The organism is Bradyrhizobium sacchari, assembly GCF_002068095.1.
GTDB lineage: Bacteria > Pseudomonadota > Alphaproteobacteria > Rhizobiales > Xanthobacteraceae > Bradyrhizobium > Bradyrhizobium sacchari.
The window spans coordinates 102,214-157,130 of sequence record NZ_LWIG01000008.1 but is presented as its reverse complement, the minus strand read 5'-3'; the positions used below and the strand labels follow the sequence as shown (position 1 = coordinate 157,130).

The 54,917-nt window shown below is 63.4% G+C and carries 57 protein-coding genes and 2 pseudogenes (1 of these 59 running past the window's edge); 21 read left to right on the top strand and 38 right to left on the bottom strand.

Going from position 1 to position 54,917, the window contains the following annotated elements:
• The 11 genes from A5906_RS11925 to A5906_RS11875 form a co-directional block, all read right to left on the bottom strand.
• On the bottom strand, positions 1-424 hold the beginning of the coding sequence (locus A5906_RS11925; RefSeq protein WP_080135395.1) for a glycosyltransferase family 4 protein. It extends 689 nt beyond the left edge of the window; 424 of the gene's 1,113 nt are visible here — the first part of the coding sequence; its start codon is at positions 422-424; its stop codon lies beyond the left edge, outside the window.
• The gene (locus A5906_RS11920; protein ID WP_080135394.1) at positions 421-1,707 is read right to left on the bottom strand and encodes a TIGR04295 family B12-binding domain-containing radical SAM protein; all 1,287 of its coding nucleotides are present in this window, start codon (positions 1,705-1,707) and stop codon (positions 421-423) included. The genes A5906_RS11925 and A5906_RS11920 overlap by 4 nt, the downstream gene beginning before the upstream one ends.
• Complete coding sequence (locus A5906_RS11915) at positions 1,704-2,768, bottom strand: NAD-dependent epimerase/dehydratase family protein (RefSeq protein WP_080135393.1); 1,065 nt, start codon at positions 2,766-2,768, stop codon at positions 1,704-1,706. Before A5906_RS11915 ends, A5906_RS11920 begins: the two co-directional genes overlap by 4 nt.
• On the bottom strand, positions 2,768-3,880 hold the full coding sequence (locus A5906_RS11910) for an NAD-dependent epimerase/dehydratase family protein (RefSeq protein ID WP_080135392.1): 1,113 nt from the start codon (positions 3,878-3,880) through the stop codon (positions 2,768-2,770). Before A5906_RS11910 ends, A5906_RS11915 begins: the two co-directional genes overlap by 1 nt.
• Before the next feature lie 208 nt (positions 3,881-4,088).
• Positions 4,089-5,294, bottom strand: a complete 1,206-nt coding sequence (locus A5906_RS11905) for a phosphopentomutase (protein WP_080135391.1) — start codon at positions 5,292-5,294, stop codon at positions 4,089-4,091.
• A complete protein-coding gene (locus A5906_RS11900) occupies positions 5,282-6,235 on the bottom strand; it encodes a glycoside hydrolase 5 family protein (protein ID WP_080135390.1) in 954 nt (317 codons plus the stop codon). Before A5906_RS11900 ends, A5906_RS11905 begins: the two co-directional genes overlap by 13 nt.
• Positions 6,235-6,999, bottom strand: a complete 765-nt coding sequence (locus A5906_RS11895; RefSeq protein ID WP_080135389.1) for a TIGR04290 family methyltransferase — start codon at positions 6,997-6,999, stop codon at positions 6,235-6,237. The genes A5906_RS11900 and A5906_RS11895 overlap by 1 nt, the downstream gene beginning before the upstream one ends.
• Positions 6,996-7,799, bottom strand: a complete 804-nt coding sequence (locus tag A5906_RS11890) for a sugar phosphate nucleotidyltransferase (protein ID WP_080135388.1) — start codon at positions 7,797-7,799, stop codon at positions 6,996-6,998. The genes A5906_RS11895 and A5906_RS11890 overlap by 4 nt, the downstream gene beginning before the upstream one ends.
• Position 7,800: 1 nt before the next feature.
• A complete protein-coding gene (locus A5906_RS11885) occupies positions 7,801-8,904 on the bottom strand; it encodes a CgeB family protein (RefSeq protein ID WP_080135387.1) in 1,104 nt (367 codons plus the stop codon).
• Complete coding sequence (locus tag A5906_RS11880; protein ID WP_080135527.1) at positions 8,901-9,497, bottom strand: histidine phosphatase family protein; 597 nt, start codon at positions 9,495-9,497, stop codon at positions 8,901-8,903. Before A5906_RS11880 ends, A5906_RS11885 begins: the two co-directional genes overlap by 4 nt.
• Positions 9,497-10,597 carry an inositol-3-phosphate synthase gene (locus tag A5906_RS11875; protein WP_080135386.1) on the bottom strand — a complete coding sequence of 367 codons (1,101 nt, stop codon included), beginning with the start codon at positions 10,595-10,597 and terminating at the stop codon, positions 9,497-9,499. The genes A5906_RS11880 and A5906_RS11875 overlap by 1 nt, the downstream gene beginning before the upstream one ends.
• 330 nt (positions 10,598-10,927) lie before the next feature.
• Between A5906_RS11875 and A5906_RS11870 the strand changes: the two genes are divergently transcribed.
• Both A5906_RS11870 and A5906_RS11865 read left to right on the top strand, forming a co-directional pair.
• Positions 10,928-11,215: a hypothetical protein gene (locus tag A5906_RS11870; RefSeq protein WP_080135526.1), complete on the top strand. Its 288-nt coding sequence runs from the start codon at positions 10,928-10,930 to the stop codon at positions 11,213-11,215.
• A 38-nt stretch (positions 11,216-11,253) separates the two neighbouring features.
• Positions 11,254-12,144 carry a glycosyltransferase family protein gene (locus A5906_RS11865; protein WP_080135525.1) on the top strand — a complete coding sequence of 297 codons (891 nt, stop codon included), beginning with the start codon at positions 11,254-11,256 and terminating at the stop codon, positions 12,142-12,144.
• A 6-nt stretch (positions 12,145-12,150) separates the two neighbouring features.
• On the opposite strand, the gene A5906_RS11860 is transcribed toward A5906_RS11865, so the two are convergent.
• From A5906_RS11860 to A5906_RS11850, 3 genes are all read right to left on the bottom strand, one after another.
• The gene (locus tag A5906_RS11860) at positions 12,151-12,927 is read right to left on the bottom strand and encodes a Crp/Fnr family transcriptional regulator (protein WP_080135385.1); all 777 of its coding nucleotides are present in this window, start codon (positions 12,925-12,927) and stop codon (positions 12,151-12,153) included.
• 167 nt (positions 12,928-13,094) lie between these two features.
• Entirely contained in the window at positions 13,095-13,274 is a 180-nt protein-coding gene (locus A5906_RS11855; RefSeq protein ID WP_080135384.1) for a CsbD family protein, read from the bottom strand.
• Positions 13,275-13,396: 122 nt separating this feature from the next.
• Complete coding sequence (locus tag A5906_RS11850; RefSeq protein WP_080135383.1) at positions 13,397-14,998, bottom strand: alpha-amylase family glycosyl hydrolase; 1,602 nt, start codon at positions 14,996-14,998, stop codon at positions 13,397-13,399.
• Positions 14,999-15,307: 309 nt separating this feature from the next.
• Here A5906_RS11850 and A5906_RS11845 point away from each other — a divergent pair, with 309 nt between their 5' ends.
• From A5906_RS11845 to A5906_RS11830, 4 genes are all read left to right on the top strand, one after another.
• Positions 15,308-15,514 carry a hypothetical protein gene (locus tag A5906_RS11845; protein WP_080135382.1) on the top strand — a complete coding sequence of 69 codons (207 nt, stop codon included), beginning with the start codon at positions 15,308-15,310 and terminating at the stop codon, positions 15,512-15,514.
• 2 nt (positions 15,515-15,516) lie between these two features.
• Positions 15,517-15,732 (top strand): hypothetical protein, encoded by a 216-nt coding sequence (locus A5906_RS11840; protein WP_080135524.1) that lies wholly within the window; start codon positions 15,517-15,519, stop codon positions 15,730-15,732.
• The gene (locus A5906_RS11835) at positions 15,710-16,699 is read left to right on the top strand and encodes a cation diffusion facilitator family transporter (RefSeq protein WP_430642374.1); all 990 of its coding nucleotides are present in this window, start codon (positions 15,710-15,712) and stop codon (positions 16,697-16,699) included. The genes A5906_RS11840 and A5906_RS11835 overlap by 23 nt, the downstream gene beginning before the upstream one ends.
• Before the next feature lie 457 nt (positions 16,700-17,156).
• Positions 17,157-18,926, top strand: a complete 1,770-nt coding sequence (locus A5906_RS11830; RefSeq protein WP_136615155.1) for an SDR family oxidoreductase — start codon at positions 17,157-17,159, stop codon at positions 18,924-18,926.
• Here the strand turns inward: A5906_RS11830 and A5906_RS46585 are convergent.
• From A5906_RS46585 to A5906_RS11775, 13 genes are all read right to left on the bottom strand, one after another.
• A complete protein-coding gene (locus A5906_RS46585) occupies positions 18,870-19,118 on the bottom strand; it encodes a PQQ-binding-like beta-propeller repeat protein (protein ID WP_136615154.1) in 249 nt (82 codons plus the stop codon). The genes A5906_RS11830 and A5906_RS46585 overlap by 57 nt on opposite strands.
• Positions 19,119-19,123: 5 nt before the next feature.
• Positions 19,124-19,501 carry a c-type cytochrome gene (locus tag A5906_RS11825; protein WP_080135381.1) on the bottom strand — a complete coding sequence of 126 codons (378 nt, stop codon included), beginning with the start codon at positions 19,499-19,501 and terminating at the stop codon, positions 19,124-19,126.
• 18 nt (positions 19,502-19,519) lie between these two features.
• Positions 19,520-20,155 (bottom strand): c-type cytochrome, encoded by a 636-nt coding sequence (locus tag A5906_RS11820; RefSeq protein WP_080135522.1) that lies wholly within the window; start codon positions 20,153-20,155, stop codon positions 19,520-19,522.
• Positions 20,155-20,994: a substrate-binding domain-containing protein gene (locus A5906_RS11815; RefSeq protein WP_080135380.1), complete on the bottom strand. Its 840-nt coding sequence runs from the start codon at positions 20,992-20,994 to the stop codon at positions 20,155-20,157. Before A5906_RS11815 ends, A5906_RS11820 begins: the two co-directional genes overlap by 1 nt.
• Entirely contained in the window at positions 20,978-22,825 is a 1,848-nt protein-coding gene (locus tag A5906_RS11810) for a methanol/ethanol family PQQ-dependent dehydrogenase (protein ID WP_080135379.1), read from the bottom strand. Before A5906_RS11810 ends, A5906_RS11815 begins: the two co-directional genes overlap by 17 nt.
• A gap of 104 nt (positions 22,826-22,929) precedes the next feature.
• The gene (locus A5906_RS11805) at positions 22,930-23,718 is read right to left on the bottom strand and encodes a heme-binding protein (RefSeq protein WP_167523565.1); all 789 of its coding nucleotides are present in this window, start codon (positions 23,716-23,718) and stop codon (positions 22,930-22,932) included.
• Positions 23,719-23,774: 56 nt separating this feature from the next.
• Positions 23,775-24,704: a cytochrome c oxidase assembly protein gene (locus A5906_RS11800; RefSeq protein ID WP_080135378.1), complete on the bottom strand. Its 930-nt coding sequence runs from the start codon at positions 24,702-24,704 to the stop codon at positions 23,775-23,777.
• Positions 24,692-25,045, bottom strand: coding sequence for a hypothetical protein (locus A5906_RS11795; RefSeq protein ID WP_080135377.1), 354 nt, complete (start codon positions 25,043-25,045; stop codon positions 24,692-24,694). Before A5906_RS11795 ends, A5906_RS11800 begins: the two co-directional genes overlap by 13 nt.
• Complete coding sequence (locus tag A5906_RS11790; RefSeq protein ID WP_080135376.1) at positions 25,042-25,641, bottom strand: cytochrome c oxidase subunit 3; 600 nt, start codon at positions 25,639-25,641, stop codon at positions 25,042-25,044. The genes A5906_RS11795 and A5906_RS11790 overlap by 4 nt, the downstream gene beginning before the upstream one ends.
• Complete coding sequence (ctaD, locus tag A5906_RS11785; protein WP_186465161.1) at positions 25,638-27,542, bottom strand: cytochrome c oxidase subunit I; 1,905 nt, start codon at positions 27,540-27,542, stop codon at positions 25,638-25,640. The genes A5906_RS11790 and ctaD overlap by 4 nt, the downstream gene beginning before the upstream one ends.
• Before the next feature lie 5 nt (positions 27,543-27,547).
• Entirely contained in the window at positions 27,548-28,558 is a 1,011-nt protein-coding gene (coxB, locus tag A5906_RS11780) for a cytochrome c oxidase subunit II (protein ID WP_080135374.1), read from the bottom strand.
• Between the two features lie 89 nt (positions 28,559-28,647).
• The gene (locus A5906_RS45960; protein ID WP_283807685.1) at positions 28,648-28,770 is read right to left on the bottom strand and encodes a hypothetical protein; all 123 of its coding nucleotides are present in this window, start codon (positions 28,768-28,770) and stop codon (positions 28,648-28,650) included.
• A gap of 21 nt (positions 28,771-28,791) precedes the next feature.
• Positions 28,792-29,001 carry a hypothetical protein gene (locus A5906_RS11775; RefSeq protein WP_080135373.1) on the bottom strand — a complete coding sequence of 70 codons (210 nt, stop codon included), beginning with the start codon at positions 28,999-29,001 and terminating at the stop codon, positions 28,792-28,794.
• An 89-nt stretch (positions 29,002-29,090) separates the two neighbouring features.
• Here A5906_RS11775 and A5906_RS11770 point away from each other — a divergent pair, with 89 nt between their 5' ends.
• Together A5906_RS11770 and A5906_RS11765 are read left to right on the top strand one after the other, a co-directional pair.
• Positions 29,091-29,552, top strand: a complete 462-nt coding sequence (locus A5906_RS11770) for a metallophosphoesterase family protein (RefSeq protein WP_136615153.1) — start codon at positions 29,091-29,093, stop codon at positions 29,550-29,552.
• A gap of 224 nt (positions 29,553-29,776) precedes the next feature.
• Positions 29,777-30,505 (top strand): Crp/Fnr family transcriptional regulator, encoded by a 729-nt coding sequence (locus tag A5906_RS11765; protein WP_245326694.1) that lies wholly within the window; start codon positions 29,777-29,779, stop codon positions 30,503-30,505.
• On the opposite strand, the gene A5906_RS11760 is transcribed toward A5906_RS11765, so the two are convergent.
• Positions 30,502-30,795 (bottom strand): DUF6894 family protein, encoded by a 294-nt coding sequence (locus tag A5906_RS11760; RefSeq protein WP_080135372.1) that lies wholly within the window; start codon positions 30,793-30,795, stop codon positions 30,502-30,504. The two genes, A5906_RS11765 and A5906_RS11760, sit on opposite strands and share 4 nt — an antisense overlap.
• An 80-nt stretch (positions 30,796-30,875) precedes the next feature.
• On the opposite strand from A5906_RS11760, the gene A5906_RS11755 reads away from it, so the two are divergent.
• Positions 30,876-31,733 (top strand): glucose 1-dehydrogenase, encoded by an 858-nt coding sequence (locus A5906_RS11755; protein WP_080135519.1) that lies wholly within the window; start codon positions 30,876-30,878, stop codon positions 31,731-31,733.
• A 24-nt stretch (positions 31,734-31,757) separates the two neighbouring features.
• On the opposite strand, the gene A5906_RS11750 is transcribed toward A5906_RS11755, so the two are convergent.
• Positions 31,758-32,027, bottom strand: coding sequence for a DUF6894 family protein (locus A5906_RS11750; protein WP_080135371.1), 270 nt, complete (start codon positions 32,025-32,027; stop codon positions 31,758-31,760).
• 505 nt (positions 32,028-32,532) lie between these two features.
• Between A5906_RS11750 and A5906_RS11745 the strand changes: the two genes are divergently transcribed.
• Positions 32,533-32,730, top strand: a complete 198-nt coding sequence (locus A5906_RS11745) for a hypothetical protein (protein WP_080135370.1) — start codon at positions 32,533-32,535, stop codon at positions 32,728-32,730.
• 249 nt (positions 32,731-32,979) lie between these two features.
• On the opposite strand, the gene A5906_RS11740 is transcribed toward A5906_RS11745, so the two are convergent.
• From A5906_RS11740 to A5906_RS11730, 3 genes are all read right to left on the bottom strand, one after another.
• A complete protein-coding gene (locus A5906_RS11740; RefSeq protein WP_080135369.1) occupies positions 32,980-34,251 on the bottom strand; it encodes a DUF892 family protein in 1,272 nt (423 codons plus the stop codon).
• 374 nt (positions 34,252-34,625) lie between these two features.
• Positions 34,626-35,171 carry a hypothetical protein gene (locus tag A5906_RS11735; protein WP_080135368.1) on the bottom strand — a complete coding sequence of 182 codons (546 nt, stop codon included), beginning with the start codon at positions 35,169-35,171 and terminating at the stop codon, positions 34,626-34,628.
• An 11-nt stretch (positions 35,172-35,182) separates the two neighbouring features.
• Entirely contained in the window at positions 35,183-36,358 is a 1,176-nt protein-coding gene (locus A5906_RS11730) for a zinc-dependent alcohol dehydrogenase (RefSeq protein WP_080135367.1), read from the bottom strand.
• A gap of 160 nt (positions 36,359-36,518) precedes the next feature.
• Here A5906_RS11730 and A5906_RS11725 point away from each other — a divergent pair, with 160 nt between their 5' ends.
• Entirely contained in the window at positions 36,519-37,316 is a 798-nt protein-coding gene (locus A5906_RS11725) for an SDR family NAD(P)-dependent oxidoreductase (protein WP_245326693.1), read from the top strand.
• A 35-nt stretch (positions 37,317-37,351) separates the two neighbouring features.
• Here A5906_RS11725 and A5906_RS45955 read toward each other — a convergent pair.
• Positions 37,352-37,532 (bottom strand): annotated as a pseudogene (locus A5906_RS45955) (leucyl aminopeptidase); the annotation flags it as partial.
• Positions 37,533-37,602: 70 nt separating this feature from the next.
• Positions 37,603-38,766, bottom strand: a complete 1,164-nt coding sequence (locus A5906_RS11715; protein ID WP_136615152.1) for a TRM11 family methyltransferase — start codon at positions 38,764-38,766, stop codon at positions 37,603-37,605.
• Between the two features lie 643 nt (positions 38,767-39,409).
• On the opposite strand from A5906_RS11715, the pseudogene A5906_RS46150 reads away from it, so the two are divergent.
• The 3 genes and pseudogenes from A5906_RS46150 to A5906_RS11700 form a co-directional block, all read left to right on the top strand.
• Positions 39,410-40,242, top strand: a pseudogene (locus A5906_RS46150) (TonB-dependent receptor plug domain-containing protein); the annotation flags it as partial.
• A gap of 1 nt (position 40,243) precedes the next feature.
• Positions 40,244-41,696, top strand: a 1,453-nt coding sequence (locus tag A5906_RS44245) for a TonB-dependent receptor (protein ID WP_245326692.1), incomplete at its 5' end; no start/stop codon positions are given.
• A gap of 210 nt (positions 41,697-41,906) precedes the next feature.
• Positions 41,907-42,161, top strand: a complete 255-nt coding sequence (locus A5906_RS11700) for an AMP-binding enzyme (protein WP_245326691.1) — start codon at positions 41,907-41,909, stop codon at positions 42,159-42,161.
• A 3-nt stretch (positions 42,162-42,164) separates the two neighbouring features.
• Here A5906_RS11700 and A5906_RS11695 read toward each other — a convergent pair whose 3' ends face one another.
• Positions 42,165-42,857, bottom strand: a complete 693-nt coding sequence (locus A5906_RS11695) for a MarR family winged helix-turn-helix transcriptional regulator (protein WP_245326690.1) — start codon at positions 42,855-42,857, stop codon at positions 42,165-42,167.
• Between the two features lie 144 nt (positions 42,858-43,001).
• On the opposite strand from A5906_RS11695, the gene A5906_RS11690 reads away from it, so the two are divergent.
• Complete coding sequence (locus A5906_RS11690) at positions 43,002-44,180, top strand: acyl-CoA dehydrogenase family protein (protein WP_080135365.1); 1,179 nt, start codon at positions 43,002-43,004, stop codon at positions 44,178-44,180.
• Positions 44,181-45,046: 866 nt separating this feature from the next.
• Here the strand turns inward: A5906_RS11690 and A5906_RS11680 are convergent.
• Together A5906_RS11680 and A5906_RS11675 are read right to left on the bottom strand one after the other, a co-directional pair.
• Positions 45,047-45,397 (bottom strand): hypothetical protein, encoded by a 351-nt coding sequence (locus A5906_RS11680; protein WP_080135364.1) that lies wholly within the window; start codon positions 45,395-45,397, stop codon positions 45,047-45,049.
• Positions 45,398-45,650: 253 nt separating this feature from the next.
• On the bottom strand, positions 45,651-45,896 hold the full coding sequence (locus tag A5906_RS11675; protein ID WP_080135363.1) for a hypothetical protein: 246 nt from the start codon (positions 45,894-45,896) through the stop codon (positions 45,651-45,653).
• A gap of 231 nt (positions 45,897-46,127) precedes the next feature.
• Here A5906_RS11675 and A5906_RS42510 point away from each other — a divergent pair, with 231 nt between their 5' ends.
• The 6 genes from A5906_RS42510 to A5906_RS11650 all read left to right on the top strand — a co-directional run bounded on the left by A5906_RS42510 (position 46,128) and on the right by A5906_RS11650 (position 54,253).
• Positions 46,128-46,301, top strand: a complete 174-nt coding sequence (locus A5906_RS42510; RefSeq protein WP_161495385.1) for a hypothetical protein — start codon at positions 46,128-46,130, stop codon at positions 46,299-46,301.
• A 74-nt stretch (positions 46,302-46,375) separates the two neighbouring features.
• Positions 46,376-47,053: a response regulator transcription factor gene (locus tag A5906_RS11670; protein WP_080135362.1), complete on the top strand. Its 678-nt coding sequence runs from the start codon at positions 46,376-46,378 to the stop codon at positions 47,051-47,053.
• A 16-nt stretch (positions 47,054-47,069) separates the two neighbouring features.
• Positions 47,070-48,494, top strand: a complete 1,425-nt coding sequence (locus A5906_RS11665; RefSeq protein WP_080135516.1) for a sensor histidine kinase — start codon at positions 47,070-47,072, stop codon at positions 48,492-48,494.
• A gap of 148 nt (positions 48,495-48,642) precedes the next feature.
• Positions 48,643-49,644 carry an RNA polymerase sigma factor RpoH gene (rpoH, locus tag A5906_RS11660; RefSeq protein WP_080135361.1) on the top strand — a complete coding sequence of 334 codons (1,002 nt, stop codon included), beginning with the start codon at positions 48,643-48,645 and terminating at the stop codon, positions 49,642-49,644.
• Between the two features lie 143 nt (positions 49,645-49,787).
• Positions 49,788-52,970, top strand: coding sequence for an efflux RND transporter permease subunit (locus A5906_RS11655; RefSeq protein ID WP_080135515.1), 3,183 nt, complete (start codon positions 49,788-49,790; stop codon positions 52,968-52,970).
• Positions 52,967-54,253: an efflux RND transporter periplasmic adaptor subunit gene (locus A5906_RS11650; protein ID WP_080135360.1), complete on the top strand. Its 1,287-nt coding sequence runs from the start codon at positions 52,967-52,969 to the stop codon at positions 54,251-54,253. Before A5906_RS11655 ends, A5906_RS11650 begins: the two co-directional genes overlap by 4 nt.
• A 58-nt stretch (positions 54,254-54,311) precedes the next feature.
• Here the strand turns inward: A5906_RS11650 and A5906_RS44240 are convergent, their stop codons facing one another.
• Positions 54,312-54,626, bottom strand: a complete 315-nt coding sequence (locus A5906_RS44240; RefSeq protein ID WP_245326689.1) for a hypothetical protein — start codon at positions 54,624-54,626, stop codon at positions 54,312-54,314.
• Positions 54,627-54,917: the final 291 nt, after the last annotated feature.

Here is a 54,917-nt window from a genome sequence, read left to right as displayed (position 1 = left end):
AGCGCCGCCATCGCGGCTCGACGAGCCAGGCCGTATCGCGGCATGCCAGCGCCCACGAGTTGACGCAGGAATGTGCCACGAGAACGGTCGGCGCGCGCCATGCGAGGGTCGCCTCTCGGAAACTGTTGAGATGGACGATGTCCGGGCGGATTTGCGCTTCCAGCCTGGCGAGGACGCGGCCGGCGTTGGCCAAATCACAGCCTTCTGGGTCCTGCCATTCCAGGGCAAGGTTCGTATCGATCAGCTGAACCGCCGAGCCGCGAAGCATCTCACGTTGATCTGCGCTTGTGGGCGGGCCCATGGTCACGAGGGTGACGTCGGCACCGGAGGCGACGAGGCTCGACGCCAGCCCGCACGAATAGGTCCACACGCCTCCCAAGGCGTCGGTCGTCATCAGGATTCGGATGTGCGACGGACGGCTCATGAGGCCACCGGATGTTCGAGGGCCTCTAGCGGGATGGGACGATCGTTCTGCACGTCGCTGAACTGGTCGAACATTCCGAGATAGTGCCGGTGCGCGCGCTCCCAGGCGAAATCGTCCGCCTCGCCCCAGAGCTTCCGATAATCCGGCGAGCCGGGATACGGATAAAGCGGGACCGGATCATTGGCCCAGATGCCGGCATCCTGCATCTTGTGGCGCCAGCGCTGCACCACGGGATCGTCGTCCTCAGGCACCTCGATCAGATTGGCCTGCACGAACGGGACGTGCCGGCGCGCTTCGACCAGGCGGTCGGCGAGCTGGTCAGTGGTCATCTTGCAGTTCTTGGCGAGCGCGGCGCGTCCCTCAACGGTGAGACTCTCGATTCCCGCCTCGATTGACACGCAGCCGGCACGGCCGAGCAAAGCGAGCATATCGGGCTTCCAGAGATCGATGCGGGTCTGCACGCCGAACTTGAGACCCCGCGTGCTCAGCCCTTCCAAGAGCTCGGGGCTCGGAAGGAAAATTTCATCGATGAAGTAGACATATTCGACGCCTTGCCCGCGCAGGCGATCGATCTCATCAAGAACGACGGGAGGCGGCCGCTTGCGATAGGTATTGCGAAAATTCTCCTTGGCGCAGAACGTGCAATTGTATGGGCATCCCCGCGACGCCTCGACCTCCGCTCCGGGCCCCACCGGCTCGGCCTCGAAACGGTGATGGTGGTGCTGATGACGCCGGATCATCTCGTCCGGCCAGTCGAGCGCCGGCTGATCCTTGAAGTCGACGGCCCGCGGGCCGCCATTGACCCGTACCGAGTCGCCGTCTGCAAAGCACAGGCCGGAAAAGTCGCGCTCGCCGTTTGCCAGGCGCAGCAAGGAAGCCTCGCACTCGCCCATCACGATGACGTCGACGGCGAGCTTTTTGAGAGCCGCCCGCGGCGTCGTCGAGCCGTGCGGGCCGACCGCGATCAGCGTCGGTGCAAGATCCCGCACCGCGCGTGCAAGCTCCTGCGGAACGCGCAATTCCGGCGGTGCGCAGCGCCAGAACAGGTAGGTCGGGGCGGTCGTGATGACGATCAGGTCGGGGCTGAACGCGCGCAGCTCTGCTTCGATATCCTGGAATGACAGATCGTACATGTGTGCATCGAGCAGCAGCGTCCGGTGCCCAGCCACCTTCAGGTAATGCTCGGAGATGCCGAGCTCGAGCGGAAGGTGGGGGGACCGGCAGCCGAAATAGATGCTGCCGCCAAAATCCCAATTCGGGTTGATCAGGGCGACGCGAGTCATGCGAGAACCTCGCGGCTGCCGTGAGCTGCTCCGAAGCGAGTGTCCAGCCAGGCGTAGAGAGAGCGAAGGCCCTCGGTGACGGGGACTTGCGGCGACCATCCGAGCGCGGTCGACAGCGCACGCGTGTCCGTGACGTACCAGGGTTGATCGCCCGGACGCCAATCGGCAAAGCGGTAAGCGACGTCGCGGCCGGTCAACTCAGCGATGTGGTCGATGAGCTCGCGAAGACTGACCGCGTTGGCGGGACCGCCACCGAGATTGAACACGCGGCCGCGTGCGAGCGCGATCCGGTCAAGCACTGCGAGCCAGGCGGTGGCTGCATCCGACACATGCAAGGCGTCGCGAACCTGATAACCGTCTCCGTAGATCGTCAGTGGCCTGCCGCGGATCGCGCTCAGCAGGAAGTGCGCGATCCAGCCCTGATCTTCAGTGCCGAATTGACGCGGCCCGTAGATGCAGCTCATGCGCATCACTACGGTCTGGAGCCCATAAACCCGCGCATAGTCATGAACATATTGATCTGCGGTGCCCTTAGAGCACCCATAAGGGCTGTAGAAATCGAGCGGCGCGTTCTCGGAAATGCCGTCCGCTAGCAGATCATTGGTAGGCGTGTAACGACGGCCAGTGAGCGCGATCTCGCTGTCCTCGATCAGGCGGCCGTAGACCTTGTTGGTGGAGGCGAACACGACCGGAGCAGTGCTATTGTGCAGCCGAACTGCTTCGAGCACATTCAGGGTACCGCGTGCGTTGATCTCGAAATCGGCGGCCGGGTCGCTCACGCTGTCGGTGACGGCGACCTGGGCCGCCAGATGCAGCACGGCGCGGGCCTCACGCACGGCATCGATCACTGGAATCGGCTCTCGAATGTCGGCCACCGTAATGGTGACGAGATCGCCATATCTTGACTTCAGCCATTGCGCGTTCTCGCGCACGCCGGCACGGGCCAGATTGTCCAGCACCAGGACGCGCTCGCCGCGGTTCGCCAGCCGGTCGGCAAGACTGCAGCCGATGAAGCCGCAGCCACCGGTGATCAGGACGGCCCTGTTGTCTCGCTCGTTCATCACGCAACCAATCCTCGCTGCAGCAGTTCCTGGGTCGCCCGCTCGGCCTGGTCGTCGGCGATCTGGTCTGCGAGATAGCCTGCGAGTTCCTCGAGACCGTCCTTGAAGGCCACGTGCGGCTCGAAGCCGAGCAGATCGCGCGATTTGCCGATGTCGGCGAAGCAGTGCCTGATATCGCCGGCGCGATATTTCCGCGTGACCTCGGGCACGATATCGCTGCGGCCCATGACCTCAGCAAGGTCCCTCGCGACGGACAGGATGGTCCGGCTTTGGCCGGAGCCGACATTGAACACGTCCTGCGCATTTTCCGCTTCCAATGCGAGGCGACAGGCGCGGGCGACGTCATGTACGTGGACGAAGTCGCGCCGTTGCTCGCCGTCCTCGAACACGAGCGGCGACCGTCCATTGAGCAGCCGTGCGGCAAAGATAGCGAGCACGCCCGTGTAGGGGTTCGACAGGGCTTGGCGCGGACCGAACACGTTGAAGAAGCGCAGCGCTACTGTTGGGATTCCGTAAGCCTTGCCGGTGATCAGGCACATGCGCTCCTGCGCAAACTTGTTCAGTGCATACACGGAGCTAAGCGAGGGCAGTTTGCTCTCCGGCGTGGCCACCGGGGCGAGGGGATGGCCGGCCGTGTCGCGCAGCTCCCATTCCCCTGTGCGGAGCTGCTGGATAGACCGTTCCTCGCAGGTGACCACGCTTTGATCTGGCCTGCGATAGAGGCCCTCGCCATAGATGCTCATGGAGGAGGCGACGACCAGCCGCGCGACCGGGCGACTGGACAGCGCCTGGAGGAGGACGGCGGTGCCGAGTTCGTTGGTCCGCACGTAAGGCTCGATGTCGTACATGCTCTGGCCGACGCCGACGGCCGACGCTAGATGCAGGACCATGTCGGCGCCGCGCAGCGCATGCTCGACGGCGAGGCTGTCGGTGACGTCACCGACGATGAGCTCGACTTCGTCGGGAAGATAGGAGGGGCGCTGGCGATCGCCGCCGTGGACCTGCGGCGAGAGATTGTCGAGCAGACGGACTTCGTAGCCTGCCGCGAGCAGCGCATCCGTTGCATGAGAGCCGATAAAGCCCGCGCCCCCCGTGATCAATACTCGCGTCATTCACCGCTCCGTACAACCGTAAGACCGACCCGTTCGGGGTCAATCTGTGATGTGAGGTGAAGCGCACTTACTGGTTGGTCGGACGACCCGCGCGCCGGTCACGTTTGGAGTCAGAAGCGATGCAAGGAATGTTCGTTCCCCGAAATTGTACAAACGAATATTTCTCTAACCTGGATCAATAACCCAGGTGAATCGGCGCTGCCGTCAGCTAGAAATGCGCGCCGTGCAGGGCGGCGGGCAGGCCGAGATGCCTTGCCGCGGTCGCGCCGATATCGGCAAAGCCGGTACGCCGGCCGATTGGCGAGGATGATTGCGTCGACCAGGCCAGGATCGGTACCTGCTCGCGGGTGTGATCGGTGCCGCTCCAGGTCGGATCGCAGCCGTGATCCGCGGTGATGATCAGAAGATCACTGCTTCGCAGGCGAGTCAGCAATTCCGGGAGGCGATCATCGAAGGCTTCGAGTGCCGCGGCATAGCCGACCACGTCGCGGCGATGGCCGTAGAGTGTGTCGAAATCAATGAAATTGGCGAACAGCAGTCCTCCGTCCGCCAGGCTCGCCAGCCCTTTCAGTGTGGCATCGAACAACGCCATGTTGCCGTCGCCGCGCAGGTTTCGCCCGGTCGCGCGATGCGCGAAGATGTCGTCGATCTTGCCGATTGTCACGATGTCACGACCGTCGCTTGCGGCGAGGTCAAGCATGGTGGTCCCGGGCGGCGGTACCGAAAAGTCGCGACGGTGCGCAGTCCGCTTGAAGTCTCTCGCGCCTGCGCCGATAAACGGCCGGGCAATGACGCGGCCGATGTTGAGGGGATCGAGCAGCCGCCTTGCGATCAAGCAGATCTCGTAGAGACGATCGAGGCCGAAAGTCTTCTCATGCGCGGCGATCTGGAACACGCTATCGGCGGACGTGTAGCAGATCGGCATTCCCGTCTGCATGTGACGCTCGCCGAACTCGGCAATAATCTCGGTCCCTGAGGCGTGGCAATCTCCGAGGATGCCGCGCAATCCGGCTTGCTCGCAGAGGGCCTTTATCAAATCCGCGGGAAAGCACGGTGTCCTTCGCGGGAAATAGCCCCAGTCGAACGGGACGGGTACCCCGGCGATCTCCCAATGGCCCGAAGGCGTGTCCTTGCCTTTCGAAATCTCGCTGGCGCATCCGAATTGCCCGTCCTGCGCCTGACCGTCCAGCCCCGGCGGTACGCGCCCCGTGGCGAGGCGGCACGCCTCCCCTAGGCCCAGCGCCACGAGGTTGGGAAGCCGGAGCGGACCCTTGCGTGCGCTGCCGTCGGCGCGACCGGCCATGCAGGCTTCCGCGATGTGACCGACAGTGTCCGCGCCTTCGTCACCGTAGCGGTCGGCGTCGGGCGCGCCGCCGATGCCGACGGAATCCATCACCAGGATCAGGGCACGCATGTTGGCTCCCCGATGGGAGGATCAGCAGACACTGGGGAGGATGCAAGACCGGTTCTCGCGCAGTAGCGATCGACCATCGCCGCGCAGAAATCGGCAAATTCGTTCACGTCGAGCGGGGGGCTGGTGTGATGCGGCTCGATGCCCCGATGCTCGGGCGTGAAGCAGAACGTGATCGTAACCTGGAACTCCGCCAACGCCTCCATCTGGCGGTCGAACCAGCCGAGCGCATTGGGACGGAAGCTGTCGGCCCACGACAGACCGGTCCGCAGATGAGTCACGCCGAGACGACGCATCCAGTGCACCGCGTCGTGCAGGCGGTGATCCTCGAAGTGGAACCACTGGCAGAGGCCCATGGCGGGCGCATAGGCGCCGAACAGATCAGCGGCCGCCTTGGGCGTGCCGTCCTCGCGCAGCAGGCCCATGTGGAAATGCCTATAGTAGGAGGAGCCTTCGGCCTCTTTGTGGCGAGTCGTTGCTTCCCAGGCAGAAGGAAGGTCATAAAGGCTGTACCAATGGATGCGCGGGGCACGGCCGATCAGCAGCTCGGCGGTGCGCGACAGGCCCCAGGCTTGCACCTCTTCGGCGCCGAAGGAGGAGACGCCGACCTCGGTCACCCAGACGGGTAGCGTGGTGACCGACTTGATTTCCTCGAGCTTGGCCGGCCATTCGCCGATCTGCCACAGGTTCCAGTCGAGTGGAAAGCCGTGCACGGCGACCGCATCGAAATGGTCGAGCACCCCGCGGCTCTGCATGTTGCGCATGAAAGACGGATCAATCGGCGAGATGCCGCCCAGCACGACTGGTAACGTGCTCCGTGCACTACGGATCGCCTGGCCGGATGCGGTCGCAAGGTCCGCGAACATGCCCCAATCCGGATCGATCTGAAGGTCCCAATGCGACTTGTTGTTCGGCTCATTCCAGATCTTGGCCGCCTCGATCATCAGCTTGTGCTCCGGGATGGATAGACGGGACCATCGATTTGAGGCCGTTCAGTGCACTTGCAGAGGTAGACTTCCTCTTCCGGATGCGCAGTGATGGCAAAGCCGGCGCTCCGCAGCATGGCCTCGACGCAGGCCCGGTTCGGCACCCACCAGTTGGTGGGATCGTCGGCATATTTGTGCTCGATGAAGTGCAGCCTGGGGTAGCCGGCGGAATCGAACTGGTCGGTGGTCCAGAAATCGTAGTTCTTGTCGATCGCGTCGACATGGCTGGCGCCGCGCTGCATCGACTGGAACAGCAGGAGATCCCTCGCGACGTGCTCGTGGATGAGGTCCAGCGCCAGCAGCGGATGACGCAAGTGATAGAGCACGCCCATGAAGATCACGAGATCGAATTTTTCGCGGAGCTGTCCCACATCGTAGGCCGACATCTTGCGGAATTCGATCCTGAGACCTTTCACGTCGGCGGCGAAGCGCGCCTGCGCGAGATATTCCTCGTCGGTATCGAGTCCAAGCACGCGCTCGGCGCCGCGCCGCTTCATCTCCATGGCGTAGAAACCGGCATTGCAGCCGATATCGAGCACGGTCTTGCCTTCGAGGCGGTCCGGGATGATTCCCGAGAAGCGCCGCCATTTCACATTGGGATAGTCGCCAAGGAAGTGGGTGGGTGCGGTCTGCACGCCGTTGAGGTCGAGGTTGTGAAACCAGGGGCCGAGCGCGTCGATACGCCTGCGGATTTCCTCACGCGTGAGCAGCGCTCCAGTCATGCAGTCGCTCCATTGTCCATTGCATGGGCCGGTCGAGCCCCATCGGACGAGGCGCCGGCCCGCAACCGCGACCGGCCGTCGGTGCTCTCGGCCAGAAGACCCATCGCGGTGCGATAGCCGTCGACGGTTCCGACATCGACATAGGATTCGCCTGCCTTGATCCCGATGCCGAGACCGCCTGCGTGGAGATAGGCGTTGACCAGCGTCCCAAAGTACTCGTCGCGTCGGGCTCGTTGGTTCCAGAGCGCGTGCAATTCGCGAAAGCCGGTGGCCGACATTCGGAATGCACCCCAGATCCACCGCGATGTCGGATTCGGCTGCTTCACCTGGATTTCCCGCACGCTGTCGCCATCGAGCACGACGGCGTCGAAAAATTCCGGGCGCTCGACGGGAAAGAGCAGGAAGGAGAGATCGGCATATGGCAAGGCCTGCAAAGCGGCTTTTGGAAACCAGACGGTATCGGGCAGGCCGACGACGACGTCTTCATCATGGCCAACGACGGTGCCGGCCCTGAAGACGGCGTCGCACAGGCCGGAGGCGTCGGGCTGGACGACATAGGCGAGCTGGGCGCTGCCGTAGTGATCGCCGAAATATTCGAGAATGTCGGACTTGCCGGGCGAGATCACGAAGCAGATCTTGTCCGCGCCGCCGAGGATCAGGCGCTCCAGCAGATACTCGGAGACCGCGCAGGGCCGCTCGGTGCCATCGTCGCACCGGCTCCCGACGGGCAGCAACTCCTTGGAGAAAGCCAGCGGCTGGATACGACTGCCGCGGCCCGCGGCCGGAACGATGCCCCACATGTCAGGCCTCCTCGGATTGCTGGTGACGCGCGCCGTTGGATACCGCCTGCTCGAGCCGCGCCACCAGTTCGCGCGCCCGTTTGTCGGATGTGTGCTGATCCATCGTCCGCTCATAGGCGCACCTGGCGATGGGCTGGAGGTCTGAGCTCGACAGCGCCAGCGCAGCCAAACTGTCCTGCGCATCGCGAGCGATCAGGATCTCCCTGCCGGGCGTGAAGAACTCTTCGATGCCTGGCCAATCATCGCTCAGGAGCGGGACGCCGCAGGCCGCCGCCTCGAACAGACGACCGGAGGGGCACCAGCCCATCTCCGCCATGGCTTTGCGCGTGACGTTGAGGGTCAGACGTGAGGACGCAAAGAAAGGCGCATGCTCCGACGGCGGCAGATGCCGCACGAAGTAGATGTTGGGCGACCACGGAAAGTCGTCAGGATATTGCGCTCCACCGATCAGGAAACGGAGGTCTTGCCGCGCTCGTGCCGGTTCGACGAAGAGCGCCTCGAGCCCGCGCTGGCGGTCTTCGGAGTAGGTGCCTAGATAGGATAGATCAGCGCGATAGTGTGGCTCGGGCGGCACTGGACGATGAATATCGCTATCGACGTGGCCGTACAGGGGACGGATATCGCGGGCGCCGAGCCGGTCGCGGAATTCCTGGACGACGCGCGGTCCGCCGGTGAAGCTGAGGACGAGCGCGAAGTCGCGTAGACCTCGCGGACCGATGTAAGGAACGGAATCTCCCGCCATGAGCCGCGCCAGTGTGATCGGGGTATCCAGATCATAGAAGACGGGTAAGGCTCGCCCTTCGGACATGATCAGATCGGTCGCTGCAATTGCATCGGGACAGTAGGACGTCACGATCGCAACATCGGCATCCGCGATGTCATTGCGGGCGAGGGAGCGGGTGTCCTCCCATTTCGAAAAAAGCCGCAGCTGCCCACCGGGCAACTCATTGAAGTCCCGGGCACCGGCATAATAGGGTACGTCGCGCTCGTAGAAGACGACGATGTGGCCGAGACGCGTCAGATGCTTGCAGAGGCCCCGCCACAGGGTCGCGTGGCCGTTGCCCCAGGAGGAGGAGATGGTCAGGCCGAAAATGACGATCTTCACGCGGGCACCCGCTGGTTGATCCCGGTGATCCTGAATCCGCGTCGATCCGCAGTGAGCGTGCTGACGCTCGAGGGGTCGATCTTGATCGAAAGAAAGTCGTCGAGCCGCATACGCGCGTAGTGCAACAGCGCGGCGCGAATGGGCTCGGCGTGGCTGATTGCGATCACCGAGTCCGCAAGAGGATCAGAGCGCAGTTGCTCCAGATGATGGACAATGCGATTCTGAAGCGAGCGCATGCTCTCGCCGCCGGGTGGACGAGTGCTGCCGCGGCGGCTGTTCCAGCGCCACCATTGCGGATCCTTGTTGAGTTCCTTGAAAGACCGGCCAGTCCATTCGCCATAGTCGAGCTCGTCGAGGGCAGGAACGATCTCGATCGGCAATCCGAACCGCGCGGCCAGAATGCTGGCCGATTGCATGCAGCGCCTCTGCGGGCTCGACTGGATCAGCGACGGACGGGGACCGACGTTGACTGCACAACGGGCAATCTCCTCGCAGCCGACGTCGTCGAGCGTGACGCCGCTCATTCGGCCACACAGCGTGCGGCCGAGCAGGGCATGGTGACCGTGACGCACGAGATGGATGATCCGGGCCATCAGCTGCATACCTTGTCGTCGATGAAGGCACGCGTCCGCCGTCCGGCCTCCTCGTCGGTGAACTGCTGCGGCGGCGATTTCATGAAATAGCTGGAGGGACCGATCAGGGCGCCGCCCTGACCGCGATCCATCGCAAGTTTTGCGCAGCGAACGGCGTCGATCACCACGCCCGCCGAGTTCGGGGAGTCCCAGACCTCGAGCTTGACCTCCGCGCTCAAGGGCACGCCGCCGAACGTCGTACCTTCGAGCCGGATGAAGGCGAGCTTGCGGTCGGTCAGCCATGGGACGTGGTCGCTTGGGCCGACGTGAATGTTATCGGGGTCCATCGGGACGTCGAACTGGCTGGTGACGGCCTGAGTCTTGGAGATCTTCTTGGAGGTCAATCGCTCGCGTTCGAGCATATTCTTGAAATCGGTGTTGCCGCCGACATTGAGCTGATAAGTGCGGTCCAGCCGCACGCCACGGTCGCGAAACAGATTGGCGAGCACGCGGTGCAGGATGGTGGCGCCGACCTGGCTCTTGATGTCGTCACCGACGATCGGAAGGCCCGCGTGCTCGAATCGCCGCCGCCAGTCCGGGTTGGAGGCAATGAAGACGGGAATGCAATTGACATAGCCGCAGCCGGCCTCGAGCGCGCGCGCCGCATACCATTCGCTTGCGCGCTGCGAGCCGACGGGCAGGTAGGACACCAGCACCTCGGTTCGAGACATGGCCAGAACTTCCGAAACGTCGGCCTCCGGGACGTCGGCGACCGGAACATCATCCTCGAGATAGTGTCCGATACCGTCCATGACCGGGCCGCGCTGTACCATCACGCCGGTCCGATCCACATTTGCGAAGCGATGCGTGTTGTTTGGCTTGGCAAAGATGGCATCGGCGACGTCGCGCCCGACCTTGGCGGCATTGACGTCGAACGCCGACGCGATCTGGATATCGCTGATGTGGTACCCGCCGAGATCGACGTTCATCAGCCCGGGCACGGGCTCGTTCGACTTGGCATTTCGGTAGTAGGTGAGACCTTGGACGAAGGAGCTTGCGCAGTTGCCGACGCCGACGATGCCGACGCGCACGCGGCGCCTGTCCTGAAGACGGGAGTGCATGGATGAAACCTCCGGGAAGACGCAGGGCCTCGGCGTAAGTAGGTCGGCGAACGTGCCGGAAGGTATGTTCGTTCCTCTGCCGGAGACGTCGTGGCGGCGGCGCGGATCGATTCCGGCAAAAAAATGCGGCGGGCTTAACCTGGGATAGAATCCGGCAACGCACGATCGGAACGAAGATCATCGAGGATGAAGATGAAGAAGATGATGCTGGCCGTCTCGCATGAGCCGCGTCGTGCCGTGAAGAACAAATCTTGCCGACCCGCGTTTCACCGCAGATGGTCCGATGCGATGCCGTGGCATTGCCGGGCCTGCCAGCAAGCGAGGTGCCACATGACGTCTAAAAGCCAGAATAGCGAAGCTGAGCAGACCACCGATCACGCCGCGATCCGCAAATGGGTGGAGGAGCGCGGCGGGCAGCCGGCGACAGTCAAGGCGACCGAGGAGGACGGACATGCCGGCATCCTGCGCATCGATTTCGATCCGCCGGACGAAGGGCTCGACCGCATCGGTTGGGACGAGTTCTTCGACAAGTTCGACGAAGCCGGCATCGCGTTCCTGCACCAGGACCGGACCAAGGACGGCAAGCCCAGTCGGTTCCACAAATTCGTCCGTCGCTAGCCGGATCGCCGGCGGTGGCGAACGACTGGGTGGAGGCGATGCGCGTAGGCGATTTTGCGCGCGCCTGGGCCATCAACGACCGCGATCTCGCGGCGGCGTCGCATCCGCCCAAGCACACCGGTCCGCGGCATCTCCAGCGGATCTGGCGTGGGGAGTCTCTCACGGACAAGCATGTGCTCGTCCGGTGCTACCACGGGCTCGGCGATACCCTCCAGTTCCTGCGTTTCATGAAGCCTCTCCGTGGCGTCGCGCGCAGCGTCACGGTCTGGTGCCAGGCCGGGCTCTTGCCGTTGGCGGAGCGCACGGCAGGCGTCGATCGCGTGCTTGCGCTCCATGAGGGGACGCCCGAAGCGGACTTCGAGGTGGATATCGAGATCATGGAGGTGCCGCAGGCGTTGAGGGTCGGGCGAGAGCGGATCGAGATGCGCGCGCCCTATCTGACGCTCCCCCCCGGACGCGCGCCTGCCTCGATCGACTGCGAAGGCTTGGCCGTCGGCCTGGTCTGGGAGGTTGGCCAATGGGACAAGCGGCGTGCAATTCCCCCCGCCTTGCTGCGACATCTCGCTGTTCCAGACATTGCACTTCACTCGCTTCAGCCAAATGCAACCATCGAAGAGCTCGCCCAGATCGGCGCGCGGGACATCAGCACGCCCGACATCGCGACGCTCGGCCATCTGCTCCGGCGGCTCGACCTCGTCATTTGCGTCGACACCATGATCGCACATCTGGCAGGCGCACTCGGGTGCGATGCCTGGGTGCTCTTGCACGCCGATTGCGACTGGCGATGGCCCTCATCCGGGTGCCGCTCGCGCTGGTATCCGAGCCTGCGGCTGTTTCGTCAAAAGACGGCCGGCGACTGGGGCGCTGTGATCTCGGAGGTGCGCCACGCCTTGGAGGAGCGTGGGAAATCCTCGCAAGGGCTCGCGTGAACATCATCAAGCCAGCGCAACGGCGCCTTTCGCCGGTCCCAATGGTCGCACGCCTTGATCCCGCGGCCAGATGCCGAGATAGGCGGGATCGAAGCGCGCCAGCTTGACCAGTCCCGGCCAGTCGGAGATCGTCAACGTCTTGCCATGCCATTGCAGCAGGTTGCTGCGGCGCAGCTCGTGGATGGTGCGGTTGGCATGGACCGGGGAGATGCTGCAGGCCGCGGCGAGGTCGGACTGGGTGAACGGCGAAGCCAGTCTGAAATCCTTGGCGAGCCCGACATTTTGCAGGCGCGTGGTGATCTCGCAGAGCAGGTGTGCCACCCGCGTCAGGGCGTCCCGACTGCCGAGGTTTATCGTCCAGTTGCGCTGGATGGCGTGGTCGCCAAGCAGCATCAGCAGCAGGGCGCGCGACATCGCGGACGAGCGCGCCGATAATTCGCGAAAGAAGCGATGCGGCACCACCGCGACCACAGCGGGGCCGAGGGCGATGAGGTTGCCGTTGATGCGGGGCCGGTACAGTGTCTGGAGGTCGGGGATGTCGCCGGGGACCGAGATCGACGTGATCTGCCCGTCCATTCCCTCGGCGTCCTGCCAGGATAGATAGCCCTGGAGCAGCAGGCAGCATTGATGGTTATCGTCGCCGTGGCGCAGGATAGCCTGATGTGAACTGAAGTGCGCAATCGTGCTCGGCATCTCTGCCAATAAATCAAGATCGGCAACAGTTACGTCACCAAGGCTCACCAGATGATCGGCGAGCTTGGAGAAGGTAAATCCGGTCTGCATTGGTCATCCGATCGCACTTCGCCCACGTGCACTTTGGTCAAGTCGCAAAAGGAAGGCATTAATATTTGATACATCCGTGCGGATTGTGAGAATGGATCGTTGGATGCGAGCCGACGTCTGTCCATCTTCAATGTTCCTCCCATCGGGCCGAGCCCGGAGGCGAGGAGCTAAGTTAGGTGATTGAGCTTTTTGAGCGGATTGATCTCTTTCGGTTTGTCCTGCTCGTCGCGACCATGCGCCGCTTGGGCCTTGCCATCCTCGTGCAGCGATTGGTCGCCGATGACCTCGCCGAGGGTCTGCTTGGCCTTACCGACGATCCGTTCCTTGATATCTTTCGCTTTGCCCATTGCCATCTCCGAAGTCGCCGCTGAAGGGAAAACGCCGGGGCCCGGTTTCGTCCAAACGCTTCCGGTGATGGGACGCCGGAGCTTGGGTGAGACTCTCCGCGGGGTGAATGGTTCCTGAGCCCTTACCTGGGCGCCAGTGTGATGATCACGCCTTCATTGCCACGAAGCTGGATCGAGGCATCGGGCAGCGATCTCGAAGCTTGGTCAAGATAGGTCGACAGCAGCAGGTGGCCGCTCCCTTGCCAGTGCCACTTGCGGGGCTCGGCGGCAATGTTGAGAGCGACCAATATCTCCTGTCCGTCCGCGACGCGCCTGAAGGCAAGCACGTCGCTCTGTGATCGCAGTGGTTCGTAGCGACCGCGAAGAAGGCACGCATTTTCGCGCCGCGCCGCCATCAGCGCGCGAAACAGTGCCAACATCGACCGCTCGTCGCCTTGCTGGCCGGAGACATTGGCCGAATCTTCCGGATCAAGCGGTAGCCAGGGGCGGCCGTTCGTGAACCCGCCATTGGCGCTGGCGTCCCACCGCATCGGCGCGCGCTCGGGATCGCGGCACAGGCCGAAGCCTGGCACGAGCTTTTCGAAGGGATCGCGGACGCGATCGGGCGCTATCGAGACCCGCTTGCGGCCGATCTCGTCACCCATGTAGAGGAACGGCGTTCCCTTCAAGGTCATCAGGAGCATTGCCAGCACGCGCATCTGTGCTTCGCCGATCTTGCTCGCGACTCGCGGCTTGTCGTGACCGCCGATCACCCAAACCGGCCACGCGTCTTCGGGCAGGGCGTTGAAATACGCATCAATCGTTGCCTGCAGCGGCAATGCATCCCATGGAGTGTCGAGCAAGGCAAAGTTGAGAGGCAGGTGGAGGCGAGGCCGCTCGGTGCCGTAGAAATGTCCGATGCGGTCGGTCTTGCCCTGGACTTCACCGCACAGCAATCGCCCGGGATATTCGTCGATGACGCCACGAATGAACTCGATGCAGTGCATCGTCTCGGGCCGGTCGTCGGTGAACACTGGAGTATGGCGTTGCGGCGGCGGCTTGCCCGCGGCTTCGGGATTTGGGGGATTGTCGCGCAGATGCGCGTCCTTGATCAGGACTGCGCTGGCATCGACACGAAAGCCGTCGACGCCCCGATCCAGCCAGAAGCGCATGACGTCGGCCAAGGCCGCGCGTACCTCGGCATTGCGCCAGTTGAGGTCGGGCTGCTCGACTAGAAATGAATGATAGTAGTATTGCCGCCGAGCTTCGCACCATTCCCATGCGCTGCCGCCGAAGCGGCTAAGCCAGTTGTTTGGCGGGCCACCGTTCTCGGCGGCTTCGGCCCAGATGTACCAGTCGGCTTTCGCACTGTTGCGTGAACTACGGCTCTCAACAAACCATTCATGATCGTCCGCGGTGTGATTTGGCACGAGATCAAGGACGAGCCGGATGCCGGCCTCGTGCAGGGCGGTGAGGAGCGCATCAAAGGTGCCGAGATTGCCGAAGGCTGGATCGATCGCGCAATAGTCGGAAATATCGTAGCCGAGATCGCGGAACGGGCTCTTGTAGATCGGCGTGAGCCAGACCGCATCGATGCCCAGCCATTTCAGGTAGCCGATGCGCGATATCAGGCCGGCAAGGTCTCCCTTGCCGTCGCCGTCGGAATCCTGAAACGAGATCAGCGCGACTTCGTAGATGACCGCGGATTGCCACCACGGGCTTTTGTCGTTCGACCCGGCAGTCATTGCGTCGCTCACCTCGTAGGGCGGTGCACGTCATGCCGCCCCTCTGCCCCGCGTTACGAGAGATTCAAGTCCAGGCGGGAACAATGGTTGCTATGGCTGTCGCAAATCTCCGCCGCGGCGGTCGGGGCACTCTTTGATCCAAGCCTGCAAAATCTGGTTTTCTTAACATTTTGAAGTGCCGGAACCGAAGTTCGGCGCCAGCTTAAGAACAATGCCGGATCTGGGCCGCCCGATCCGGCGTGTATCGGCCCCGGCGCCATACCTCCCGCCGGGGCCGTTTCCCTCCGACAAGCAACACCGATAATGCCAATGACAGCCAAACGAAACCGCAGGAAGCAGACGCAACCGCTTCAGCAACGGTTGACATCATTCGCCGAGGCCGCCCGGGAGCGGGCGCGCCGCATGCCTCCGGGCAAGGAACGCGACATGCTGTTGCGACGTGCCAAGCAAAACGAGGTGACCTCCGACCTGACCGACCTGTTGAGCGCTCCTGGCTATCGACGACATGGAGGATGATGATGACCGCCATCAAGCACTATCGCGCGTTTCAGATTGATCCTGACGGTCACGTCTTCGGCTGCATCAACCTGGTGTGTGGCGACGACGAGCAGGCCAGACGCGAAGCGGCAGCGCTCGTGCTGATCCATCGCATCGAGCTGTGGCGGCTGGACAAGCGGATTGCGCAGTTCGAGCTGCCTCCAGAGACCACGCATCAAGCGGCGGCCGGCCATTAGGGGCGCCCGAGAGCAGGCTCGATCGTCGACAAAGATCGCTGTTTATGCCGCGTTGATCGGCAACATCCTCGTTGCGGTCACCAAGATTGGCGCAGCGCTTTGGACCGGAAGCTCGTCAATGACGAGCGAGGCCGTGCATTCGGTCGTCGACACGTCCAACGAGGCCCTGCTGCTCTATGGCTATCGGCGGGCGACCCGGCCGCCGAACAAGGCGCATCCGCTCGGTCACGGCCGTGAACTCTATTTCTGGAGCTTCATCGTTGCCCTGCTGATCTTCGCGCTCGGAGCGGGCGTTTCATTCTATCAGGGCGTGATCCATGTCTTGTGGCCTCGACCGATCGAAGATCCCGTCGTCAGCTACGTCGTGCTCGGATTGTCTTTCCTGTTCGAAGGATCATCCTGGGTGATCGCCTGGCGGCGAGTCCGGGAGGACGGCAGTCGATACGGCTACTACCAGGCATTCGTCCGCAGCAAGGACCCGCCCGCCTTCATGGTGCTGTTCGAAGACAGCGCAGCACTCATCGGGATCCTCGTCGCCGTCGCCGCAACGGCGGCCGCTGTCGTGCTGGAGCAGCCCGTCTGGGACGGTATCGGGTCCATCCTGATCGGAGTTCTGCTCGGGATCACCTCGATTGCACTTGCGCGCGAGAGCAAGAGCCTTCTGATCGGCGAACCGGCTGATCCCGATCTCGCACGGTCGATCCTTGCTTTGGCGCGACGGTCCCCCGGCGTGCTTCGCGCCAACGGTTTGCTGACGGTGCAGTTGTCTCCAACCGAGGTCGTTGCGGCCCTCAGCATCGAGTTCTCGGACGACAGGCGGGCGAACGAGATCGAACAATCGGTCGTTGCGATCGAGCACGACATTCGGAGACATCATCCGGAGGTCGCGGCCATCTTCATCAAGCCGCAGACAGAGGCCCGATACCGCCGGGTGCGGGCGGATCGTTTCGGCGATGAGGAGCCGTAGGACGCTGTCACGTCGTCCGGCGTTCGAGCGCGCTCAGGGCGATCAGAATGGCCAGGACGGTGATCAGAAAGCTTCCCGCAGATATCGAACGCTGGCGGTTTCGTTTTTGGCGTGTTCGCATGGGCATGGTCCGGATGGTGGCTGTCAAGCGATCTCGCGTCGTTGGGTTCCTGGGCCTGGTCAACCCGCGCCAGGAAGAACCTGTGGCAGTTTGGTCATTCGTTCCTTAAAGGACGCGGCGATTGGCATAATGTGAAATCTCCCGTCGAGAGACCGCGGCCCGGGCTCACGTCGCCCCGAAGCTCTTGGAGGCGGCGACAAGAGGACGTATTTCCCTCGACGACCTCGGGCGAGCAGGTTCCAGAGCTCTGTCGGAAGCGTCGGCTATGCGGCTGTAGTCACGAGGAACGAGCGTCCTGTCCGGGGACTTGGATAAGATCCGGACCGGAAGACGCTCATGCAAAGAGTTGCCACCGCCCTATCGACCGCCACCCTTACCAGGGTGACGGATGACATCTGGATTGCGGACGACGCGCCGATCAGCGCGGCGGGTCTGGTTCTGCCTGTTCGCATGACGGTCATTCGGCTGTCGAATGGTGACCTCGTTCTGCACTCGCCTGTGCGCTATTCGCACTCTCTGCGCGAAGAGCTCGAGCGGCTGGGTCAGATCAGTTACCTGCTGGCGCCGAATGTTGCTCACTGGACGTTTCTGCGCGAATGGCAAAGGCAATTGCCGCAGGCAACGACCTTCGCAGCAAGAGGCCTCTCGGCGAGGAAGCAGGTGCGAGAGGCAGGCCTTCGCATTGACCGGGAGCTTGGCGGTACCACCCCGGAAGAATGGTCCGGGGAGCTCGTGACCATCGCCGTGAACGCGCCGATGTTCTCGGAAGTGGAGATATTCGACAAGCGGAGCCGCACATTGATCCTGACGGATCTCGTGCAGAACCTCGCTTCCCGTGATCTTCCCGCGTTAAATCAGGCTGCTGTTAGCCTGCTTGGCAACGCCAAGCCTGACGGCAGGGCGCCGGTTTATCTGCGCCTCCTGTTGCGGCTCGGCGGCCGGTCGGTCCAGGCCGCAGCCGAGCGGCTGGTGAGCCTTGCGCCCGAACGGGTCATTTTCGCGCATGGCGACTGGTTCGACTCCAGAGCGACCGAGCAGCTCCGGCGGTCGCTGCGATGGCTGCTCCCTATGGGTGCCGAGGGAGCTGCGCCGCGGCCAATGGCGGGCACACGCGTCGTGATAACGGGGGCCTCCAGCGGAATAGGCCGCGCGGCCGCGCTGGCGTTTGCGCGGGCAGGTGCGAGCGTGGCCTTGGCCGCGCGGCGCGAGGAGATCCTGACGCGTCTTGCGGCGGAGTGCGAGGCGCTGGGGGGCCGCGCCCTGGCGGTCCCGACCGACGTCACCGACGCGGAGGCGGTGCAGCGATTGGCGAGGCGAGCCGAAGATGCGTTCGGCGGGATCGATGTTTGGATCAACAATGCCGGCACGGGTGTGTTCGGCGCCTATCAGGACGCCGATCTCGCGCTGCATCGCCGGACCGTCGAGGTCAATCTGCTTGGAACCATGAACGGTGCGTTCGCGGTGCTTCCGATCTTCTTGCGTCAGAACCGGGGCATCCTGATCAATAACATCTCGCTCGGCGGCTTGGCCCCGACACCGTTTGCGGCCGCGTATACTGCAAGCAAGTTCGGCCTGCGCGGGTTCACGGCGAGCCTGCGCCAGGAGCTTGGCGCGCATTCCGATATCCACGTCTGCGGCGTCTTCCCGGCGATTGTGGATACGCCCGGTTTCGTCCACGGTGCCAACATGTCGGGCAAGAAGCTTGACCCGGGCCCGCTGCTCTACCAGTCCGAGGACGTCGCTCAGGCGTTCCTGAATCTGGTCCGTACGCCCCGGGATGAGGTCGCCGTCGGGTGGCCGGCACGCGCGGGTCAGATGGCCTATGCCATTGCGCCGAAATTGACCGAGGATCTGCTGGGAGGCGCATTCAGGTTTCTGCTGTCGCACGCGCGGCGCGCACCGGTCAGCGAAGGAACGATGATTGAAGCCTCTCGGCCGGGAAGGTCGGTCGACGGCGGCTGGCTCGCGCGGAAGCAGCTTCCACCGGCCGGGGTCATCAGCCAGGGGCTTGCGGTGCTGGCGCTAGCTGCGAGCGTCGCTCTGCTGGCCTCAGCGATTGCTCGTCCGGGTCGGCAGATCCGGGCAAGGCGTCGCCGCCAGGTATAGACGAGCCGGGCCGACGCACATCACGGCAGCGTGTAGGCCCGCACGTAATCGCCGAGTTTGCTTCCGAATGACCCGTGGCCGCCGCGGCTGCGAGGCCATGTCCCTGTCCCAGAGATCGTGGTGCACGTTCTGGAACGACCGGCGCAGTCTTGCGATGCTGATATCGAGCGCGACAAGCTGTATGGAGTTCATATGACCTACTTCAGCGTATAGAGAAGCGCTGCGATGTCGCGCGCGTCCTTCTGCGGGATGCCCATTCTCGGCATGGCGTTGCCTGGCAACGCCCGCTGCGGATCCTCAATCCAGTCGGCCATGCTGTCCGGGGAGTTCTGGATGTAGCCCGCGATGTAGGTGCGCGTGCCGATCCTGTGCAGGGGCGGGCCGACATTGCCGTCGGCTCCGGCGATGCCGGGAATGTCGTGACAGCTGCCGCAATGGTATTGCTTGACGAGATCGGTGCCACGGCGCGCATCGCCGATGAAGTTGTCAGGGCCGTTAGCCCTGCCGGGCTCGCAGGCGGCGGCCATCATGGCGAGCAGCGCGGCGATGAGTAAGCGTGTCGTCGGACGCATCATCGGCAGCTCCCTTTCCGATCAGGGTTTCTGGCCGAAGTTGAAGGACTTGGTGGCGGACCACGGATCGGTGGTCGAGACCTGCTCGCTCGGGACTTGCTCGATCTCGGGCGAGAGCGGATTTGCCGAGAAGGTGCGGCCCCATTGTCGGCTCGGCTCGTTGCTGATCTTGCCGATATAGGTGACGAGGTCCCAGATCACGCTGTCGGGCAGAACGCCGCCCCAGGCCGGCATTCCATTGGGCCGACCCTGGTAGATCGACAGATAGATGTGCTCGGGCTGCGAGCCATAGGTGAAGAGGTTGTTGCTCAGCGCCGGCCCCATGCCGCCGCCGCCGTTCGCCGCGTGGCAGCCGACGCAATTGAAGCTGATGTAATAGGTCATCCCGCGTTGCTCGGCGTTAGGATCGCCCTGGACCGGATTCTTGATCTGCGGCGGGTCGGGCTGTGCGCCGGGAAAGAGAGTGGTTACGGGAACCTGCATGAACACGCCCGGCCGGCCATTACCGACGCTGCCGCCGAAATTCGGCCGCGGTGCCAAGGTTGGCATCTGCGCTTCCTGGGATTGCGGCAGGGCCTGCTGGGCAAGCATCGCGTCGTCCGGCACAGCCATCAGGAGAAGCGACAGAACACTCGCGCGCAGCGCTATGGCAGACATCATTGATGCCCTCCCGAGGCCGTCACCGGTGAGTCGATCAGAGGCACGCCGTAGCTTCGCAGCAGAGAGGTGATCTCGGATCGATGCTCGTCGATGAACGCGTCCAGCTGGTCACGCAGGGCGTGATCGCCCTTGCGCACGCCCATCGAAATGGCGAACTGGAATTGCTGAGGTGCAAAGCGTTCGCCATCCTGGATCGGCGTGACCGTCAGCGCCACCCCGGACAGCCCGGCGAAATATCCGGCAAGTGGCCCCCAGGCCGCGGCGACCTCAATCTCGCCGTGTTCGACAGCCTCGATCAGGCGGGCCGGCGGATCGGCCTCGCGGTAGTCGCCATAGATCGAGTAGCCGCGGACATTGTCGACGATGCCGAGCGCGCCGAGCGCCTGCGCCGGCGGCGGATTGTTGCCGTCGTCACCGACGAGGTGCACGCCGATCGCCAGGCGATGCAGACGGGGATCGAGCAGGGAGGAAAGGTCGAGATGCGCGTCCTGACGGCTGACGAACACGTAGGTCGAGCGATAATAGGGTCTCGTGGTCTCCACGAGTTCGTAGCCGGCCGGCACGCCCATCACGACGTCGCATTTTTCTGCCTTCAGCGTGTTGCGAATGAAGCCGCGACGCTGCGCCCACCAGGTGTAGGACAGGGATCGTCCCAGGGCTCCTGCCGCCAACGACGCCAGCCTGTTCTCGAAGCCTGCTTCGGCGCTGTTGGAAAACGGCAGATTGTTGGGATCGGCACAGACACGCAGCTCCCCATTCGGCCCGGCCGCTGCGGGTGACGCGATCCCGGTCAGGCCGACAAGCGCAAGAGCGGCACAATCAGCGCGCAGGCGCATGGCTGTTGTCCTGACCATTGGCTCCCCCGAGCTTGAACACCAGCAGTTCGCTGCCGCCGGCGGTGTAGAATGGCAGATCCTGCATTGCACCGGTGAAACCGAGTGCGCCATTGCGCACCCGCTGATCGAGCTCCGCATTGGCCACCGCGCCGGGCCAGCCGCCGACGCCGGAGAGGATCGCGATGTACTGCTGCCCGTCCGAGCCGCGATAGGAGATCGGCTGGCCGATGAACCCCGAACCCGCACGAAACTGCCAGAGCATGTTTCCGGTCTTTGCGTCGACCGCCTTGAACAGGCGGTCCATCGTTCCGTAGAACGCGACGTCGCCGGCCGTCACCAGCGCGCCGCTCCAGACCGGCAGCTTCTCGTGGATCTCCCAAACCTTCTTGCGCGCGACCGGGTCCCACGCCATGAATTCGCCCCGGTGTCCGCCGGGACCCGCGTACATATCGACATCGGCACCGACATACGGCGTGCCGGCGATATAGCCGACCTGCGACGCCTTGAAATTCATGCAGAGATGCTGATGCGGGACGTAGAGCAATTTTGTGCGCGGTGACCAGGCGGAGGGCTGCCAATCCTTGGCGCCCGGCGCGCTCGGGCAGATGTTCTCGACGGTCTTGCCGGCAAGCGGGGTCTTCTCCTCGTTGGGGATGATCTTGCCGGTCTTGAGGTCGACGCCCTTGTAGGCGTTCACGAACTCAAAGGCGTCCGCCGAGATCACTTCGCCGGTGGAACGATCCATGACGTACATGTAGCCATTGCGACCGGGATGGATCAGCACTTTGCGCGGCAGACCGTTCACCTCGAGGTCGACCAAGACGTTCTCGTTGATCTCGTCATGGTCGAACAGATCGTGCGGGTTGACCTGGTAGGCCCACTTCGCATGCCCGTTGTCGGGATCACGCGCGAAGATGGTCGTACTCCAGAGATTGTCGCCGCTGCGCTGGTTCGCATTCCATGGACTTGGATTGGCGGTGCCGTAATAGATCAGGTTGAGGTCCGGATCATAGGAGATCCATCCCCACATGGTGCCGCCGCCGACCTGCCAGCGGTCGGCAGGCCAGCTCTTGACGCCGAGATCCTTGCCCTTGAGGTTGTCGTAGAACGGCTTGAAGCCGTCGCCGATCAGCACGTCCTTGTCGGGGCCCGTGGCATAGGCGCGCCAGGCGATGGCACCGGTGTTCTCGTCGAGCGCGGTGACCCAGCCGCGCACGCCCATCTCGCCGCCGCTGTTGCCGATGAGGACCTTGCCCTTCACCACGACGGGCGCCATCGTGATGGTCTCGCCCTTGTTGATCTCGCCGAGCTTGGTGTGCCAGAGCTCCTTGCCGGTCTTGGCGTCGATTGCGACCGAGTGATTGTCGAGCGTGTTGAGAAAGATCTTGCCGTTGTCGAAGGCGAGCCCGCGACTGACGACGTCGCAACAGGCTACGCCCGCTGCGGCAGGCTCAGGTTTCGGCGCATACGACCATGTCAACTCGCCCGTGGTGGCATCGAGCGCGAACACGCGGTTGGGGTAGGGCCCGGCATAGGGGCCGACCACATACATGGTCCCGTCGACCACGAGTGGTGCGGCCTCCTGACCGCGATCCGCGCCGATCGAGAACGTCCAGGCGAGCTGCAGGCGCGATGCGTTGCCGACGTTGATCTGGTCGAGATCGCTATAGCGCGTGTTGGCGTAGTCGCGCGCCGCCATCGGCCATTGGCCGGGATCCTTCATGCGGCTGGCAAGATCAGTCTGGGCAAAACCAGGCGAAAGCGATACAGAGCACGCGCACAGCGCACGCAGCGTTCCCCACAGCAAGCGCCTGAGGCCGGACATTAACATAAGTGAAGATCTCCACGGCATTGACGAGGCCTGCCGCGCTGCAGGCCGTCCGCGAACGTACAAACGTTGCGTGCGCGCTTGGTTCCTAGGACCGGGAGAGGCGGCTATCTCACGACGTTTCCCGAAACGCCGGCGCCGAGATCGACGGCGATCTGATCTTCCTTGCCGTCGCATTTGGGATGGCCAAAGCCCGATGGGCTTTTGCCGTCCGGCCCGATATCGTAGATGATCGCATCCTTCATGTTCGGGCTGACGCCGGCCGGCACGTGATCAAGGCCGAGGAAGTGACGCACGCGCCAGGCGACGTTGTGATCCGCGCAGGAGCTGTCGCCACTGACGCCGAGCGCGCCGGCGATGCCGTTGCCGTCATAGAGCGCCAGCCCGCCGCCGAAGACGATGACGCCGCCGACGGGCTTGCCGACCATTGGATCACGCGCGGTTCCGAATTCATCCGGCGTGCCGGCGTAGAGAACCTCCGGTGCAGGCGGATTGCTGAGCGCGGCGCCGAACAGGAAGCCGCCGGGCTGGGCGCCCGCATAGAGATTGGCGGTCGCCATCGCCTTGTTCTTCAGGCTGAACGCATTCGCGGTGTTGGCTTTCTCGGCGGCGATCGCGCGACTGCCGAGCCACTGGTCATCGACCTTGCTGCCGCTATAGGCAATCGCGCAGACGACGCCCTGCCGGTTCACGACGGCCGCCCATTCGTTGTTGTCCAGGCCGCCATTGCTCGGGCCGCCGGCGGGCTTGACGCTTTTCTTGAGAATGTCGGCAAGCTGATCATGGTCGACCGGGCACGACATTCCCGGGCGCGGTTGCTCTTGCGCGACCGGAGCTTCTGGCGCCGCGAAAGTCGCCGCGAGAATGACAGCCGTCATGGCGGTGCGCTTGCTCATCTGACCTCCACGGAGATTGAGTCAGATGGGCGAACGTTGCGCTGCACCTGCGGTTCCTATGGTCCTCGCGAGCCGGCGTGCCGAACCGCGGGCAGGCGGACATCGAATTCGGTCAGCCACCGATAAGCGAAGAACAGGGCTGCAGCGGTGTAGAGCATGCCCATGGGCACCCACATCAAGATGCCGGCAAGCTGCTGATCCTCCAGCGGCGACAGACCGAATTCCCCGGCGATGGCGCCCTGGCCCGGGATCCAAACGCGCGTCGACAGGGCCAGGAGCGCTCCCAGCACTCCGGAATGAAGGACAGTGACGAACAGGCACGCAATCGCGATACCATCCCGAAGCCGCACGCTGCGACCAACACCGCGGCCATGGAGAAGCACCCACCAGAACAACAGCGCCGTGGCAAAGAAGCTGATGTGCTGGAGGCGATGGATGGCGGTGTTTTCGAGTGCCCACGCATAAAGCGGCGGCGCATGCCAGGCCCAGAGTGCCAGGGCATGCATGGCGGTCGCGCTGATGGGATGGCCCAGCAGAGCCCATGGCCGCGCGACAATCGGCCAATTGAGGAGGCGGCCCGCAGCAGGACGAAGCGAGGCCGGAAGGCTCCACATCAGCGGCCCGTTGATGCGGGCAAATGCCATCAGGGGGGCTCCGACGATCATGAGCAGCTCGTGCTCGATCATGTGCGCCGTGAACAGTCGCTCGCCGAGCCAATGCAGCGGCGAGGTGAGGGCGAGTGCGACGATCAGCCATCCCGTCCAGAATGCGCCGACCTGACGAAAGCTGATGCCGCGCCCTCCGCCCGCGTGGTGCCAGAGCCGCTGCGTGCCGACGTAGAAGCCGATGCCGACAGCATAAAGCGGTGCCAGAAGCCAGGGATCGATGCTCCAAAGCGAGCCCGGATCGACGTCCGAGATGCCGTGGGCCATTGCCGGCGCAGCAGCCAGGCCAAGCAGCAGGGCCAGCAGGATCAGCGCAGGCATGGGCTGATCACCAGCGATGCCGCGAGCTGGTTCGCGATGACAAGTGCGAACAGCACGCCGGAGCCGACACCGAGCCAGGCCATGAACGTCCGGGGACCGCCGCCTTGTGCATCGGCCCATTCCGCGCCGACGCCGCGCCGAACCGCACGGGCCGATATCGCCGTGCCCGCAAGGGCAACGATGGCCAGGGCGACGCTCATGATCGTGCCGGTGAGCTTTGTCGTCTCGCACGAGAAATGGGCGAGCGCATAGACGCCTTGCAGGTTGATGCCCCATGCCAGCGGTCCGAGCGCGACGCCGGCCCAGTAGAGCAGTTTCGGATGTCGTTCAGCAGCGGTCATAGGCGGGGCACCCAGTCGAGCAGCACATAGAGCGGCAGCCATGCCAGCACGACAAAGTTCCAATAGAACACATTATCGGTGACGTCGCTGAACCGACGCGGCTTGGCGTGGCGTGTGAACATCAGCACCGCCAGCACGATGGTGTCGCCGACGTCGGTGGCGAGATGGGTCGTGTGCAGGCCCAGGATCAACCAGACGATCGATCCGTAGGCCGAGTTGTCCCAACGCGTGTTGAGATGGGCGAACTCGAAGCCGCGCAAGACCAAGAGTCCGATTCCGATCAGCGACATCGCGATGAGGCCTGCGCGTACTTTGGCAAGGTCCTGTCGATGAGCGGCGCTTTTGGTCATCTCGTTCGGAATGATGCTCAGGAGATAGACGATGGTCTCGGCCGTGCCGGGCCAGAGATCGGGGGGCGCTGCTCCGATCGGCCAGTTCGGGTTGACGGCATAGAGATAGAGGTAGGCCCCGATTGCGATGGCAAATCCCATGCCCTCCAGCGCCATGAACCCCATGGCGCCCCACCACGGGCCGCTGCGCGGGCCATAGCCATAGGTCGGCAGTTCCGCGACGTTGCGGACGATGGTTTGCCTCATTGCTCGTCCTCCTTGCTGCCGCCCGGCCAGAACCAGCCGATCAAGGTGACGGCCATGGGCGGCGTACCCCACAGCACCGCCCAGGGCGTGAAGATCGATCCGATGAAGAACACCGTCGTCGCAATCGCCGTCAGCAGCGGCCAGATGCTCGGCTCCGGAGACGCCTCACGGATTTGCGGTTCGGCTTCGGCGAGCGACGTCAGGAGCACCTCGCGCCGCTCCACGCTGAGGCCCGCAACGACGGGCAGGCTCGCACTGTCGAGCCAGAGCGGATCGCGGTGCTTGACCACGGGAATGCGGTCGAAATTCTGCGGGGGTGGAGGTGAAGAGGTCGCCCATTCCAGCGTCGAGGCGTCCCAGGGATTGTCGCCTGCGAGCGTGCCGGCGCGAAGGCTCATGAGCACGTTCACAAGCAGCAGCGCAAAGCTGATCGCGAAAATGGCGGCGCCGGCGCTGGACAGAAGGTTAAGGTGCGCCCAGTCCATCTCGGGAGTGTAGGTGTAAACGCGCCGCGGCATCCCGATCAGCCCGAGAATGTGCATCGGGAAAAACGCGACATTGAACCCGACGAAGGCGAGCCAGAAGTTCCAGCGGCCGAGCCGCTCGCTCAGCATCCGGCCGGTAATCTTGGGAAACCAGTAGTAGACGGCTCCGATGAGCGGGAAGACCGCGCCGCCAATCAGGACGTAATGGAAATGCGCGACGACGAAATAGGTATCGTGCACCTGTGTGTCGATCGGCACCGAGGCGACCATCACGCCGGAGAGGCCGCCGAGCACGAAGATCACGATGAAGCCGACCACGAACAGGAGCGGAGTGCGGTAGACCGGACGGCCGTCCCAGAGTGTCGCCAGCCAGCAGAAGATCTGGAGACCGCTCGGCACCGCGATCAGCATGCTGGACGCCGTGAACAGGCCGGCGCCGAGCTGGGGCAGGCCCGTGACGAACATATGGTGGACCCACAGGCCGAACGACAGGAAGCCGGTCGCGATCAGTGAGAGGATGACGACCGGATAGCCGATCACCGGCCGGCGCGCGAATGTCGCAAGGATGGCCGAGACCATGCCCGTGCCGGGTATGAAGATGATGTAGACCTCGGGATGACCGAAGAACCAGAACAGGTGCTGCCAGAGCAGGGGATGTCCGCCCGACGAGGAATCGTAGAAGCGCGTGCTGACGAGACGATCCAGGATCAGCGAGGTCGATGCAACCATGATCGAAGGCATCGCGAACATCACCAGAAAGGACGTGACCAGCATTGCCCATACGAAAAGAGGGATGCGGTCGAGCGTCATGCCGGGCGCGCGGAGCTTGAACACGGTGACGACGATCTCCACGGCAACTGCGAGCGCCGCGACCTCGGTGAAGGTGATCATCTGCGCCCAGACGTCGGGCCGCTTCGTCGGCGTGTACTGCAGCGACGACAGCGGAACATAGGCGAACCAGCCGACATCCGGACCGACGTTGAGCGCAAAGGAGATCCAGAGGAAGCAGCCTCCGAACAGAAACATCCAGTAGCTGAACGCATTCAGGCGCGGGAAGGCGATACTCCGCGTTCCGACCATCAGCGGCACGAGGTACACGGCGAATGCTTCCATCACCGGGACGGCGAACAGAAACATCATCGTCGAGCCGTGCATCGTGAAGATCTGGTTGTATTTGTCGGCCGACAGGAACGTCTTCTCAGGGCCCGCGAGCTGAATGCGCATCAGGATCGCGAGGATGCCGCCGAGGAGCAGGAACGTGAATGCGGTAACGATGTAGCGACGCCCGACGACCTTGTGGTCGACCGACATCAGCGCGCCGAGCAGGCCGGGCGGCGTGCGCCAGATCCTGTCGAGGCGCGTAGAGAGCTCCAGGCCGTTCAGCGCGTCGTCGCGCAGCTCGCGTTCTTCAGCCATCACGGTCACTTGAGCTGCTCCAGATAGTGAAGGATCGCGATGAGCTCGTTCGATTGCAGCGGCATCTTCGGCATAAGATTGCCGGGCTTGACGTGCTGGGGATCGGCGATCCAGGCGCCGAGCGCGGCCGGCGTCAGCGGCAGCGTTCCGGCGGCGACCGTGGTACGGCTGCCGATGTGGGTCAGATCGGGACCCAATTGCCCGCCCGCCAGCGTGCCCCGCACTGTGTGGCAGAGCGCGCAGCCTCTTGCACGGAACTGCTGCTCGCCCTGCTTGCCGAGCTGGTCGGTCGGGCTGTTGGCGCTCCGGTTCTCGTTGTCGCGCCAGCGGCCGAACTCATCCGGCGATAACGCGAGCACCGCAAAGGCCATATGCGCATGCTGAAGTCCGCAGAACTCGGCGCATTGGCCGCGATAGACGCCGGCGGTCTTCGCCGTGAACTGCAGCTCGTTCTTCTGCCCGGTAATGAGGTCCATCTTCCCGGTCAGGCTCGGCACCCAGAAGCTGTGGATCACGTCGGCGGATTCGAGCTCGACCTTCACGGGCTGACCGGTCGGAATCCGGATCTCGTTGGCTGTCACGAAGCTCTTGTCGGGACTGTCGTCCTCGTACCGAATCTCCCACCACCATTGATGGCCGATGATCTTGAGGGTGAGGGCGTGCTCGTCCTTGGCGAAGACGGTGCGCTGGCCGGCATAGCTGACGATGGAGAGCCCGAGCACGATGACGAGGGTTGCGAGCCCCAGGATGAAGACGACGCGACCGGCCGTCCTTTCAAAGGGCTGGTGCAGCGCGAGCGGCTGGTCGGCCGTACGATTTCGGCGCAGCATGCCGACAGCAAGCACGATCATCGCGGCGATCCAGACGATGGCCGCGACGCCCAGGAAGATGAAGAGGATATTGAGGATCTGGGTGGACTGAAGCCCTTGCGGGTCGAGCGCCGACTGCTGGCCGGCGCAAGCGACCAGCGGCAACGCCGCAAATGGCACCAGAGCCGTTCGCATCCGGACAGGCATGAGTGTTCGCCGTGCTCCCCTGTTGCAGGGCGAACCGGTCAATCCTATGAAGGTTCCTATCGCACAGATCGGGCTGGTTCACTGCCGCCTCAGAACGGCCATCCCCTGGTCGCGATGAAGATTGCCGCATCGGCTGCGCCCATCAGCAGCAGGACGACGATGACGGCAATTATCGCTCCCGGTTGAGCGATCGCGCGAAGATCTTCCAGCATGTATCATCCTCGGTCGCGTGATCACCGTGCCGCGGGCTTTTGCGGATCGTCGCGGCGCTGCGCGGCTTCCGTGTTCCGGTCCAGTTGTGCGCGCTCACTTCGGCGCAAATGGCCGGATCGACTGACGCCATACCAGATCACGGCGCCAAGGATGAAGGCGCCGATGAACCACAGCCACAACACCGTGGCCGAGACGTCTCCCAAAAGCATGCCGACGCCGCTATTGCCCATTTGTGCGCTCCGGTTAGATATCCGGCAATGCGAGCGTGCTGCCGTGGTTCCTAGGCCCCGCGCTGGGGCATCAAGTCAGGAGAGGCGCTGTGATCAGGATCGGCGTGATTTCGGATACGCACGGGTTGCTACGTCCGGAGGCCGTGCGCCGTCTGGCCGGGGTCGCGCACATCATCCACGCCGGCGATATCGGCGCCGAGCATGTGCTCGAGGGGCTGCGCAGAATTGCGCCTGTCTCGGCGATCCGGGGGAATGTCGACACCGGCGATTGGGCGCGGAACTATCGGGATACGGAAACGGTGCATCTCGGCGGGTGCGATTTATACGTCCTGCATGATCAGAACGAGCTTGCGAGCAAACCTGCGCCTGAAGGCGTTGCTGCCGTGATCTGCGGTCATTCGCACCGGGCGAGCGTCAAGAACGTCGGTGGGGTGCTTTATCTCAATCCCGGGAGCGCCGGGCCGCAACGCTTCAAGCTCCCGATCACGCTGGCGACGCTCGATCTCGACGAAAGCGGCGAGATTCGACCGATCGTGCACACGCTCGGCTAGTCCAAGACGTGGTCGAAGCTCGCCGGCTCTCCTTACTCAAAGTGAGCCAAGTTGAAAATTTGCGCGAGAAGCTGCTTGATGGTTGTTCCTGGAACGATCTTATAGCTTTGCGTTGTCGTATCATCATCGGCAGATATGCATGGGCGTCGATGCTGAGAGTGTAGTGCTCCCGCCTCACAGGCCGGAGTGGTTTGCATCATTCGGGTCTCGAAATGGAGCATCCGATGCCGGCAAACCTGGCTTCCGCCCTGATCACAAAGCTGACCGTGTCCAACAATCTGGACGCCGAGGACATCCGGGCAATTCACACGCTTCGGATTCGCGAGCGGCATTTCGACTCCGGCGAAGTCATTGTGGCCGATGGAGACCGGCCAAGTGACTGCTGCCTGATCGCGGAAGGATTTGCATTCCGCTCGATAGACGACTGCGGATGGCGAACGACAGGTTCTCTCCATCCACATACCGGGAGAGATCCTGACCTTCAAGGTCTTCATCTCAAGGTCATGGATCATGACCTGATCACCGTCACGCGGTGTGCGCTCGGCTTCATCTCCCACGACGACCTCAGAGAGGTCAACCGCTTGCGCCCGAACCTGGCATCGGCACGATGGCGCGAAACTCTGCTCGACGGGGCAATCTTCAGGGAATGGATCGTCAACGTCGGACGGCGTGAGGCTACGCCCAGAATGGCTCAGCTCCTGACAGAACTCCACCGCCGGCTGAAGGCCATCGGGCACACGCGTGATGGAGAGTTCGGCTTGCCCATCACTCAGACCGATCTGGGCGATTGCCTTGGCCTTTCGGTGGTTCACACCAAGCGGGTCCTCCAGAACCTCCGGAAGGGAGGGCTGGTCTCGGTGAGCAGGTCGGAGTTTCACATCCTCAAGCCCAAGGAGATGGAAGAGCTGGCAGGCTTTGACCCCACCTACCTGCATCTGAGCCCGAGCACTTAGGTCAGCCTTTGGGCCCGCACGTCGATGCGATAGAGTGGACTATCATCCCGGTGAACCACAAGCGACCATTTGCCGCCAGTGGAGCTGAGCGTCGATTCGATGTCCCTGACGGTACGAAGGGCCTGGTGCCAGGCTGCTTCGTCGTCCGGCAGCTCTTCGTTGTCAGAGAAATCGTCGCCGTCCGTGATCAAGAATGAGTATCTGGTCATCCAGTTGAACGGCTGGAACACGCGGCGCGTTCCTAACGTCTGTTCAGAGTCGGAGGTTGCCGCCGAGCGGTCCTCGTGCATTTGGGACAAGATATCCGATGGGCGGGCTAGGAACGCTTGCGGTCGCCTTCGGTTACCGGAGCAAATTCCGGAGCAGCTCCATGACCGAATATCCCAAGCCGCCCTTTCCCGCTCAGCAGCAACCGGCGCCCGGCACAACCCGCGCGATGAACCCGCGACCGGATCATGGCGAGGAGAGTTATAAGGGGGCCGGTCGCCTCGCCGGTATGAAGGCCATCATCACGGGGGGCGACAGCGGCATCGGCCGCGCCGTCGCAATCGCCTATGCCCGCGAGGGCGCGGACATCGTCATCGCCTATCTGAACGAGCATGAGGACGCGGCTGAGGTCAAGGCGCTGGTCGAGCGCGAAGGGCGCAAGGCCGGTCTGATTGCCGGCGATATCGCCAATCCCGATCATTGCCGCAGCATCGTCCATCGCGCGGTCGAGGAACTCGGGGGAATCGACATACTCGTCAACAACGCGGCCCATCAGGCGACGTTCAAGGACATCCAGGACATCAGCGATGGGGAATGGCAACGAACCTTCGAAGTGAACATCCACGCCATGTTCTATTTGGCCAAGGCTGCCGTCCCGCACATGCGACCGGGCGGGGCGATCGTGAATACGGCTTCCGTGAACTCGGACATGCCGAACCCGAGCCTGCTCGCCTATGCCACGACCAAAGGCGCCATTCAGAACTTTACCGGCGGGCTCGCGCAGATGCTGGCAAGCAAGGGCATCAGGGTCAACGCGGTCGCCCCGGGACCGATCTGGACGCCACTGATCCCGTCGACCATGCCCGAGGATTCCGTAAAGAATTTCGGCAAGCAGGTGCCGATGCAGCGTGCCGGACAGCCGGCGGAGCTCGCGACAGCCTATGTGATGCTGGCCGATCCGCTCTCGAGCTACACCTCGGGAGCCACGCTCGCCGTGACCGGCGGGAAGCCGTTCATTTGAGCCGACACGCAGCCTGCGAAGCGTTCAGCCATCAGGGCTGTCGCTGTCACCTGGTGTTGCCGAATTGGACGGAGCGTCGTTTGCCCGCTCGGCCTTGATGTCGATGCGGTAGAGCGGACTTCCATCGGTCTTGATGACCTCGAGCCTCCACGCACCGCCGGGGGCGAGCACGTCTTCGATGTCGCGCGTAAGCAGGAGCGCGTTCTTCCAGGCCGCCTCCTCGTCGGGCAGATCCTCGCCGACACGGTCCTCAAAGGGGTGACCATTGTGAATGTTGAAGTAATAGCGTGGCATTTCGGCCAAAACGCCCGACCGCAGCGCAATGTTCCGGGTGGTCGGCCGAGGAGCGCCGTGATCGTGCCTGCCGTTACAGCGTGATGACGTAGACGGCGAACGCGATGATCATTGCCAGGCTCACGACGACGATACCGATCAGCAGCTTTCCCATGACGGTCAATGGAACACCCGCTTGTCCGTTCCAACGGGGCGGAACCGATCCTGTTCGATATTTGGGGCATCGGCGAGCTCGCGCATGGTGTCACTCAGCGGAGACAGGATGCCGTCGGTCGTTCCGGATGATGGCTGTCTACAGGTGTTTTGCCCGACGAGTCAAATCGAATTCGTATAATCAGAATTCGACCGCCGCCAAGCCATTGATCTCATTGGCACCGGCTACTGTGCATGGGGTTGTTTTCGCTTTTCTTTTGTTGCGCCCCCGAGAGGGACGGGCAGGCGTAGCTAGCCGAATTGGAACGTCCCTTCCGGCGACAGGTTTTCGAGTCAGTCACGGGAGAACAGCATGGATCAAAACGACCCCTTCAGCGCAAGGCCTCGACAGAACAGCGCAGTCGGCTGGATGGTCGGCGCAGTCTTCGTCATAGCCGTCGTCGCGGCCGTCTTCTTCTACAATGGACGCGATATCGGTCATCAGACCACCACCACGGCTCCGACCAACGCTCCGAGCGTCACGACCGGTTCGAGCTCGTCCAACAAGTAAGCCTGCACTCCAGCGGCGGCGCCGAACGGGGCGACCTGTGTCTTCGCACGGGGCGCTGAAAGCTGGCGTTGCTGTCCTGAAACATTCGCGCGTCGCTGGGCGTTGTAATTCCCCGCACATCATTCTTCAGAAACGAATGCGACCCCGCGCAAGGGAGAGTCTCGCCGGGGCCGCGCTCGCGCGCACGTCTGGAAGGGAACGGACCGAGGCGCGCGTCGACGTCATCTAGTGCCGCAGCATACCCGCACTCTATTCCGTCTGCTCGACGGCCGCCGGCATTTTCGCGACCGACATCAGCGAACGAGCGACCTGGTTCAAGAGCTGATCGGCATTCTCTTCCTCAGCGAGGGACTTCGACAGAAGGCTGACGACGGCGCTATGGCGCAATTGCTGAGCGAGATTGCGCGCGGTAGTGTAGCCGGCGATCTCGTAATGCTCGACCCGCTGCGCCGCCCCGATCAATGCGAGATCGGCGGCAGCATCTTCCTTCTCTTCGCCTTCGTCCATGATTTCCTGGCCTTCCTCGACCAGGCCCATCATGCCCTTGCAAGGCTTGGTGCGCACTGACTTTCCGAGCATCTCGAAACACTCGTTGATTCGCTCGATCTGCGCCTCGGTCTCGACGAGGTGCTGCTCGAACAACTCTCGCAGCTGATCGAAGCGCGCGGCTTCCGCCATCTTGGGCAGCGCCTTCGTGAGTTGCTTTTCCGCGTGAAGGATGTCGCGGAGCTCGTCGATCAGGAGTTCGCCGAGACCGGCTTCGTCGACCGGCGGAGAGCTCTCGGTGACGATCGCGCTTGCTGGGCCGGGCTCGCCGGCCTGGATGGCAGGCGAGTCGGTGAAGACCCATTCGCCTCCCTCATTCCACGGCCCGCGCGTGTCGATCTCGCCGTGATCGCCGGTTCCCGTCGAATCGTTGAAGAACTGATCGACGAGGCCGGGTGTTGGGGCGATCCGGCCGATGCTGAATGCCGGCTTTGCCATGCTTTCGAGCGCCAGCGAGAACGCCTTCATGTGCGTAATCTCACGCGTCATCAGGAACTGAAGCGCATCCTTGGTTCCAGCGTCATCGGTGAAATTGATCAGCCGTTCGTAGACGATCTTGGCTCTCGCCTCCGCGGCAATGTTGCTCCGAAGGTCGACATCCAGCTCGCCGGTGATCTTGAGGTAATCGGCAGTCCAGGCATTGCCCTGCGAGTTGAACAGGTTCACGCCGCCGCCCCCGGCGATCGCGATGAGCGGATCGGCTTCGGCAGCCTGGCGATCGAATTTCGCGGGCTTGAGATGCATGCGGGCGAGCGTGCCGACGACTTCGAGATGGCTCAATTCCTCAGTACCGATGTCCATCAGGAGATCCTTGCGATCCGGATCTTCGCAATTGAGCCCCTGTATGGAGTACTGCATGGCGGCGGCGAGCTCGCCGTTGGCGCCACCGAACTGCTCGAGCAGCATATTGCCGAACCGGGGATCAGGTTCGTCGACACGGACGGTGAACATCAGTTTCTTCACGTGGTGATACATGGATTGCCCTTTAGGTTGGAAGGAACATCTGTTCTCGAACCGGCGTGTATTGGCGTTGTTCCTATGTAGCCGCGCGCAGTAGCGACGATGAACGCCCGGGAGGAGGCCGCGCCAGTGGCGACGCCGAGGCGAAAGGGCAGCTCCATCGTTGCAATCGTCTTAGTGAGAGGAACGATCGCTGTGAAACGCCATGCTCGGCTCGCTGGATGAGAAGCGTCGTGCCCCAGGTCGCGAGCCCCGCCAATGAATGCCACTCGAGGCCATTTCCCACGGTAACTCAGCAGACCGCATATACCACATGGAGGCTGAGCGCCGCCTCGACGGCGGCAATCGAGCGCGAGCGTCGCCGTCGCTCGTCTGCAATCCCGGCTTGGTCAGGAAGTGACACCGGCCGTCTTGTGCTGGATCATCTCCTTAGCTCGACCTTTCGCGGCCTGAACCCCCTTGGGGAAGCCGCTGCGGTTGGGATACAGCTTGCGCCGCGCATTCGGCGGAGGCCGCCGCGGCTTGGTATCCTGGGCGGCCCGGTAGTCGAGCATGGCAATGCCACCCACCATGAGGAGCGCCAGCGCGATGTTGCCCTTCTTGGGATTATCGGATGTCAGGCCCGAAAGGAGTGCAGCCGCATCCAGGCCGTCGCCACCGACGCGAGCCCACAGCCCCGCGTTCCTATCGACCGATAGTGACATGACGCCGGCGAGGATTTCCCGCAAGCCGAAAGCACGGACCAGCGTCTCGCGTCCCTCCATGCCGAGCGCTTCCGTGACGCGTCGGGGCGCGAGGAATTCCGTGATGCCGAGGCCAATGCCGAGCCAGCCAAGCGCGCGTGCAAGCTGGTCTGGCGGTTGCTTCAGGCTCGGTCCGCCTTCAACAATCTTGGGGTCCCCCTTGGAGCGCACGATATTTGAGAAATGAAACATGGTTGCTCCTTTCAGGGCTTCAACACGACCTTGACACATGAATCACGCTTGTCGCGGAACATTTGGTACATTTCGGGACCTTGCTCGAGCGGCACGGTGTGGGTGATGACGAATGACGGATCGATCTCGCCTTGCTCGATGCGGCGAAGAAGATCGTCGGTCCAGCGGTTGACGTGAGTCTGCCCGGTGCGCATCGTCAGACCCTTGTTCATGAATGCGCCCATCGGAAGCTTGTCGGAGAAGCCGCTGTAAACGCCGGGCACCGAGATGATGCCGCCGGGCCGGCAGACATAGATCATCTCCCGCAGGACATGGGGCCGGTCGCTCTCCAGCATCACCATCTGCTTGGCTCGGTCGAGCAGGGTGTCGGGCCAGGATGCGCTCACATGCGATTCCATCCCGACGCAATCGATGCACTTTTCCGGACCTTTGCCGTCGGTCAGTTCCTTCAGCCGCTCCAGAACGCTCTCGTTCTCGAAATTGATCGTGGTCGCGCCAGCGGCTTCCGCCATGCTGAGCCGCTCGGGCAGGCAGTCGATCGCGATCACTTGATTGGCGCCGAGCAGGATGGCGCTCCGGATCGCCATTTGTCCGACCGGACCACAGCCCCAGATCGCGACCGTATCTGTCGGTACGATGTCGCATTGCACCGCCGCCTGCCAGCCGGTCGGGAAGATGTCGCTGAGAAACAGCAGCTGTTCGTCTGGGATGCCCGCGGGAACCTTGATATGCGTGGCATCGGCGAAGGGCACGCGGAGATATTCCGCCTGTCCGCCAGGATAGCCGCCGGTCAAATGAGTGTAGCCGAACAGACCTGCGGTTGAATGTCCGAACACCTTATCGGCCAGGTGCTTCTTGCGGTTGGTGGTCTCGCACACGGAGAAATTGCCGCGTTTGCATTGATCGCATTCGCCGCAAATGATCGTGAAGGGGACGACGATGCGGTCGCCCTTCTTCAATTTGCTGTCGACGCCGCAGCCCACTTCGACGACCTCGCCCATGGTCTCGTGGCCCATGATATCGCCGGGCATCATGCCGGGAATGAAATTGTGGAAGAGGTGCAGGTCTGAGCCGCAGATCGCGCAGCTCGTGACCTTGATGATCGCGTCGCGCGGGTCCTGGATCTCCGGATCGGTGACGGTATCGCACCGGATGTCTTCCTTGCCGTGCCAAACCAGCGCCTTCATCTTCGTTCTCCCGCTGAATTTACGAGGCATCTAAGTCCAGAATGGAACGATGGTTGCTATTGCAGCCGCAAATCTTCGCGCCTGATTGCGGACTTCGGATAGGAACGAGCCGGACACCGAGCGATTGGCCGTCATCAAGGTCAGCCGCGAGGACACGCCCATGTCTGCCGATCGATTGCCCGCCAGCAAGTTCGCCGTCGTAACCGGAGCTTCCACCGGAATCGGCCTGGAACTCGCAAGGTGCTGTGCCGAGAACGGCTTTGATCTTGTCATCGTTGCGGATGAGCCCGCAATTGAGACGGCTGCGACCGAGCTGCGCAGGCTTGGCCGAAGTGTAGAAGCCGTCCAGACCGATCTCGCCACCACCGAAGGCGTTGACAAATTATGTGCCGCGATCGGCGACCGCCCGATCGATGCGCTCTTGGCCAACGCCGGCGTCGGCCTCGGCAATGCTTTCCTTGATCAGGATTTCGGCCGGATCAGGCGCGTCGTCGACACGAACATCACCGGAACTCTCTATCTGATCCATCGCGCTGGCAATGAGATGCTCCGGCGGAACTCAGGACGTATCCTGATCACGGGCTCGATCGCCGGCTTCATGCCCGGCAGCTTTCAGGCCGTCTATAACGGAACCAAGGCATTCCTTGATTCCTTCTCCTTCGCACTGCGCGAGGAGCTACGCGGCAGCGGCGTGAGCGTCACCTGCTTGATGCCGGGTGCGACCGAGACCGAATTTTTCCGGCGTGCCGACATGATGGACACCAAGGTCGGCACCGACAAGAAGGACGATGCACGTGAGGTCGCAAAGGCCGGCTTCAATGCGATGCTGCGCGGGGAGTCAGATGTCGTCACAGGAATGAAGAACAAGATCCAGACGACGGTGGCTAACGTCACGCCGAATGAGGTGTTGGCCAAGCAACATCGCAAGATGGCAGAGCCGGGCACGGCGAAGTCTTAACGAGATCGCGCTGCATTCTTTATTGCACGCGCTAGGCCGTGCGGCGAGGTGATCCGCATCACCCTGGCCGCGTCGAGAAGGCCGGCGGCGATCTCGACCTTTGGCGAACTGTTCCGGCGAGAACAGCAGGAAGACGCAGGTGATCAGCATGTCGCAATTCTTCAGAGCCTCGACGGCGTCGGGCGGGGCGGCCAGGCCGGTGACGCCGACGTTCCAGCCGGACTTATGGCGGGTATCGGCCATTCCCGGCTCAGCCAGGCTTCTATTCGGCAAGAGCGCCGCTGAATCAGGGACGAATCCTGGCCACGATGACATCCCGCCGCTTGATCACGCGATCGACACGGTGTGCCAGACTGTCGTAGGGCGGTGTCTCCATCACGTCGAAAGGAGCGGTGTCCCGGACAAATGCCACCATCTCCTCGCGCGTGAAGCGCGTCGAATCCCAGGAGAAGGCCATGCAGCCGCCCGGGTCCAGCAGCTTGGCCCAGGCGGGCAGACAATCGGTCAGGAGGGCCTGCAGCGGCGCCTTGTGTTGAATGCCGTAAGGCAGATCGGCAACGATGAGATGAGGTCGACCGAACCCGGATGTCAGCTCTTTGGCCGCGGCTCCGCTTCCGCTCACCAGCATGCAGCGAAGGGGGCTCTCCCTTCCGATCTGGAAATGCCAGCGGCGCGCATTTCCCAATTTTCGCAGTCGCTCCTGGTTCGCGGACAGCGATATCCGGTTCTCGCGACAATATTGAGTGATGAAGGTGGCCGTGGACTCGACATCGTCCTGGTCGAGCTCGACGCCGGCGACGCTGGCGCCGAGTGACAGGCCGACGAACAAGGTCGTTCCGCCGCCGCACATCGGGTCAAGCAATTTCAGCTCGCGCCAGTCCATGTGGCGAAAGTCGGAAGCATTCTTGGCGATGTTGCAGACGAAATGCGTGAAGAACTCGCTAGTCTTTCCCTTGTAGCGCCTGATGGAAGGCAGGTCGCGGGAGATGGCAAAGGGGTAGGTAACTGCGACCGGCCTGAGCAATGGGCCCTGCACGGCGTCGATGGACTCGAAGAACTCGAAGACATTCCCCAGCATCGCCATGCTGGCGAGTTGCCTGTGATGTTGCTCCGTCAGGCCAGCGCCCGATGTCGTGAACTTGACGTAGTCCTGCCCGGCGATGTTTTCCAGGGAAACGCTCGACAGCGTCTGACCGAGCGGCGATGCCAGGAGTTCGGCTGTAGCGAGGTCGCGCGCCAAATTGCTGTATTGACTGCTTCTCTGCGGTGCGACTTGCGCGACGAAGGTATTCGTGGAGATCATGATCGGTCTGTAGGCCGCCTTCTTTTGAATTCGATGTCCGAGGCTGCTATCTGGCGGGCGCCAGCCTGGCTCTGTATGCCTCGCAAGATACGAAGGACGGGCAAACTGCCGGCAAATCCGTCGGGAAGGCAAGCGTCTTTTCGACATTTTTCCCGAATTGTCCGTCCGCGAGCGCGGCATCTGCGTCCCGTACGGGCCGCCCCGACGCGTTGCCCGCAGCGCCGCTCGACGCCATTCATCATCTCGTCGGAAAATGGATCGCGTGGCCTGTCGTCGGCCTTCATATAGACGCGGCCCTGTTTCACCACCTGGTTCGACGTGACAAGATTCTGGTCCGCACGCTGCCGTACTCGTCAACCGCAGGGCAGAGCCAGCCAGGGACCCCAACCCGCGTCCTTCCGGACTCGTGAGTACGCGTCGACGTCGCGTTGGCTGGTGCGAAGCGAGCTGGTGCCGAGCATCTGGCGCATTTTGTCGCATCCAGTCGTGGCGAGCCGTCTGACTCAAGTCGTAGATGATCGAGATATTCTAAGTGATGACGCACGCATTTGCGTTGCGGTCACGATGTCGTCTCTTTAAGGAGGCGATGCAGATCGAGAGCAATCGGACATTGCCGATCATAACGTAGGCAACTGCTCCGAATGTGAGTCTGCGGAGGAGCTGAAGCGCGGGCGACAAATGTCGGCCGAGTGCGGATGCAAAATCCGATCTTCGATCCATAGGTCGTTGCAGGCCGAGCGTGGAGCATTTCGCGCTGGGCGATGTGCTGCCGTTGAGGGACTTTCTGGAAATGCCGCGTGCGGGTGAGATTGGGGCAGGTGTTCGCTGGGGTGCGAAACTGCTGGGTGGAGTGGCGTTGCTGGCGTGGTTCGAAACGCCTGCTCAATCCGAAACGGCGCAAAGCGCCACTTCCCTTCCACCCGTTACCGTCGATGCTCCGACGCAACAATCGCTCCGGCGCGCACCGATCAGCCGAAATGCAGCCCGGGCTCGGACAGCTTCCCGCCGCACCGCTGCGCGAGTCGCTCCGCCACCGGAAACGGCCGCCGCGCAATCGCAGGCGTCGCGGCCGGGTGTTGTGCCTGCCTTTACAGGCGGCCAGGTTGCACAAGGCGCGCGGCTGGGACTGCTCGGAAATACCGACACAATGAAGTCGCCGTTCAACGTGACGAGTTACACGGATACGTTCATCCGGGATCAGCAGGCGGCGACGGCTGCGGATGCCCTGATCCTCGATCCTTCCGTGCGAAGTTCGCACCCAACCGGCGGTGTTGTGGACTCTTTCAACATCCGTGGCTTCCCGATCAACGAAGGCAACAACGGTGAGTTCGCCTTCGAGGGCCTTTACGGAATAGCGCCGACATATCGCATCTTCACGGACTACGTCGAACGCATCGAGGTGCTGAAGGGTCCCTCAGCCGCGCTCTCCGGAATTGCGCCCAACGGCGGTGTTGGCGGTGTCATCAATGTCGTGCCTAAGCGCGCGGAAGAGGATTTGACTCGCCTTACGGCGAGCTACGGTTCGACCGCACGATTTGGCGGCCACTGGGATGTTGCGCGGCGTTATGGCGGCGCTAGAGAATGGGGCGTGCGAGCCAGCGGCAGCCTGCGCGACGGCGACACNGATTGACCGCCAGTCCGAAACAACGGGAGTCGGATCGCTGGCCCTGGACTATCAGGGCGAGCGGTACAGGTCCTGGCTCTACCTCATCGCCCAGACCGACCGGTTCGACGCTCCGTCGCGTCCATTCCTCATGGCCTCCGGCCTGCAAGTACCAAAGGCGCCGGACGCCCGGCTGAACGTGACGCAACCCTGGGAATGGTCGCACATCAACGATCAATCGGTCCTCTGGCGCAACGAGTATGATGTAAGCGATCAGGTCACCCTGTTCGCCGATGTCGGCGGCTCGCGAACCAATGTCGAGCGGTTCTTCGGTCTTCCGACGATCACCAGCGCCAGCGGCAACACCACCTCGACGCCGCAGTTCTTTGGGCTCAGCATCGATCGGCACACGTATGATGGCGGCGTCCGGGCCCGTTTCGATACCGGATTCGTTCGACATGCCGTCACCTTCCAGGCCTCGGTCTATCACGACGAGCTGTACCGGCGGCTCACCAATGGCAGCCCGGTCGCGTCGAACATCTACAGTCCGACGGTGGCGCCAACACAGTTCGCCAATGAGATCCCCGGGCGCCCTCGGCTCTCGGACAGCCAGCTCACGGGGCTCTCGATTGCCGACACCTTGTCCGTGCTCGACGAGCGCGTGTTGCTGACTTTGGGTGTCCGTCGCCAGGGTATCGAAGCGAACAACTATGTCTCCAATGTCGGGACGCCGTCGAACGCCTACGACAAGAGCGCGACCACGCCCGTAGTCGGCCTCGTGGTCAGGCCCCTGGAAAATGTCTCGCTCTATGCGAACTACATCGAAGGTCTAAGCCGGGGCGATATAGCGCCGACGCAGCCGAATGTTTTCAATGCCGGCGAGGTACTTTCGCCTTATATCGCCAGGCAGTACGAGGCTGGCATCAAGGTGGACTTCGGGCGTATTGCGACCACCTTCAGCGCCTTCGAAATATCGAAGGCGAGCGGCGAACTGTCGGCCGGACGCTTCGCGGCGACCGCCGAAACGCAGGTCCGTGGGCTCGAGTTCAACGTCTTCGGCGAACTCATGCCCGATGTTCGTGTCCTCGGAGGCGTTTCGCTGCTGGATGGTACCCTGACCAAGACCGCCGTCGCGGCAAACCTGGGTAACACGCCAATCGGCGTTCCAAACGTGCAGGCCAATATTGGAGCCGAGTGGGACCTCTCGTGGATGAGGGGGCTCACCTTGAATGGAGCAGTCGTCTACACGGGCAGGCAGTTCGTCGATACCGCGAACAAGCAGCCGATCCCGGATTGGACGCGGCTCGATCTCGGCGCCCGCTACACGACGGCGATCAACGGCAGGAAGACGATTTTCCGCGCCAACATCCAGAACGTGACCGGTACGAATTACTGGTCCAGCGTGGCTTCATTCGGAACGTTCTACCTGGGAGCGCCGCGCACGTATCTCCTGTCGGTGACCGTGGACATGTAAGCGCTGCTCTTACCGCTGTTCGTGGTGGACGGCGCCTGCCGCCAATTCATCGGCCGAGAAGTGGTGTTGCAGAACACCAATCATCTCGGCGGAGACGGTCGAGGCCTGGCGGAATCTCTGGTTTCATTCAGGGTGATCGTGTCGTCCGTGACCCAGATGGACATTACCGCTTCGTCGATCGCATGAGTCGCGGCGTGCACGATCTATCCGTTGCCATCCGAACTCGGCGAAGACGAGGTTGCGGCCGCAATCGTGCTGGAGCAGGGGCAGTCGCTGGAGCCTGCCGACATCATCAGGCACTGCGAAGGGAAGATCGCCTATTTCGCGATTCCACGCTACGTCCGGATCATGAGCGACATGCCGTTGACGGAGAACGGCAAGATCAGGAAGGGAGTGCCGCAACAGGCCGGGGTGACGGTGCAGACCTGGGACCGCAAAGTCGCGGGCATTCAAATCCGGCGCTGAGGCTCACGACCGCTCGGGACGTTGCAGGGCGTCCCTCACGGCACTCTTCACGTCGTCGAGCGCGCCAACGAGGCCGTCGAGGCGGTCCATCGGAAATTCGGCCAGCAGTTCGGCGAGCCATGCGCCGTGACTCTTCGCCATTCGCCTGAAGCTCTTTCGGCCCTCAACCGTCATGCAGACGATTTGCACACGCCTGTCCAGATGCGACGGCGTCCGAGTGATATATCCATCCTCGACGAGGCGATCGACGATCGGTGTCAGGTTGCCAGCCGAAACCATCAGGCGCTTGGGTAGTTCCCCCAGCACTAATCCACTCGGCTCCCGATCGAGTTGAGCCAGAACGTCGAAGCGCGGCATCGTGAAGTCGTATTCCTCGCGAAACCGGCGCCGCAACTCTGCCTCGATCATGGACGTGCAGGCCAGCAGCCGCAGCCAGAGCCGCGTCTGAGCCCTGGATTCGGCGTCCGCGTCGGCCGCGTTACTGCTGGGCGCCGGCGAGGACTGCTTTGCGGGTGCCAAATCGATCTCCTGAGCCTCGTGCGGGGTGAAGGCGAATGCACTCCATTCGATCTGCAGCGGAATAGTTCGTGCAAAAATTAATTCAAGGCGAGAGCTGCAGAGCAGGAGCATCCTCCGGTGCGCGACGAATTCGTCAGCAGCATCGCCGCCGGACAGGCCCTGAAACGTCGTCCGCATTTTGTCGCCTTGACAAGGTCCTCGGGGAAGGAAATAGTTTAAGCTTAAAATAATGTCCGGCGGGCTGCGTTGGCGACGCAATCGCTGGTTCTGCAGAGAACATGCCGGCCGCCCGAACCGACCCTGGACCTTGCGGAGCGACAGATGAGCTCATCGGCAAAGACAATCTCCCGCGACTGGCTGGACTGGCCATTCTTCGAGCCGCGTCATCGCGCAATTTGCGATGCGCTCGACCGCTTCGTCACGCAGGGTGGTCTTCAGGTTGCCGATCACCGCGACGTCGATAGCGCCTGCCGCAAGCTCGTACGCGCGCTTGGCGCGGAGGGGCTGCTCGATTGCGCGGTCGCGGCGCCGGACGGCGACGTGGCGAGCATCGATTCCCGCTCGATCTGCCTGTCGCGTGAGACGCTGGCTTATGCCGATGGCCTCGCCGATTTTGCCTTCGCCATGCAGGGGCTCGGATCCGGCGCCATTGCGCTTGCCGGCTCGGCGGAACTGCGACAGGCCGTGCTTCCGAAGGTCCGTTCGGGCGAATGGTTGGCGGCCTTCGCGCTTTCGGAGCAGGAGGCCGGCTCCGATGTGGCGGCCATGAGCTGCACGGCACGCGAAGACGGCGGCAGCTATGTTCTGAACGGCGAGAAGACCTGGATCTCCAACGGCGGCATCGCGGACGTCTACACGCTGTTTGCCCGAACCGGGGAGGCGCCTGGCGCGCGCGGCATTTCGGCGTTCGTCGTGTTTCCGGACGATCCCGGCTTCAGTGTTGCCGATCGCATCGACATCATCGCGCCGCATCCGCTGGCGACGCTGCGTCTGGACAATTGTCGCATTCCGGGCAGCCGGCGGCTCGGAGCGTCCGGCGGAGGGTTCAAGATCGCGATGCAGACCCTCGACATCTTCCGGGCTTCGGTCGCTGCGGCCGCTCTGGGCTTTGCCAGACGTGCGCTGGAGGAGGCGCGAGTGCATGCACAGACGCGGCGCATGTTCGGGGCGACGCTGTCGGATCTGCAGCTCACCCAGGCCGCGCTCGGAGACATGATGACTGAAACCGACGCCGCGGCGCTGCTGACCTACCGTGCCGCCTGGCGCCGCGACGTCCAGAAGCTTCCCACCACGCGCGAGGCCGCGATGGCAAAACTGGCCGCCACCGAGACCGCCCAGCGTGTCGTCGACCGCGCGGTGCAGATGTTTGGCGGACGCGGCGTGCGCAAGGGCGAAATCGTTGAGAGCCTGTATCGCGAGGTCCGCGCCCTTCGAATCTACGAAGGGGCGACCGAGGTCCAGAAGCTGATCGTCGCGCGAGAGCTGCTCAAGCCGCGCTGACGCGGCCCTCGTACCTGAAGCATGCAGAGACTGGCAACGGCAAGCCCCCGTCGGGCAAAACACCCGCGAAGCTGTCAACCCATATCGTAAAAAATATTCCACTTTACCGAAATTCGGATTTGTCGTATGTGATGCCCATCCCGGCTCATCCTTGAGGGGCGATCATGTGGTCGTCATGTTCGCGAGCCGGGGCTTGCGGTGGACGCGGCAGCGTCGGGCGCGAGAGGTGCGGGCAGGGCGGGTAGTCCCTGTGAGCCCGAAACCGCGCGCGGACGAACGGCGCTGCTAGGCTTCGTCTCGTTTGCAAGTTTCCGGCTCCGTCGACAGGGCTGGAAAGACTGCGGCGATAGGGCGGGCCGTGCGTACGGCAAAACCGTGTGGTCCTGGCCGTCGTTGCTACGGTCAAGCTCTTGCGGAGGCGGCAGTTGCGTCAACCGGCGCGCTGCTGGTGCATTCCGTGGGAGTGAGGGAGGCCAGAGGGAATTCGGCTCCCGGGAGAGCACGGCATAAGCCGTCCGACCATCGCGCAGGGAAGGCCGAGTGATTGGCACCACCTGTATGCTGCTGTGCGGTTCCTTTGCGCTACCTTTCGCGCAGCGGACCGCGGGTGCGAGGTCGGCACCCGGCCTTCCCTGCGCCCTCTTGGTTTTTAAGGGTGGAGCGATCAAGCAAAGCTCGGGCGAATTGTGCCGCGAGAATGCGAAGGCGTGTCTGCGGCCACACACGCCGTCATTGCGAGCGCCAGCGAAGCAATCCAGAGTCCCTCCGCGGAAAGATTCTCGATTGCTTCGCGGAGCCTGTCATCGGGCCGCGCTTCGCGCGGACCCGTTGGCTCGCAATGACGAGGAGGAGAGAACGGGCGCAGGCTAGCTGCAGCTCAGCGGCAACGGCTGGCCGGGATGATATGCGTACCAGTCATAGCAATCCGGATAGGCGCCATAGAATCCATATCCGGACCGGAAGCGGCCGTAATGGTGGAACGCGTGCTGGCGGAGGCCGCCGAAGCCGAGGTGCTGGCCACCGAAGCCAAGGTGCTCGCCGCCGAATCCACCGGCATGTCCCATGCCGCCGAAATGCCCACCGCCGCCGATGCCCATATGGCCGCCGCCGCCAAAGCCGCCGTGGCCGCCGCCACCGCCGCCATGTGCCTCGGCCGTTCCGACCGCCAGCGCGGAGGCAAGCGCGGCTGTCGCGAGGATCATCAATGCTCGTTTCATGACGGACTCCTTTCGTGTCCCGATGCCTGCGGCCGATGCGTTCGCCTCGTGCCGTCGGCAAGCCCCTGCGTGAACGGAAGATAGGAAGCTCGCGCGGCGATCCCACTGAATTCGATGTCAGGCGCAGCGCATCGACGAAATGATCCGGCGCGCGTCTCGGTGCGGAGTCGGGCCCAATAGCAGGCCCGCCGCCATCGTTGAACGGCAACGGCCGGGCGAGGCGTCCACCCGGCCGGCCGCGACGTCGCCGCGATCAGAAGCTGCCGGTGCCCGGCTCACAGGGAACGTTGTCACCGGTCCACGGTGCCGTCGCGAACGCGCCGACGCGCGGCGCAGGAACGCAGGCTCGGCCGCCCTGATAGACGAGCCCTTTCGATGCGACCGGATCGGCTTGCATGGCGGACGGATGCGTCACGGCATGGCTCGTGCGCGCCATGACGGGGCCGCCGAGCATGGCGACTGCGATCAGTCCGCTCGACAACAGCTTGAGAGTGGTCATTGGGCTTCTCCTTGTGTGACAGCAGGCAGTCCACGCCGGCATGCACAGCAGGTGCGAGCGATCGTGCGCCAACAGAACGCACGAATTGCTCACCTGTCTTCAACGCGCCGTGATCCCAGCGTTGCCGGCAAGCACGATCGTGCACACCCGCAACGCGTCCGGTTCCGGCGCGTAACGAAGGCATCCTCGCGGACATATCTGTGGGAGCGTCCTTCTGGCTGGAGATGAGAGATGATCACGGCGACAGCACTTTCGATTGACCTCGCGCCGGCGGCGACCGCCGTTGCGAGCTTCCTGACATGCTATTTAGTGGTGCTGCATTCCGCGCAGGACTACGTGCTCCGCGAGCCGACGGCACGTCGCGCGCCGGTGCTGCTCCGCATGTTCGGCCCGGGCGGGTATTGAACATGTCGTCGCGGACCACCGACCCCATGTTTCTCCGCCGGCCTCGAGGCCTCGCAGGACGTGGGACCAGCACAATGACGCGGATTCTCCTGATCGAGGACGACACCGAGACTGCCGACGCGATCGTGTCAGAGCTCACTGAGCGCGGGTTCGAGGTGCGATGGGCGCCCGACGGCATCGGCGGTCTCGACCGTGCGCGCGAATCGTCGCCCGATGCCCTGATCGTCGATCGCATGCTGCCCGGAATGGACGGGCTCACCGTCATCGAGGCCCTGCGCAAAGACCAGGTGAGGACGCCGGTGCTGGTGCTGAGCGCGCTCGGTGCCGTGGACGATCGGGTGCGCGGCTTGCGCGTCGGCGGAGACGACTATCTCACCAAACCGTTCGCGCTGGTCGAGCTCGTTGCCCGGGTGGAGGCGCTGCTGCGCCGTCCGGTCGACAGCCGCGAGACCACGCTGCACGCCGGACCGCTGGAGCTCGATCTGATCGAGCGGAGGGCGCGGCGCGGCGAGCGTGAGATCGATCTGCTGCCGCGCGAATTCCGCCTGCTCGAATACATGATGCGCCGGAGCGACCAGCTGCTGACGCGCGCGATGCTGCTCGAAGAGGTCTGGAACTACAAATTCGTTCCGGCGACCACCAATCTCATCGACGTGCACATGGGCCGCCTCCGCCACAAGGTCGACGGTCCCGGAGAGATGCAGCTCATCCACAACGTTCGCGGCGCGGGATTCATCCTGCGTGTTCGCTGACAAGTCCGTCGGATCGATGCGCCAGATCGAGTTCATTCGTTCGAACACGTTCCTCTGGACCGCCGCTGTGGCGGCCATGCTGGCGCTGTTCGTCGCCGGGTTGTTCGCCTTCATCTACTGGAAAATCGACGACTACCTGATCATGCGATCCGACCGCATGATCGCAACGCAGCTCAACTTCCTGGCCGAGCTGCCGCCCGGCCGCCTCAATGACGCGATCTCCGATCACCTCAAGCAGGATTCCAGGGGTGTGCAATATGCCGGGCTATTCGACGCCGCCGGGACCCGGCTTGCCGGCAACATCGCGCGATTGCCGCCAAAGCTCGATCTCGGCGGGCCGGTGCAGAGCATACGGCTCGCCCGGATCGCGCCGCCGACGCTCCACGATCCCGTGGTCAAGGCCGCAGGCAGGCGGCTCGCCAACGGGCATATCCTCGTGATGGGACGGAACGTCGATGAGACGCGCGAGATATCCATCGTCGTCGGGCAGGCGCTGCTGCTGGGTCTGCTGCCGGCATTCTGCCTCTGCCTGCTGGCCGGGGTTTGGCTCAGCGTCCGCGCCCAGAAGCGTGTCGAGCAGGTGAACCGGCACGTTCAGCGCATCGTCGCCGGCGATCTCAGCGAGCGTCTGCCGCAGACCAATACGGACGATCCGTTTGCGCGGCTGGCTGGAATCGTCAACGCCATGCTCGACGAGATGGAGACCACGATCAACGCGCTGGCCGGCGTCGGCAACGATATCGCCCACGATCTCAGAACGCCGCTCACACGGGTCCGCCTGGCGCTGGAGCGCGGCAGGACGCACGCTGCCACGTTGGAGAACCTTCAGGACGTCGTGGACAAGGCCATCGCCGGAATCGATCAGTCGCTCGCGATTATCACCGCGCTGCTGCGCCTCGCCGAAATCGAGAGCAACAGCCGAACGGCCGGTTTTGGCGATGTCGCGCTCGACGAGATCCTGCGGCAGGTGTGCGACGTCTACGAACCGATCGCCGAAGACAAGGGGATCGCGCTCGGCGTCGCCATCGACCGCAAGGCCGAGGTGCGGGGCGACCCGGACCTGCTATTCGAGGCGATCGCCAATCTCGTCGACAATGCTGTGAAATTCACTCCCGCCGGCGGAAGGGTGACGCTGGAGCTGGCGTCGGACGACGAGACCGCGCGCGTCTGCGTGAGCGATACCGGCCCGGGCATCGGTGTCGGGGAGCGCGAGGCGGTGCTGCGGCGGTTCTACCGCTCCGACAAGATGCGCAACACGCCGGGCGTCGGACTGGGGCTGAGCCTCGTCGCTGCCATCGTCAAGCTGCACGGCTTCCGCCTGACGATTTACCCGGGGCCCGGCGGACAGCTAGAGATTCTTGCTCCGACGCGAGAAGCAACACGCGAAGCCACCGCGTCCGAGCCTGGGCGCTCGCTTCACGCCAGCCTCGCGCCGATGTGACCGTCGTGCCCGCGCGCGATAACGTGCGAAGCGAAAAGAACGCCGCGATCTCTGAAAGCGAATTCAGCCTTGTTAAGTCCAATTTACTGGCGCCGTGGTTCGGAGCCCTTCTACTGTCCGTTCGCCGGTGAGAATGTGGGAGCAAGGGATGCCAACGCGCCACGCGGGTTTGAGCAAGATCGATATGGCCGTGCCGGGCCGGCATGCAGCGGCCGGAATGTTCAACACATATTCCGCTGTCATCGGCCGCTACGAGCTGCTCGAGCGCGAGCAGGAGCAGCAGCTTGCGCGTCGCTGGCAGGAGACGAAGGACGGCGACGCCGCGAACGCGCTCGTCACCAGCCATCTCCGGCTCGCCGCCAAAGTCGCGCGCAGCTACAAGGGATATGGTCTGCCATACGCCGATCTGATGGCCGAGGCCAATCTCGGGCTCGTGATCGCAGCGTCCCGGTTCGAGCCCGGTCGGGGCTCGCGATTCTCGACCTACGCGATGTGGTGGATCAAGGCGACCATTCACGAATACATCCTGCGCTCCTGGTCGCTGGTCAGGATCGGAACGACCGCGGCCCAGAAGAAGCTGTTTTTCCGGCTTCGCGGCGAAATGAGAAAGGCCGCCGGCGGTGCGATGGCAGGGCTCACGCCTGATGTCGCCGAGGCGATCGCCGTCAAGCTCGAAGTTTCAGCGCGCGACGTGATGGAGATGGACTGCCGCCTCCATGGCGACCTGTCGCTGAATGCTCGTGTCGGCGGCGACGAGCAGGGTGCCGAGTGGGAAGCCCTGCTGGTCGACGACACGACCGACGCCGAGACGCTCCTTGCCGACCAGGACCAGACGGAGCGCCGGACCAGCGCCCTCGGTATCGCGCTGAATGCCCTCACCGCGCGCGAGCGTCGCGTGCTCGAGGCAAGGCAGTTGGCCGAGCATCCCTGCACGCTCGATCAACTCGCCCGCGAGCTTTCGATCTCCAGCGAACGGGTCCGGCAGATCGAGATCCGCGCCTTTGCGAAAGTGAAGCGCGCCGCTCTGCGTGCCACGCAGGACCTTGCGCATGCGCGCGCAGAGGAGCGTGGTGAATTTCGGTCCCCGATGCCGCGCGTCCCTCCTGGCGGCGTCTTGCGCCCGAGGGCCGAGGAGCTCGTCGCGCCCTGAGCGAACACGACGCGGCGATGCATCGGGCGGGAGGCCGTCCGCGCCGACGCCGGAACACCTGAACTCGTTTTCATTTGCAGGGCCGCGCATCGATCGCCACCTCACCTGAGATCTCGCGCAACCTGCTCCAGGCAGTCGTCATCATGGGAATTGTCCGCTTCGCGCTCCGGTTTCCGCACACGTTCTATGTGCTTGCGGCCCTGATCCTGTTTCTCGGCGGCATCGCGGTCTGGTCGATGCCGACCGACATCTTTCCCGAGATCCGCATTCCCGTCGTCACCGTGATCTGGAGCTACACGGGTCTATCGACACCGGAGATGGAGCAGCGCGTCTCCACCTACAGTCAGTATTCCATCAGCGCCAATGTCAGCGGCATCAAGAACATCGAGGCGCAGACACTCAATGGCCTGTCGGTTCAGAAGATCTACTTCCAGCCGGACGTCAATCTGGACCTCGCGATCTCGCAGATCGTTTCGGCGACGAATGCGATCCGCGCCCTGATGCCGCCGGGAATTCAGCCGCCGGTCATCGTGCAGTTCAATGCCTCGAGTGTGCCGGTGCTCCAGCTCAGCCTCCAGTCCGACAAGCTGAACGAGCAGCAATTATACGACTTCGGCATTTACCGGATCCGCCAGCAACTGGCTCCCGTTCCCGGCGTGACGCTGCCGACGCCTGCGGGCGGCAAGTATCGCCAGATCATGGTGGACATCGATCCGAACAAGCTTCTGTCCCGGGGATTGACGCCGCTCGACATCGTCAATGCGGTGAACACCCAGAACCTGACGCTGCCGACCGGCACCGCGAAGATCGGCGACACCCAGTACACCATCCGGACCAACGCGACGCCGGCCTCGATCAAGGATCTCAACAATATCCCGGTCAAGTTCGCCAACGGCGCCACCATCCTGCTGAAGGACGTCGCCCAGGTCAGGGATGGATCACAGGTCCAGCAGAACATCGTGCGAGAGGACGGCCATCGCTCGGTTCTGCTCAGCGTGATCAAGAACGGCAACGCCTCGACGCTCGCTGTCGTCAACGGCGTCAAGCATGCCCTGGCGTCGATCCGGGCGTCGGCCCCTGCCGGGCTGAAGATCAGCGAGCTGTTCGATCAATCGGTCTTCGTCACGCATTCGGTCAATGGCGTGCTGCGTGAGGGAGCGATCGCGGCGGGTCTCACGGCGCTGATGATCCTGGTGTTTCTGGGGTCGTGGCGGTCCACGCTGGTGGTCTTGATCTCCATCCCGCTCGCGATGCTGTCCTCGCTCATCGTCCTGCATTTCCTGGGTGAGACCCTCAACACGATGACGCTGGGCGGGCTGGCGCTCGCGGTCGGCATCCTGGTCGACGATTCAACGGTCACGATCGAGAATACGCATCGGCTCTGGACGGAGGAGGGCATGCCGCTGTCGGAGGCGACGCTGCACGGCGCGGCCGAAATCGCGGTGCCGACGCTCGTTTCCACGCTCGCGATCAGCTGCGTCTTCACCTCCGTGGTGTTCCTCGAAGGACCCGCAAAGTACCTGTTCACGCCGCTCGGCCTTGCGGTGGTGTTCGCGATGCTGGCGTCATACGTGCTGTCGCGGACGCTCACACCGATCACGATCGGCCTGTTGCTGAAAGGCGAGCGGCGCCATGGCGAGGGCGAGAGGCCGTCCGGCCTGTTTTCGCGAGCCTCGGCCGCGTTCGAGAGCGCCTTCGAGCGCTTGCGCGACAGCTATTCCGTGCTCTTGATGATCATGCTCCGGCGTCGCGCCATCGTGCCGGTCGTTGCCGTGCTCGTGCTGGCGCTCGGGGCCGTCATGTTCGTCTATGTGGGCAGGGACTTCTACCCGCTGATCGACGGCGGCGAGATCCAGCTCCATGTCCGGGCGCCCGCAGGCACCCGCATCGAGCGCACCGAGGCAATCTTCCAGGCGGTCGAGGACAAGATCCGTGACGTCATTCCGGAGCGGGATCGCGGATTGATCGTCGACAATATCGGACTGCCGGCGCGTCCCTATAATCTGGCGTTCACCGACGGTTCGACGATCGGGGTGAACGATGGCACGATCCTCGTATCCCTCAAGGACGGCCACGGGCCGACTGCGGACTACGTCAAGAAGTTGCGCGAGGTCCTGCCCGCGGCTTTCCCGGAGGATACTTTCTACTTCCAGGCGGCCGATATCGTCACCCAGATCCTGAATTTCGGCCTGCCGGCGCAAATCGACGTCCGGACCGTCGGCTACGGCGCCAACAATCTGGCGGTGGCGCAGGAACTGCAGACGAGACTGGCAGCCATTGCAGGCGTTGTCGATGCGCATCTCCAGCAGGAGGTCGACGCGCCGGCCTTCTATGCCGACATCGACCGGACCCGTGCCGCACAACTCGGACTCAATGCCAGCACGGTGGCGACCAACATCAATGTCAGCCTTAGTTCGTCAGCCCAGGTCTCGCCGAACTTCTGGACCGACCCGACGTCGGGCATTCCCTATTACCTCGCCGTGCAGACGCCCGAATATCGCGCCAATTCACTCAATGCGCTGGGGAACACGCCGGTGTCGGCCTCGCTGGCCGCAAGCGGGCAGACGGTGCCCGGCCTGCTCAGCAATGTCGCGACCTTCAAGCGCGGGACCGTGCCGACCAATTTGAACCAGGCCAATGTCCAGCCGGTGTACGACGTCTATGCGAGCGTGCAGGGGCGCGATCTCGGCAGCGTCGCGGCCGATATCGACAAGGCGACGTCGACGCTTAAGAAGCAGCTCCAGCCGGGCAATTCGATCCAGGTCCTGGGACAGATCCAGAGCATGCATCAATCGTTCCGCGATCTCGGGATTGGGCTGCTGTTCGCCGCGATCCTGGTCTACATGCTGATGGTCGTGAACTACCAGACCTTCGGCGATCCCTTCGTCGTCATCATGGCGTTGCCGGCGACCTTCTGCGGTATCGTGACGATGCTGTTCATCACCGGGACGACGCTGAACGTGCCTTCGCTGATGGGCGCGATCATGGCGGTGGGCGTTGCGTCGGCCAACTCCATCCTGCTCGTGACCTTCGCGCGTGAGGCGCAGCTGAAGGGGCAATCCGCGTTCGAGGCCGCGCTGAGCGCAGGCCGGACGCGAATCCGTCCCGTGCTGATGACGGCTGCCGCGATGATCGTGGGCATGATCCCCATGGCGATCGGAGGTCCCGGCGAGGAGCAGAATGCGGCGCTCGCTCGTGCCGTCATCGGCGGCCTGCTGTTCGCAACGCCGACGACGTTGCTGATCGTGCCTTATCTCTTCGCCTGGCTGCGCAAGGGCAATGACGGCAAGCCCCGCCACGGCGTATTCGAGGAGCAACCGGAATGAGCGATGTTCGCGTGCGGACCAACAGCGACGGCGTGAGCGAGCGGCTTGAGGCGGAAACCGGCCGCATTGTGGAGCTGCCCGGCAAGGAGGTGCGACCGCGACGCCGATACGGCGGCGCATGGCTTGGCGGCGCCGTGGTCCTGCTCCTTGCCGGCGGTCTCGGCGCGGGCGGCTGGCGGCATGATCAGGCTGCACGCGATCTGGCTGCGTCCGCAGAGCGGATCAGGACCGCCGTTCCGGAGGTTAGGGTGGCGACTGTCCGCGCCAGCGGCGACGTCACGAAGGTCACGCTGCCGGCGACGACGACGGCATTCGAAGCGGCGAATATCTTCGCACGGGCGAGCGGCTACATCGAGAAGCGCTACGTCGATATCGGCGATCGCGTGAAGAAGGGCGATCTCCTTGCGGAGATCACCGCGCCGGAGCTCGACCAGCAGATCGCGCAGGCGCAGGCGACGCTGGCGCAGAACCAGGCGGCGTTGCAGCAGGCGCAAGCGAGCCGGGAGCTTGCCGACGTCACCAATTCACGGGACAGCAATCTGGTCAAGCAGGGCTGGTTGACGGCGCAGCAGGGCGACAACGATCGCCTCACTTTGCGCGCGCAGCAGGCGGCCGTGAACGTGGCGCAGTCCAACATCACGGCGCAGGAGGCGCAGATTCGCGTCCTCCAGCAAGAGAAGGCCTACCAGCGCGTGGTGGCGCCGTTCGATGGCGTGATCACGCAGCGCAACGTGGACAACGGCAGCCTCGTCTCGGCCGGATCGACCTTCATGTTCACGCTGATGCATTCAAACGTGATCCGAACGCAAGTCTTCGTGCCGCAGGACGAGGCCTTCGGCGTCGCCCCTGGTGTCGAGGCTGAGATTCGCGTCCCCGAGATTCCTGACCGGACGTTTCCGGGGAAGGTCACACGCATCGCTACCGCGTTGCAGCCGGGAAGCCGGACGCTGCTGACCGAGATCGACGTCCCCAACCCGGACGGCGCCTTGAATCCGGGTATCTATTGCACGGTCGAACTGTCGATCCCGAGCAAGACTCCGTCCATGTCGATTCCGGCCGATGCGCTGGTGTTCGATCAGAACGGCCTTCATGTCGCGGTCGTGCGCAATGGCGTCGTCCATTTACAGAAGGTATCGATCGCACGAGATTTCGGCACGTCGGTTGAAGTGCGCGAGGGCGTGCAGCCCGGTGATCAGGTCGTGCTCAACCCGCCGGTCAATCTGGTCGAAGGCAGCAAAGTCGCCATCCGCCAGCAGGATGCGAGCCGGGGCCCCCAGACATGATCCGGATCGCGTGTGCGGCACTTGCTGCCCTGTTGCTCGGCTGCTCTGCGAGCAAGGCTCAGGTGGCGACGACCGGCAGCACGGCGATGAGCCTGCCGACCGTACCGGGGGCGATCGTCACCTCACCGCTCAACAGCCCGGGTCCGTTTTCCGCAACGACTGTGCCGGGCGCGCCCGACACCACGCTCGCTCCGGTTCCGCTTGCCTCGGATCCGACGACACCGGGTACGGTCGTCGTCTGTGCGCTACCGTCGACGTCTCCGACGCCGGTGCCGGCGACCCCGATCGTGTCGAGCACGGGATTGCCGATGCCAGGCACTGTAACTTCGATCATTCCGGTCATGGGACAGAACGGGAGCTTGATCGGCACCATTTCCGCAGGCGCTCCGTCAGGGACGGGGGCGACAACAGCTTGCAGTTCGACTCCGGGCGGGGCGGTGGCGAGCGCGACGAGTTTGCCGCTCTCGATCCCGCAAGTACCGGCCGGACCACCTCCGGGTGCGATCCAAGGGGGCGTCAGCGGCGACGTCGGTACGGGCATCGATCCGGGCGCTGCCGTCGAACCCAGCCCCAACACCTCAACCTGTGCGGAAGGAATGACGATGAATCTGGCGTCACCTGCGACAGTGCTGCCAGCCAACGCAACGGGTGCGGCGCCGACGCC

What these genes read in the sequence shown, in the direction of transcription:
- A5906_RS11920 (WP_080135394.1), bottom strand. Translation starts at nt 1,707, where the DNA reads ATGACTCGCGTCGCCCTGATCAACCCGAATTGGGATTTTGGCGGCAGC.
- A5906_RS11915 (WP_080135393.1), bottom strand. Translation starts at nt 2,768, where the DNA reads ATGAACGAGCGAGACAACAGGGCCGTCCTGATCACCGGTGGCTGCGGC.
- A5906_RS11910 (WP_080135392.1), bottom strand. Translation starts at nt 3,880, where the DNA reads ATGACGCGAGTATTGATCACGGGGGGCGCGGGCTTTATCGGCTCTCAT.
- A5906_RS11905 (WP_080135391.1), bottom strand. Translation starts at nt 5,294, where the DNA reads ATGCGTGCCCTGATCCTGGTGATGGATTCCGTCGGCATCGGCGGCGCG.
- A5906_RS11900 (WP_080135390.1), bottom strand. Translation starts at nt 6,235, where the DNA reads ATGATCGAGGCGGCCAAGATCTGGAATGAGCCGAACAACAAGTCGCAT.
- A5906_RS11895 (WP_080135389.1), bottom strand. Translation starts at nt 6,999, where the DNA reads ATGACTGGAGCGCTGCTCACGCGTGAGGAAATCCGCAGGCGTATCGAC.
- A5906_RS11890 (WP_080135388.1), bottom strand. Translation starts at nt 7,799, where the DNA reads ATGTGGGGCATCGTTCCGGCCGCGGGCCGCGGCAGTCGTATCCAGCCG.
- A5906_RS11880 (WP_080135527.1), bottom strand. Translation starts at nt 9,497, where the DNA reads ATGGCCCGGATCATCCATCTCGTGCGTCACGGTCACCATGCCCTGCTC.
- A5906_RS11875 (WP_080135386.1), bottom strand. Translation starts at nt 10,597, where the DNA reads ATGCACTCCCGTCTTCAGGACAGGCGCCGCGTGCGCGTCGGCATCGTC.
- A5906_RS11870 (WP_080135526.1), top strand. Translation starts at nt 10,928, where the DNA reads ATGACGTCTAAAAGCCAGAATAGCGAAGCTGAGCAGACCACCGATCAC.
- A5906_RS11865 (WP_080135525.1), top strand. Translation starts at nt 11,254, where the DNA reads ATGCGCGTAGGCGATTTTGCGCGCGCCTGGGCCATCAACGACCGCGAT.
- A5906_RS11860 (WP_080135385.1), bottom strand. Translation starts at nt 12,927, where the DNA reads ATGCAGACCGGATTTACCTTCTCCAAGCTCGCCGATCATCTGGTGAGC.
- A5906_RS11855 (WP_080135384.1), bottom strand. Translation starts at nt 13,274, where the DNA reads ATGGGCAAAGCGAAAGATATCAAGGAACGGATCGTCGGTAAGGCCAAG.
- A5906_RS11850 (WP_080135383.1), bottom strand. Translation starts at nt 14,998, where the DNA reads ATGACTGCCGGGTCGAACGACAAAAGCCCGTGGTGGCAATCCGCGGTC.
- A5906_RS11845 (WP_080135382.1), top strand. Translation starts at nt 15,308, where the DNA reads ATGACAGCCAAACGAAACCGCAGGAAGCAGACGCAACCGCTTCAGCAA.
- A5906_RS11840 (WP_080135524.1), top strand. Translation starts at nt 15,517, where the DNA reads ATGACCGCCATCAAGCACTATCGCGCGTTTCAGATTGATCCTGACGGT.
- A5906_RS11830 (WP_136615155.1), top strand. Translation starts at nt 17,157, where the DNA reads ATGCAAAGAGTTGCCACCGCCCTATCGACCGCCACCCTTACCAGGGTG.
- A5906_RS46585 (WP_136615154.1), bottom strand. Translation starts at nt 19,118, where the DNA reads ATGAACTCCATACAGCTTGTCGCGCTCGATATCAGCATCGCAAGACTG.
- A5906_RS11825 (WP_080135381.1), bottom strand. Translation starts at nt 19,501, where the DNA reads ATGATGCGTCCGACGACACGCTTACTCATCGCCGCGCTGCTCGCCATG.
- A5906_RS11820 (WP_080135522.1), bottom strand. Translation starts at nt 20,155, where the DNA reads ATGTCTGCCATAGCGCTGCGCGCGAGTGTTCTGTCGCTTCTCCTGATG.
- A5906_RS11815 (WP_080135380.1), bottom strand. Translation starts at nt 20,994, where the DNA reads ATGCGCCTGCGCGCTGATTGTGCCGCTCTTGCGCTTGTCGGCCTGACC.
- A5906_RS11810 (WP_080135379.1), bottom strand. Translation starts at nt 22,825, where the DNA reads ATGTTAATGTCCGGCCTCAGGCGCTTGCTGTGGGGAACGCTGCGTGCG.
- A5906_RS11805 (WP_167523565.1), bottom strand. Translation starts at nt 23,718, where the DNA reads ATGAGCAAGCGCACCGCCATGACGGCTGTCATTCTCGCGGCGACTTTC.
- A5906_RS11800 (WP_080135378.1), bottom strand. Translation starts at nt 24,704, where the DNA reads ATGCCTGCGCTGATCCTGCTGGCCCTGCTGCTTGGCCTGGCTGCTGCG.
- A5906_RS11795 (WP_080135377.1), bottom strand. Translation starts at nt 25,045, where the DNA reads ATGACCGCTGCTGAACGACATCCGAAACTGCTCTACTGGGCCGGCGTC.
- A5906_RS11790 (WP_080135376.1), bottom strand. Translation starts at nt 25,641, where the DNA reads ATGAGGCAAACCATCGTCCGCAACGTCGCGGAACTGCCGACCTATGGC.
- ctaD (WP_186465161.1), bottom strand. Translation starts at nt 27,542, where the DNA reads ATGGCTGAAGAACGCGAGCTGCGCGACGACGCGCTGAACGGCCTGGAG.
- coxB (WP_080135374.1), bottom strand. Translation starts at nt 28,558, where the DNA reads ATGCCTGTCCGGATGCGAACGGCTCTGGTGCCATTTGCGGCGTTGCCG.
- A5906_RS45960 (WP_283807685.1), bottom strand. Translation starts at nt 28,770, where the DNA reads ATGCTGGAAGATCTTCGCGCGATCGCTCAACCGGGAGCGATAATTGCC.
- A5906_RS11775 (WP_080135373.1), bottom strand. Translation starts at nt 29,001, where the DNA reads ATGGGCAATAGCGGCGTCGGCATGCTTTTGGGAGACGTCTCGGCCACG.
- A5906_RS11765 (WP_245326694.1), top strand. Translation starts at nt 29,777, where the DNA reads ATGCCGGCAAACCTGGCTTCCGCCCTGATCACAAAGCTGACCGTGTCC.
- A5906_RS11760 (WP_080135372.1), bottom strand. Translation starts at nt 30,795, where the DNA reads ATGCACGAGGACCGCTCGGCGGCAACCTCCGACTCTGAACAGACGTTA.
- A5906_RS11755 (WP_080135519.1), top strand. Translation starts at nt 30,876, where the DNA reads ATGACCGAATATCCCAAGCCGCCCTTTCCCGCTCAGCAGCAACCGGCG.
- A5906_RS11750 (WP_080135371.1), bottom strand. Translation starts at nt 32,027, where the DNA reads ATGCCACGCTATTACTTCAACATTCACAATGGTCACCCCTTTGAGGAC.
- A5906_RS11745 (WP_080135370.1), top strand. Translation starts at nt 32,533, where the DNA reads ATGGATCAAAACGACCCCTTCAGCGCAAGGCCTCGACAGAACAGCGCA.
- A5906_RS11740 (WP_080135369.1), bottom strand. Translation starts at nt 34,251, where the DNA reads ATGTATCACCACGTGAAGAAACTGATGTTCACCGTCCGTGTCGACGAA.
- A5906_RS11735 (WP_080135368.1), bottom strand. Translation starts at nt 35,171, where the DNA reads ATGTTTCATTTCTCAAATATCGTGCGCTCCAAGGGGGACCCCAAGATT.
- A5906_RS11730 (WP_080135367.1), bottom strand. Translation starts at nt 36,358, where the DNA reads ATGAAGGCGCTGGTTTGGCACGGCAAGGAAGACATCCGGTGCGATACC.
- A5906_RS11725 (WP_245326693.1), top strand. Translation starts at nt 36,519, where the DNA reads ATGTCTGCCGATCGATTGCCCGCCAGCAAGTTCGCCGTCGTAACCGGA.
- A5906_RS11715 (WP_136615152.1), bottom strand. Translation starts at nt 38,766, where the DNA reads ATGTCGAAAAGACGCTTGCCTTCCCGACGGATTTGCCGGCAGTTTGCC.
- A5906_RS11695 (WP_245326690.1), bottom strand. Translation starts at nt 42,857, where the DNA reads ATGCGGACGACGTTTCAGGGCCTGTCCGGCGGCGATGCTGCTGACGAA.
- A5906_RS11690 (WP_080135365.1), top strand. Translation starts at nt 43,002, where the DNA reads ATGAGCTCATCGGCAAAGACAATCTCCCGCGACTGGCTGGACTGGCCA.
- A5906_RS11680 (WP_080135364.1), bottom strand. Translation starts at nt 45,397, where the DNA reads ATGAAACGAGCATTGATGATCCTCGCGACAGCCGCGCTTGCCTCCGCG.
- A5906_RS11675 (WP_080135363.1), bottom strand. Translation starts at nt 45,896, where the DNA reads ATGACCACTCTCAAGCTGTTGTCGAGCGGACTGATCGCAGTCGCCATG.
- A5906_RS42510 (WP_161495385.1), top strand. Translation starts at nt 46,128, where the DNA reads ATGATCACGGCGACAGCACTTTCGATTGACCTCGCGCCGGCGGCGACC.
- A5906_RS11670 (WP_080135362.1), top strand. Translation starts at nt 46,376, where the DNA reads ATGACGCGGATTCTCCTGATCGAGGACGACACCGAGACTGCCGACGCG.
- A5906_RS11665 (WP_080135516.1), top strand. Translation starts at nt 47,070, where the DNA reads ATGCGCCAGATCGAGTTCATTCGTTCGAACACGTTCCTCTGGACCGCC.
- rpoH (WP_080135361.1), top strand. Translation starts at nt 48,643, where the DNA reads ATGCCAACGCGCCACGCGGGTTTGAGCAAGATCGATATGGCCGTGCCG.
- A5906_RS11655 (WP_080135515.1), top strand. Translation starts at nt 49,788, where the DNA reads ATGGGAATTGTCCGCTTCGCGCTCCGGTTTCCGCACACGTTCTATGTG.
- A5906_RS11650 (WP_080135360.1), top strand. Translation starts at nt 52,967, where the DNA reads ATGAGCGATGTTCGCGTGCGGACCAACAGCGACGGCGTGAGCGAGCGG.
- A5906_RS44240 (WP_245326689.1), bottom strand. Translation starts at nt 54,626, where the DNA reads ATGGTGCCGATCAAGCTCCCGTTCTGTCCCATGACCGGAATGATCGAA.